This is a genomic window from Streptomyces sp. NRRL S-646 (assembly GCF_000720765.1).
Classification (GTDB): Bacteria; Actinomycetota; Actinomycetes; order Streptomycetales; family Streptomycetaceae; genus Streptomyces.
The window spans coordinates 226,185-282,325 of sequence record NZ_JODC01000005.1 but is presented as its reverse complement, the minus strand read 5'-3'; the positions used below and the strand labels follow the sequence as shown (position 1 = coordinate 282,325).

The window sequence follows — 56,141 nt, the reverse complement described above, 5'->3', positions numbered from 1 at the left end:
AGGCGCTGCGCAATGCCGACTGGCTGTGGCGGATGGAGCACCATCTCGGCATCGCCGTCGAGGAGTCGGTCAACCACGCCGCGAACTCGGTGACTTGGCTGATCGTCGGGATGAACTACTACTACGCGACGCTGCACTTCGTGGTCACGCTGGGTGTGCTGGTGTGGCTCTACCGTAGTCACCCGGGGCGCTATGCGGCGACACGGCTGGTGCTGTTCGCGACGACGGGCGTGGCACTGGTCGGTTACTACCTGTATCCGCTGGCGCCGCCGCGGCTGATGCACGGCAGCACCTTCATCGACACGGTCATGGTCCATCAGACCTGGGGTTCGATGGCCTCCGGCGACCTGAAGCACATGTCGAACCAGTACGCGGCGATGCCGTCCATGCACATCGGGTGGTCCGTGTGGTGCGGGCTGACGATCTTTGCGCTGGCCAGGGTGCCGTGGGTGCGTGTGCTGGGGCTGCTGTACCCGGCGGCGACCTTGATCGTCATTGTCGCCACCGCGAATCACTTCTGGCTCGATGCGGTGGGCGGGCTGCTGTGCCTGGCGTTCGGATTCGCGGTGGCGCGGGTCTGGTACGGGACCTTGCCGTATGCGCTGCCTCGCGCTCCGCGGGTTGTGCCGAGTCAGGCCGTCAATCGTGTGCGGCTGCGTCGTGGCTGGTCGCTCCCCCACTCTCGGCTTCGCTCGAGCGGGGGGACCCCCATCGCGGCGGAGCCGCAAAATGACACGGTCCCGCGCCCCTGAAGGGCGCTTCACTCGCCGCGGTGTATCACGTGGCCCCCGGTCACCGTCAGCCGTACCGGCGCCTGCGCCAGCTCGTCCGCCGGGGCCTCCACGGGATCCAGGGCGAAGGCCGTGAGGTCGGCCCGGTACCCGACGGCGATACGGCCGGTCACCTCCGCCTCCCCCGCCGCTCGTGCCGCGTGGGTCGTGCAGCCCTCCAGGGCCTCCAGGCCCGTCAAACCCGCTCCCCGCGCCGAAGCCGCGCCCCTCGGCGCGCGTGCCGTCGCCAGCACGGCCCGGGCGTCGTAGTGGGCGATCGGCCAGTCCGAGCCCAGGGCGACGGTGGCGCCGGCGTCGCGCAGGTCACGCAGGCGCCAGGCGTGGGCGGCGCGGGTGGTGCCCAGGCGGCGGGACCACTCGTCGGTGCCGTCGGCGCGGGTGTATGCGGTGTGCGGGGGCTGCATCGATGCCGCCACGCCCAGCTCGGCGAAGCGCGGCAGGAGGTCGTCCGGGGCCGTCTCGATGTGTTCGATGCGGTGGCGGTCCCTGCCGGTCGGGCCGAGGGCGGCCACCACGTCCAGGGCGTGCCGTACCGCCGCGTCGCCGATGGCGTGGGTGGCTGTGCGGACGCCGGCCGTGTGCAGGTGTCGTACGGCCGCCGCGTACGCCTCGGGGTCCGGCCAGAACGCCTCGGTGCCCTGGCCGTGGCAGTCGGCGTGCTCCAGCCAGGCCGTGCCGCCCTCCACCGTGCCGTCCATGAAGAACTTCACCCCGCCGACCTGCCAGTGCCGGCCGCCGCGCCCCTGGAGGGCGCTCAGCTCCGCCAGGCCCGCCTCGTCGACTCCCGGCATGCACCACGGCGCGAACCGCAGCCGCACCGGCAGCACCGTCTCGCCGGCCACGGAGCCGACCAGCTCCGCATCCCCGGCGTCCATGACGTGCGCCCCGGTCAGACCGGTCGCGGCCATCGCCGACAGCAGCTCCACCAGACGGGCGCGGCGGGCGGTATAGGACGGGCGGGGCAGGACCGGAGCCAGCAGGTCCATCGCCGCGTGCTCGACGAGGTGTCCCGTCGGCCGCCCCTCGGCGTCGCAGACCACCTCCGAGCGCTGGGTGAAGGACCGCGGCCCGGTCACGCCCGCCGCGGCGAGCGCCGCGCCGGTCGCGAGGGCGGAGTGGCCGTCGTAGAGGCGCAGGAAGGCGGGTGCTCCGGCGAGCACGTCCTCGATGAGGGTGCGGTCGACGGGTCGGCCCTCGAAGGCGTTGTGGTCGAGGGCGTGTCCGATCACCCAGCCGTCGATCCGCTCGGCGGCGGCGAGGGCCGCCCGCAGCCCGGCAAGGTCCGTCACCCCCGACAGATCGACGCCGGTCGCCATGTCCAGCCCCCACACGGGGTGGCTGTGCGCGTCCACGAGTCCGGGCACGAGGTGCGCCCCCTCCAGGGCTACGACCTCGGTGCCCGGCCCGCGCCAGTCGCGGACGTCGCTCTCGTCGCCGACCGCGGCGATCACCCCGTCGCGCACGGCGACGGCGGTGGCGTACGGCCGGGCGGGGTCGAGAGTGCGGACCTTGGCGCCGGTGAGGATCAGGCCGGGGGTGGGCATGGTGAGGTGAACTCCCTTGTCGGGTGATGCGGTTCGGCTCTTCGTCTATTCGGCGGGCTCGGCGGCGAAGTCCGCGTACACCTGCGGCCGTTCGCGGCGCAGCCACCAGGCAAGGCCCAGGCCTACGACGAAGACGGCGGGCGCGGTCACGATCAGGATGGTGTTGACGGTGGGCGAGGCGCCGGTGAACAGGTCGATGTGGGTGATGACCAGCCCTATCGCCGTGGCGAGGAGCACGGCGGCGGTGACCGGCGCGACGACCGTGCGCAGGGTGCCCTCCTGGTGCCGTACGCGCCGGAAGTAGCAGGGTACGGCGATCGCGGCGAGCAGCTGGAGGGTGAACAGGCCGATCATTCCGGGGGTGTTGACCCACAGAAGCAGCTGTTGGTACGGGTCGGCGCCGGCTGCCCAGAAGGCGAGTACGACGACCGCGCCGAGGACGGTCTGGGCGACTCCGGCGACGTACGGGGAGCGGTGGCGGGGGTGGATGCGGCCCAGCCGTTTCGGCAGGACGCCCTCCTCGGCGAGGGCGAGGGCGTAGCGGTTGATCGCGTTGTGGAAGGCGAGGAGGGAGGCGATGACGCTGGTGACGATGAAGATGTGCATCAGGTCGGCCGCCCAGCCGCCGGCGTAGGTGGTGATGGCGGAGAAGAAGAGCCCGCCGGGGTCCTTGGCGGCGGCCGCGATCACTTCCTGGTTGCCGAAGGCCTGAATGACGATCCAGACCATGAAGGCGTAGAAGAGGCCGAGGAAGCCGATGGCCACGTAGGTCGCGCGCGGGACCGTGCGTTCCGGGTTGCGGGCTTCGCGGCGGTAGATGACGGTCGACTCGAAGCCGGTGAACGCGGCGAAGGCGAAGGCCAGAACGACGGCAGTTCCGGAGACCAGGACGTGGCCCGGGGCGAAGGAGGCGCCGGACAGGCCGTGTGCGCCGCCCTTGACGAGCACACCGCCCGCGAGGAGCGCCAGGATGCCGGTCTCGGCGACGAGCAGGACGCCGAGGACCTTGGCGCCGAAGTCGATGGAGCGGTAGCCGCCGTAGCCGATGAGGAGGAGGCCGGCGAGGGAGATCGGCAGCCAGGGGACGTCGGCGCCGAAAACGGCGTGCAGGGTGTCCCTGGTGGCGGAGGCGAGGAGGCCGTAGACGCCGATCTCCATGCCGTTGTAGCCGATCAGGGCGAGCAGCGCGGCGCCGATGCCGACGGGTCGGCCGAGGCCGCGGGTGATGTACGCGTAGAACGCGCCGCCGCTCTTCACATGGCGGCTCATGGTGGTGAAGCCGACGGCGAAGACGGCGAGGGTGATGCCGGCGATGAGGTAGCCGGCGGGGGCGCCGATGCCGCCGAGCAGGATCGCGAGCGGCGCGACGCCGGCCATGACGGTGAGCGGGGCGGCGGCGGACACCACGAAGAAGGCGATGTCGGCGGTGCCGAGGGAGCCGGAGCGGAGGGTCGCGGTGCCGGGTGGCGTGCTCTCCGCGGAGGCATCGGGGGTGGTGACGGACATGGGCGAAGCCCTTCGAGCGCGGCGGACGGGGAGTGTTCCGGGCGTGCGGGGTGGCCGGCGTTCCCGGAACACGTGGCGGTGTCCGGGCCCGTAAATCTAAAGGCTTTCGGTTTCGGCAATGTAGCCTCCTCCTGGGCATCCGGGAAGACCTGTCCCGCACCTTCACTCGCATCTCCAGGGGGATCACACGCATGGGACGGCCGCGCACACCGCTCCTCGACCGTGAGCGCATCACCACGACGGCACTGCAACTCGTCGATGAGCAGGGCGACTTCAGCGTGCCGCAGATCGCGAAGCGGCTCGGGGTGCAGACCGGTTCCGTGTACCACCATGTGGACGGCCGGGACGGCATCGTGGAACTGCTGCGGGAGCGGGTCGCGGCCGCGATCGATCCCGGCACGCTGGATGCCACGCCGTGGGACGCGGCAGTGGAGGCGTGGGCGCGCTCCTACCGGGCGGCGTTCGCCGCTCATCCGAAGGCGATCCCGCTGCTGATGACGTCACCCGTACGAGCGCCCCGGGTGCTGGAGCAGTACGAACGGGCCGTGACACTTCTGCTCGACGCGGGCTTCGCGCCGGGTGACGTGATGCCGCTGATCATCGCCCTGGAGAACCTGGTGCTGGGGTCGGCCCTCGACCTCGCGGCACCCGAGACGATGTGGGTGCTGACGGAGACGACTCCGACGCCACGGCTGGCAGAGGCGCTGGCGGCGGCGGGCGAGGGGCGGACGAACCGGGCGTTCGAGGTGGGGCTGGCGGGGTTCCTCGCCCATGCAAGGAGCACACTGGCGGCGGGCGGCTAACCGGGCCTTGTCTTCAGGGGCGCGGGGCGGTGCGCATCAGCGGCTCCGCCGCGATGGGGGTCCCCCCGCTCGAGCGAAGCCGAGAGTGGGGAAGCGACCCGCCACAGACAACCCGCAGCCGACTACGCACCGTAGAACAGCGTCTCCACCACCGCCCGAGCCCGACGGGCCGTACGGCGATAACCGTCCAGCATGTCCCCCACATGGCCGTCCCCGTACCCCAAGTACCGCCCCACCGCGGCCAGTTCACGCCCGTCCGACGGAAAGGTGTCCCCCGCGCGGCCGCGCACCAGCATCACCGCGTTGCGCACGCGCGTGGCCAGTACCCACGCCTCGTCCAGGATCGACGCGTCCTCGGTCGAGATCAGCTCGGCCGCGGCCGCCGCCGCGAGCGCCTCCCGGGTACGGGTCGTGCGCAGGCCCAGCTCGGCCCAGCCGTGCTGCAGCTGCAGCAGCTGCACGGTCCATTCGACGTCGGACAGGCCGCCGGGCCCGAGCTTGGTGTGCAGCTTGGGGTCGGCGCCGCGGGGCATCCGCTCGGACTCCATGCGGGCCTTCAGGCGGCGGATCTCCCGTATGGCGTCGTCCCCGAGCCCCTCCGCCGGATACCTCAGCGGATCGATCAGCTCGATGAAGGACCGCCCCAGCTCCTCGTCCCCGGCGACCGGCTCGGCCCGCAGCAGCGCCTGCGACTCCCAGACCAGGGACCAGCGGCGGTAGTATGCCTCGTACGACTTCAGTGTCCGTACCAGCGGCCCGGACTTGCCCTCGGGCCGCAGGTCCGCGTCGATCAGCAGCGGCGGGTCCGCGCTCGGGATCTGCAGCAGCCGCCGCATCTCGGAGACGACCTTGTTCGCCGCCTCGGAGGCCTCCTGCTCGGCCACGCCCTCCCACGGCTCGTGCACGAAGATCACGTCCGCGTCGGAGCCGTAACCCAGTTCGTGCCCCCCGAAGCGCCCCATGCCGATCACGGCGAAGCGGGTCGGCAGTTTGTCGCCCCAGCCGTCGCGCACCACCGCACGCAGCGTCCCGGCGAGCGTCGCCGCCGTCAGGTCGGACACCGCGCCGCCGACCAGGTCCACCAGCGCGCCCTGGTCGGCCTCGGCGGGCTGGGTCTCGGTGCCGTAGGAGCCGACGATGTCGACCGCGGCCGTACGGAACAGCTCGCGGCGGCGGACGCCGCGGGCCGCGGTGACCGCCTGCTGGGCGTTCTCCGCGCGGCCGACGGCGGCGAGGATCTCCTGCTCCAGCTGGGCGCGCTCGCGCGGCTCCAGCCCCCCGCCGTCGCCGTCGCCGAGCAGGGCCACCGCCTCCGGGGCGCGCATCAGCAGGTCGGGGGCGAGGCGCCCGGCGGACAGTACGCGTGCGAGGTTCTCGGCCGCGGCGCCCTCGTCCCGCAGCAGCCGCAGATACCAGGGGGTCTTGCCGAGCGCGTCCGAGACCTTGCGGAAGTTGAGCAGGCCGGCGTCCGGGTCGGCGGAGTCCGCGAACCAGCCAAGGAGCACGGGCAGCAGGGTCCGCTGGATGGCGGCCTTTCTCGTCACCCCGGAGGCCAGCGCCTCCAGGTGGCGCAGGGCGGCGGCCGGGTCGCCGTAGCCGAGCGCGACCAGCCGCTCCCTGGCTGCCTCCGGGCTCAACCGGGCCTCGCCGGGGGCGAGTTGGGCGACCGCGTCGAGCAGGGGGCGGTAGAAGAGCTTCTCGTGCAGACGCCGTACGACGGCTGCGTGCCGCCGCCATTCGCGGTTGAGCTCGGCGACCGGGTCGACGCGCAGGCCCAGGGACCGCCCGATGCGGCGCTGGTCCGCCTCGTCCTCGGGGACGAGATGGGTGCGGCGCAGGCGGTAGAGCTGGATGCGGTGCTCCATGGAGCGCAGGAAGCGGTAGGCGTCGTCGAGCTGCACGGCGTCGGCCCGCCCCACGTACCCGCCCGCCGCCAGCGCCTGCAGCGCGTCCAGGGTGGTGCCGCTGCGCAGCGCCGCGTCCGCCCGCCCGTGCACCAACTGCAGCAGCTGTACGGCGAATTCGACGTCCCTGAGGCCTCCGGGGCCGAGCTTCAGTTCGCGGTCGACCTCGGCGGCGGGGATGTTCTCGACGACCCGGCGGCGCATCCTCTGGACGTCGACGACGAAGTTCTCCCGCTCGGCGGCCTTCCAGACGAGGGGTTCGAGGGCGGCGACGTACTCCTCGCCGAGCTCGATGTCGCCGGCCACCGGGCGGGCCTTGAGCAGCGCCTGGAACTCCCAGGTCTTGGCCCAGCGCTGGTAGTAGGCGAGGTGGCTGGAGAGGGTACGGACCAGCGGACCGTTTCTGCCCTCGGGGCGCAGATTGGCGTCGACCGGCCAGATGGACCCCTCCACCGTCGTCTCGGAACAGATCCGCATCATGTGCGAGGCGAGCTTGGTGGCGGAGCGCAGGGCCTTGCCCTCGTCTGCCCCGTCGACGGCCTCGCCCACGAAGATCACATCGACGTCGGAGACGTAGTTGAGCTCATGGCCGCCGCACTTGCCCATCGCGATGACCGCGAGCCGGCACAGCGCGGCGTCCTCGGGCGCGGCGGCGCGGGCGATGGCGAGGGCGGCGCGCAGGGTGGCGGTGGCGAGGTCGGCGAGTTCGGCGGCGGTCTCGGCGAGGTCGGTGGTGCCGCACACGTCGCGGGCGGCGATGGACAGCAGGCAGCGGCGGTAAGCGACCCGCAGGGAGACGGGGTCGGTGGCCTCCGCGAGGCCCCGCTCGAACTCCTCCACCCCCGGGTGCAGATCCCGCGGCTCGTAGGTGACCAGCGCCTCCCAGTCACGCGGGTGCCGGGCCAGATGGTCGGCGAGCGCGGCGGAGGCACCGAGCACGCCGAGCAGCCGGTCGCGCAGCGGCTTGGCCGCTATGAGCGTGTCGAGCAGCTCGCGGTGCGCGGTGGGCCCCGGCTGGGCCTCCAGGAGCCGTACCAGACCGAGCAGCGCCAGGTCCGGGTCGGCGGTCGCACCCAGCGCGTCGAGCAGCACCGGGTCGTCCCGCACGGGCATCAGCTCGACGCTGTCCAGCAGCCGCTCGGCGGCGGAGGGATCGGTGAACCCGTGCCGCAGCAGCCGCGTGAAGGTACTGCTTCTGCGCCCGGGCACCGTCATCCCCGTCCTCCTGTCGGATCAAGGTCGTACTGGCCCGAGCCTAACCGCAGACACTGACACAAGCGCCGGGGCGGGACGACCGATGAGTTCCCCCGGCGGAAGCGGTCTTCTCTTCGAAGGGACTTCGCAGGGACTCCGCAGGGATTCCTGCACGGATTCTCCGGTACGAGGAGTGGCAGCCCATGGCGGACAACGACCCGCAGACCCGTCTCGACCCCCTGTACAGCGACCCGCAGGCCACCGCGACCGCCTGGTCCGAGGCCGAGGCGCTGCTCGCTCAGGCCGAGCTGTTCTGGATCTCGACCGTGCGGCCGGGCGGGCGGCCGCATGTGACGCCGCTGCCCGCGGTCTGGGCGGACGGCGCGTTGCACTTCTGCACGGGCCCCGAGGAGCGCAAGGCGAAGAACCTCGCGGGCAATCCGCAGGTCGTGCTGACGACCGGCAGCAACAGCTGGGACAAGGGGTACGACCTGGTCGTGGAGGGCGAGGCGGTGCGCGTGGCCGACGAGGACCGGCTGCGCGAGCTGGCCGCCGCGTGGGAGGCCAAGTACGGCAGCTTCTGGCACTTCGAGGTACGGGACGGAGCGTTCCACCACGGCGGCGGGCCCGCGTTCGTATTCTCTGTGGCGCCCCGCACCGTTTTCGGCTTCGGTAAGGGGGAGCCGTTCAGCCAGACGCGGTGGCGATTCGAGTGACGTACGACCGACGCAACGACAAGGGAGTCGCTCCATGGAGATGAGCCTCGAAGTGATCCTGCTGCCGGTCTCGGACGTGGACCGGGCCAAGGAGTTCTACCGGGACAAGGTCGGCTTCCATGTGGATCTCGACGGCGAGGTGATGGAGGGGGTGCGGATCGTCCAGCTCACCCCGCCCGGGTCGGGGTGTTCGATCGCGCTGGTCGACGGCCTGCAGGTGCCGACCGGGACGCCGCAGCCGGGGACGTACCACGGGATGCAGCTCTGCGTGACGGACGCGAAGGCGGCGTACGAGGAGCTGACGGCGCGCGGGCTGGAGGTCACCGAGCCGCAGCAGTTCGCCCCGCAGGACGGCGCCACCTTCATGTACTTCAAGGACCCGGACGGCAACGGCTGGGCCATCCAGGAGTACCGGCGCCGGGAGACGGAACCCCTGCACAAGGTGCTGGCCGACCTGGCGGCCCAGCGGCAGTAGCCGACGAAGGCCGCGGCGCATCGGCGCCGCGGCCTTCCCGTGCGTTTCTGGAGCGGAGAGCCCTACAGAACTACAGAACCGGCAGGTTCTTCCGCAGCTCGAACGCCGTGACCTCGCTGCGGTACTCCTCCCACTCCTGGCGCTTGTTGCGCAGGAAGAAATCGAAGACGTGCTCGCCCAGGGTCTCGGCGACCAGGTCGCTGCGCTCCATCAGAGTGAGCGCCTCGCCCAGGTTCTGCGGGAGGGGCTCGATGCCCATCGCGCGGCGCTCGGCGTCCGAGAGGGCCCAGACGTCGTCCTCGGCGCCCGGCGGGAGCTCGTAGCCCTGCTCGATGCCCTTCAGGCCGGCGGCCAGCAGCAGCGCGTACGCCAGGTACGGGTTCGCGCCCGAGTCCAGGGAGCGGACCTCGACCCGCGCGGAGCCCGTCTTGCCGGGCTTGTACATCGGGACGCGGACCAGGGCCGAGCGGTTGTTGTGGCCCCAGCAGATGTAGGAGGGGGCCTCGCCGCCGGCGCCGGCCGTGCGCTCCGAGCCGCCCCAGATGCGCTTGTAGGAGTTCACCCACTGGTTGGTGACCGCGGAGATCTCCGCCGCGTGCTTGAGCAGGCCCGCGATGAAGGAGCGGCCGACCTTGGAGAGCTGGTACTCCGAGCCGGACTCGTAGAACGCGTTCCTGTCGCCCTCGAAGAGGGAGAGGTGCGTGTGCATGCCGCTGCCCGGGTGCTCCGAGAACGGCTTCGGCATGAAGGTCGCCTGGACGCCCTGCTCCAGTGCCACCTGCTTCATGACCAGGCGGAACGTCATGATGTTGTCCGCCGTGGAGAGCGCGTCGGCGTAGCGGAGGTCGATCTCCTGCTGGCCCGGGGCGCCCTCGTGGTGGGAGAACTCGACCGAGATGCCCATCGACTCCAGCATGGTGATCGCCTGGCGGCGGAAGTCCATGCCGATGTTCTGCGGGGTGTGGTCGAAGTAGCCGGAGTTGTCGGCGGGCGTCGGGCGCGTGCCGTCCAGCGGGCGGTCCTTCAGCAGGAAGAACTCGATCTCCGGGTGGGTGTAGAAGGTGAAGCCCAGGTCGGAGCCGCGGGTCAGGGCGCGCTTGAGGACGTAGCGCGGGTCGGCGAAGGACGGGGAGCCGTCCGGCATGAGGATGTCGCAGAACATGCGGGCGGTGCCGGGGGCCTCGGCGCGCCAGGGCAGGATCTGGAAGGTCGACGGGTCCGGCTTGGCGATCATGTCGGACTCGTAGACACGGGCGAAGCCCTCGATCGCCGAGCCGTCGAAGCCGATGCCCTCGTCGAAGGCCTGTTCAAGCTCGGCGGGGGCCACGGCGACGGACTTGAGGAAGCCCAGCACGTCCGTGAACCACAGCCGTACGAAACGGATGTCGCGCTCCTCCAGTGTCCGGAGCACGAACTCCTGCTGCTTGTCCATCTTCCGCTTCCCCATCCTTGCTGGTCAGGCCGCCTGTCTCCCTGTCCCGCAGGAGGCGGTCGGGCACCTGAGCATCACACCACAACAGCATTTCGTGCGCGTTGCCGACCATGATCGGCCGGCCGACCGCGGCCTGAACGCCTCGCCAACGGCGGGTGTACTGCTCACCGCCCATCTTGCCTGCTCGGACCGACATCCGTAATGGGAGGCCCGGCAGAAGGTAATGAGCGCCTCCGCAGGAACCGGCTTTCCCTTGCCCCGTCTGCAAAACGTCACCGGTCTCCCACTACGATCAGGCGACCCGACCGACATTTTTTCCCACCCCCCACCCGATTCCCCCAGAAGGACACTGCGATGGCCACCGCCAAGAAGAGCAGCAGCGCGGCACGCAAGGCTCGAATAGAGGAGATGCGGCGCGCCGAGCAGGCCCGCGAGCGGCGCAACCGGATCCTCACGATCGGCGCGAGCGTGCTGGTCGTCGCCGCTCTGGTGGTCGGCGGTGTCTTCATCGTGAAGTCGCAGGACGGCAAGAAGAGCGACACGGCGAGCGACACGACGTCCTCGGGCGACGGCAAGGGGCACTTCGTCACCGGCAAGGACGGGGTGCGGACCTGGACGGGCAAGCTGGCCCGCAACCATGTCACCGGGACGGTCGGCTACCCGATGCACCCTCCGGTCGGCGGCAACCACAACCAGGTGTGGCTCAACTGCAACGGCGACGTCTACACCAAGGCCGTGCACGACGAGAACGCCGTACACGCCCTGGAGCACGGCGCGGTCTGGGTGACGTACACCGACAAGGCGAAGAAGTCCGACGTGGACAAGCTCGCGGCGAAGGTGAAGCAGACGCCGTACTCGCTGATGAGCCCGTACTCCGACCAGTCCTCCCCGATCGAGCTGTCGGCGTGGGGGCACCAGCTGAGCGTGACGAGCGCCGACGACCCGAAGGTCGCCAAGTTCTTCGAGACGTATGTGCAGGGCAAGCAGACCCCGGAGCCGGGTGCCTCCTGCACCGGCGGGACGATGTGACGTGAGGAAGCACATCGGCTGGATCGCCGGGGCAACGGCGGCCGCGCTCGTCGCCGCGGGTGCGATCACCTATGCGGTCGCCGAGGACGGCGGGTCGGACACGGGCGCGAGCACGCCCACCGCCGACTCCGCGGACGCGGGATTCGCGCGGGACATGGCGGTGCATCACCAGCAGGCCGTCGAGATGTCGTACATCGTGCGCGACCGTACGAAGAACGCGGAAGTGCGACGGCTCGCCTACGACATCGCGCAGACGCAGGCCAACCAGCGCGGCATGCTGCTGGGCTGGCTGGATCTGTGGGGGCTGCCGAAGGTGTCGGCGGATCCGCCGATGACCTGGATGGGCATGGGCGACATGGCCTCCGGCAAGGACGGCGCGCTGATGCCCGGCATGGCGACCAACACGGAGATGACGAAACTCGGCACGCTCAGCGGCAAGCAGGCCGAGGTCTTCTATCTGCAGTTGATGACGGACCATCACAAGGGCGGCATCCACATGGCCGAGGGCTGTGTCGCCAAGTGCCGGGTCGGGGTGGAGAAGAGTCTCGCGCAGGGCATGGTCGACGCTCAGCAGTCGGAGATCAAGCTGATGGCGGACATGCTCAAGGAGCGCGGGGCGAAAGCGCGTTCATAACCCTCCGAGGGGAACGAAAGCCTCAAATCGCCCTGGATGACGGTTCCTTGGGTTTCTCTTGGCTTACGCATTCCCCTGGCATGAACGGTTCATCGAAAGAGTGACCCCCATCGCTTGATCCAATGCCCGCGCCTCCGCCGCGGAGCGGGTTGTCTACGCGGATCACAGCGACGACCGACCACACATGCGAAGAACCGCATCGCAGGGGGTTCCATGAGATCCAACCGCGCCAAACTGCGCACCGTGAGCATGGCGGCGACACTGCCCATGATCGCCGGTGCGCTGGCGCTCGGCATACCCGCGGCGCACGCCGCGGACAACCCCGGCCGGAACGCACTCGCGGGCACCAAGCCCGCGTGGGCGACGGCCAGGGCGGACAAGGGAGCCACGTCCGACAGCTCCCGGGTCTCCGCCCGGGTGTATTTCGCGGGCAAGGACGCCGCCGGCCTCGCCGCCTACGCGAAGGCCGTGTCCGACCCGAGCTCGGCCTCGTACGGCAAGTACCTGAGCGCCAAGCAGGCACAGGCCCGCTACGGCGCGACCAAGGCCCAGGTGGCCGCGGTCAAGTCGTGGCTGAGGTCCGCGGGCCTGAAGGTCACGGGCACCACGCAGCACTACGTCTCCGTCACCGGTGACGTGGCCGCCGCCGAGAAGGCGTTCGGCACCCAGCTGCACAACTACACCAAGGGCTCGAAGACCTACCGGGCGCCGGCGAAGGCCGCCTCCGTCCCGGAGAGCCTGAAGGGCGCCGTCCTGACCGTCACCGGCCTGGACAACGCTCCGCACAAGTCGACCCACGACGACCAGCTGCCGCCGCCGGAGACCGTGTTCCGCAACTCCGGGCCGTTCTCCTCGTACTTCGGCTCGAACATCGCGAGCACGCTGCCCGACGCCTACGGTTCGAAGATCCCGTACGCGATCAAGGGCTACACCGGCAAGCAGCTGCGCGCCGCCTACGGTGCGGGCAGCTACACCGGCAAGGGTGTCCGGATCGCCATCACGGACGCGTACGCCTCGCCGTCCATCGCGTTCGACGCGCAGACGTACGCCGGCAAGCACGGCGACGCCAAGTGGACGACCGGGCAGCTGCACCAGGTCCTGCCGAAGAAGTACACGAACACCAAGGACTGCTCCGCCGCCGGCTGGTACGGCGAGGAGACCCTGGACGTCGAGGCCGTGCACGCGGTCGCGCCGGCCGCGGACGTCACCTATGTGGGCGCCGCGTCGTGCATGGACAACGACCTGCTGGACTCGCTGAGCAAGGTGGTGGACAACCACCTCGCCGACATCGTCTCCAACTCGTGGGGCGACATCGAGGCCAACCAGACGCCGGACCTCGCGGCCGCCTACGACCAGGTGTTCCAGTTCGGCGCGGTCGAGGGCATCGGCTTCTACTTCTCCTCCGGTGACAACGGCGACGAGGTCGCCAACACCAAGACGAAGCAGGTCGACACCCCGGCCAACTCGGCCTGGGTGACGGCGGTCGGCGGTACCTCGCTGGCGGTCGGCAAGAGCAACAACTACCAGTGGGAAACCGGCTGGGGCACCGAGAAGGCCGTGCTGTCCGCGGACGGCAAGAGCTGGACCAACTTCCCCGGCGCGTTCACCTCGGGTGCGGGCGGCGGCACCAGCAAGACGGTCGCCGAGCCCTTCTACCAGAAGGGCGTCGTCCCGGACGCGCTCGCCACGGCCAACAGCGCCGACGGCAACCGTGTCGTCCCGGACATCGCGGCGATCGCCGACCCGAACACCGGCTTCCTGGTCGGCCAGACCCAGACCCTGCCGGACGGGAAGACCCAGGCGTACGACGAGTACCGCATCGGCGGCACCTCGCTCGCCGCTCCGGTCATCGCGGCCGTCCAGGCACTGGCCCAGGAGGCACACGGCGGCAAGGCGCTCGGCTTCGCCAACCCGGAGATCTACGCCCGGTACGGCAAGGGTGTCTACCACGACGTCGTCGACAAGCCGACGGGCAAGGACCTCGCCGTCGCGCGCGTCGACTTCGTCAACGGCTACGACGCCACCGGCGGCCTGGCCACCTCGGTCCGCAGCCTCGGCAAGGACAGCTCGCTGTCCGCGGTCAAGGGCTACGACGACGTCACCGGCGTGGGCTCGCCCGCGAACGGCTACGTGGAGTCGTACAAGGGCCACTGAGGCACCGCACCGCCGGTAACGGCACCTGAGGGGCGCGGGATGTGTTCATCCCGCGCCCCTTCGGCGTGCGTGGGGTGACGCACACCCCGCGCCCGGCGATCGCGTCGCTCTGACGAGCCCGCCGCCGAGCCGCTGAGGCAGGGGAGAAAGAACCCGAGCCGTATCGCAGGGTGGGGCACTTCTGTTTCCGGTTTTCCGGTCAGCCTGTCGGCAGCCGGAAAACCGGAAGGCGCCCACGAGTCAGCGAGTTCCCTTGCGGCGGCGGTCAAGGATCAGAAAGACCAGGAATCCGGCGGCGAAGAGCAGCGCGCCGGCGATCAGGAACGGCACCGGGGCGTACTCGTCGGTGCAGGTCTCCCCGCCGGCCGTGGCCCGGCACACGTTCCCCGGGCCACCCCGGTTCAGGTAGGCAACGTAGAAGAGCGGCAGCGACAGGCCGGTGACGGCTCCGACGACGGCGTTCCGATGCCCCTTGCGCAGCAGGAACACGGCGGCCAGGGCTCCCAGGACGATCAGGACCAGGCCCACCGAGAGCAGCGCGGCCAGCCCGAGCGCCACACAGCCACCGACCGCGAGCCATGCCAGGAACCAGCCCCACTCCTGCGCGCGCTCATCCCGGACTGCGACACCATTGCTTTGCACAGCGCCTCCTGCTTCGGCGTGAGACTCGCTCGATCGGACGGCGAATCCGCAGGAACCAGCGTACGCTCTGCCATGATCACGCCAAAGGTTGGCGGGGGTGCGCGGCGCTGAGGCCCGCCCCCATCGCGTCGCTCTGACGATTACACTGATCCTCGTGCCTCAGTCGAACTTCTGGTCCATCTATCAGCACGGCTTCGCCCGCGTCGCCGCATGTACGGGCCACACCGTCATCGCGGACCCGCCCGCCAACGCCGAGGCGGTCCTGCGTCACGCACGCAGATGCGCCGAGGAGGGTGTCGCCGTCGCCGTCTTCCCGGAGATGGTGCTGTGCGGCTACTCCATCGAGGACCTCCTGCTGCAGGACGCACTGCTCGACCAGGTCGAGCAGGCGCTCGGGGAAGTGGTGGCCGGCTCGGCGGAGCTGCTGCCGGTGCTGGTCGTCGGGGCCCCGCTGCGCCATCGCCACCGGGTCTACAACTGCGCGGTGATCGTGCACCGCGGCCGTGTCCTCGGTGTGGTGCCCAAGTCGTACCCGCCGTACTACCGGGAGTTCTACGAGCGCCGGCAGATCGCCGACGGCGCCGACGAGCGCGGCGGGTCGATCCGGGTCGGCGGCGAGTCCGTGCCGTTCGGCGTGGATCTGCTGTTCGCGGCCGACGACGTGCCCGGTCTGGTGCTGCACGCGGAGATCTGCGAGGACATGTGGGTGCCGGTGCCGCCGAGCGCGGAGGCGGCCCTCGCCGGTGCGACCGTCCTCGTCAACCTCTCCGGCAGCCCGATCACGGTCGGGCGGGCCGAGGACCGCAAGCTGCTGTGCCGCTCGGCGTCCTCGCGCTGCCTCGCCGCGTACGTCTACGCGGCCGCCGGGCTCGGCGAGTCGACCACCGACCTGTCCTGGGACGGCCAGGCCATGGTCTACGAGAACGGTGCGCTGCTGGCCGAGACCGAGCGGTTCCCGCTCGGCGACGAGTACGCCATCGCCGACATCGACCTCGACCTGCTGCGGCAGGAGCGGCAGCGGATGGGCACGTTCGACGACAACCGCCGTACGCACCGGGCGCGCACCGGTGACTTCCGGACCGTCGGGTTCGAGCTCGATCCGCCGCTCACCGATCTCGGGCTGCGCCGCCGGCTGGAGCGCTTCCCGTTCGTGCCGGCCGACGCGGAGCGGCTCGCCCTGGACTGCTACGAGGCGTACAACATCCAGGTCGAGGGCCTCCAGCAGCGCCTCGCCTCGATCGGCGGCCCGAAGGTGGTCATCGGGGTGTCCGGCGGCCTGGACTCCACGCATGCGCTGATCGTCGCCGCGCGGGCGATGGACCGTGCGGGGCGTCCGCGCAGCGACATCCTGGCGTGGACCCTGCCCGGCTTCGCGACCAGCGACCACACCAAGGCCAACGCGCACGCGCTGATGCGCTCTCTGGGGGTCACGGCGGCCGAACTGGACATCACGCCGACGGCGCGGCTGATGCTGCAGGAGATGGGGCATCCGTTCGCCTCCGGTGAGCCGGTGTACGACGTCACCTTCGAGAACGTGCAGGCGGGCCTGCGCACCGACTACCTGTTCCGGCTCGCCAACCAGCGCGGCGGCATCGTGCTCGGCACCGGTGATCTGTCGGAGCTGGCGCTCGGCTGGTCCACGTACGGCGTGGGCGACCAGATGAGCCACTACAACGTCAACTCGGGTGTGCCGAAGACGCTGATGCAGCATCTGATCCGGTGGGTCATCAGCAGCGGGCAGTTCGACGAGGAGACGGGGAAGATCCTGGCCGCGATCCTCGACACCGAGATCAGCCCGGAGCTGGTGCCGGGTGAGGAGATGCAGTCGACCGAGTCGAAGATCGGGCCGTACGCGCTGCACGACTTCACACTGTTCCATGTGCTGCGGTACGGGTTCCGGCCGTCGAAGATCGCCTTCCTGGCCTGGCACGCGTGGCACGACTCGGACGCGGGCGGCTGGCCGCCCGGCTTCCCCGACGCCAAGCGGGTGGCGTACGACCTGCCGGAGATCCGGCAGTGGCTGGAGGTCTTCTGCCGCCGCTTCTTCGCGTTCGCGCAGTTCAAGCGGTCGGCGATGCCCAATGGGCCGAAGGTTTCGGCCGGGGGTTCACTGTCCCCGCGGGGGGACTGGCGGGCGCCTTCGGACAGCTCGGCGACAGCTTGGCTGCAGGATCTTGCCCGCTTCGATTAGTTTCGATCGGTTCAGTGCGGGTGAGCGGGGGTGCGCGGCCCTGGGGGCTGCGCCCCCGGACCCCCATCGGCCCGAGGGCCTCGTCCTCAGACGCCGGACGGCCTGAAAATTGCTGACCGGCGCACGGGCGGTAAGCCTCAGTGGTGCAGCGCCTCCGCCTGCTGTGGCATGTGCGACGCGACCACTCGTTCCCGGCCGGCCTGCGGCTGCGGAGCGACCTGCCTCCGGTCCACCGCATACGCGACCCCCGCGACGCCCAGTCCCAGCACCGCCAGCATCGCGCCCGCCAGTGCCGGGGACGTCACGCCGAAGCCCGCGGCCAGGGCGACGCCCCCGATCCACGCTCCCCCGGCGTTCGCCAGGTTGAACGCGGCCTGGTTCGCGGACGACGCCAGGGACGGGGCCGCCGACGCCTTCTCCATGACCATCAGCTGGAGCGGCGAGCCGGTGATGAAGGCCGCCGCGCCCAGCAGGACCACCGCCAGGGCCGCGGTCCACTGTGTCGACATCAGCAGCGGGAACAGGGCCAGGACGCCCGCCAGGGAGACCAGGCCGCCGAAGAGCGTCCCCCGCAGGGAGTGGTCCGCCAGGCGGCCGCCCGCCAGGTTGCCCACCGTCGCGCCGACGCCGAACAGCGCCAGCAGCAGCGTCACGCTGGTCTCGGCGTACCCGGCGGCATCCGTGAGCATCGGCGTGATGTAGCTGTACGCGGCGAACAGCGCGCCGAAGCCGGCGACCGTGGTGCCGAGCGCCAGCCAGACCGGCACGGAGCGCAGGGCGGCCAGTTCGCCGCGCAGGCCCGTCGCCGGGGCGACGTGGGTGTGGTCGTGCGGGATCAGCGCCGCCAGGGAGGCGATCGCGGCGAGTCCGATGGCGCTGACACCGAGGAAGGCGGCCCGCCAGCCGAGGTGCTGCCCGATGAGTGTGGCCACCGGGACACCGGCGATATTGGCGATGGTGAGGCCGAGGAACATGAGGGAGACCGAGCGGGCCTTGCGCTCGGGGGCGACCAGGTTCGTCGCCACGACCGCACCGACGCCGAAGAAGGCCCCGTGCGGCAGACCGCTCAGGAAGCGGGCGGCCAGCAGGGAGTCGTAGCCGGGGGCGAAGGCCGACAGCGCGTTGCCCACCACGAACAGGGACATCAGGCCGATCAGCACCGTGCGGCGGGACATCCGCGCGGTGACCGCGGCCAGCAGCGGGGCGCCGATGACGACGCCCAGCGCGTACGCCGAGACGAGGTGCCCGGCGGTGGGGACGGAGATGTGCAGGTCGTCCGCGACGTCGGGCAGCAGGCCCATCATCACGAACTCGGTGGTACCTATTCCAAAAGCGCCGACGGCCAGAGCGAGCAGGGCCAGGGGCATGAAGGGGCCTGTTCCTTTCAGATCAAAGGGAGAGCGGAGTCCATAGTTTAAGTTCAACAACGGAACAAAGTCTCTCGGGCCCTGTATTCCAGGAGTTTAAGAGCTGGTGTCCAGGCTCACACGGGCCGCGATCGGCAGGTGGTCGCTCCCGGTCCTCGGCAACGTCCACGAGGTCACCGGCTCGATGCCCTGGACCATGATCTGGTCGATCCGCGCCATCGGGAACGAGGCCGGCCAGCTGAACCCGAACCCGCTGCCCGCCGCGCCCTGCGTGGAGCGCATCTGGGAGGTGACGCCGTTGAGGGCGCGGTCGTTCATCGTGCCGTTCAGGTCGCCGAGCAGCACCTTCCGCTGCAGCGGCTCGTGCGAGATGGCCTCGCCCAGTGCGTTGGCGCTCGTGTCGCGCTGCCGGGCCGTGAACCCGGCCTCCAGCTTCACCCGCACGGACGGGAGGTGGGCGACGTAGAAGGCGACCTGCCCCTCGGGGGTGGTCACCGTGGCGCGCATGGCCCGGGTCCAGCCCAGCTTGATGTCGACGGCCCTGACCCCGGTCATGGGGTACTTGCTCCAGAGTCCGACGGTGCCCTGAACCGAGTGGTACTTGTACGTCGACGCCAGCGCCTTCTCGTACACCGGCACCGCCGACGCGGTCAGCTCCTCCAGGGCCAGCACGTCCGCGCCGGACGCGGCCACGTCACGGGCCGTACCCGAGGGGTCGGGGTTGTCGGCGTTGACGTTGTGCGTGGCGACGGTCAGGTCGCCGCCGCCGACGGTCTTGTCGGTGAGCAGCCCGCCGAAGAGGTTCAGCCAAACGGCCGCCGGCAGCACCACCGCGATCAGCGCGGTCGCCGACCTGCGCACCAGGGCGAGCAGGAGCAGCACCGGGACCAGGAGGCCCAGCCAGGGCAGGAAGGTCTCGGTGAGGCTGCCCAGGTTGCCGATGCGGTTGGGGATCCGGGCGTGCAGCAGCATGACCAGGGCGAGGACCACCGCAAGCGCGGCGACGACGAGGCCACGGCGCCAGATTCTCGGGTCGCCGCGCCATCCTGAGACCAGGCGGTTGAGCAGGCGCCGAAGCCGGTCTCCCCGGTGCTCGGGACCCGAGCCGCCGTTGCCCGTCTCCGTCACATACGCCTGCTGCGCCATACCGCGTCGCCTCACTGCCTGCCGTGCAACCCGTCCGTCCCCCCGTGTCTGAAACCCTAGGGGATGATCGAGCCCGATCCTGCCGTCGCATGACGGCCGTACGGGCACGAGGACGACGAACCCGGCGCGGGGAGTTCCGAATGCGCCCCGGGAAAGCGCCCTCTGTGACGCAACGCGCACATTCGGTCTAGGTGGTTGAGGATTTGACGGGTCGTAGCCCTTCGAGGACGGTGTCCACGATCCGCTCCGACAGGCCCTCGGAGAGATCGGTCTCCACGTCCGCCTCCGGGCGCATGACGGTGCGCAGCAGCATGGGGCCGACGATCAGGTCGTTGACCAGCTCGAGGTCGACGTCCTCGCGGAGTTCGCCGTTCTGCTGGCCGCGGCGCAGGATCTCGATCTGCAGTCTGCGCCGCGGCCGGACGACGGAGGCGTGGTAGGCGGCCCAGACCTTCGGGCTGCTCTTCATCTGGGCGAACACGTTGTGCAGGAGCACCGAGGTGCGGGTCATGACGCCGCGCTGCCGCAGCTGCTCCAGGAGAGCCACCAGGTCGTCACGCATGGACGTGCCGGGGAGTTCGGGGTCCGGGGGCTCGGCGGCGCGTACGACGTCGACGAAGAGCTCCTCCTTGCCGTTCCAGCGGCGGTAGATGGTGGCCTTGCCGACGCCCGCCGTGCGGGCGATCCGCTCGATGGAGAGTTCGGCGAGCGGGACGCCCTCCTCCAGGAGCTTCATCACGCCTTCTATGACGGCGCGTTCGACCGCCTCACTGCGGGGGCGCCCCCGTGCAGGCACCCCGGGAGGGGCCGGACTGTCGGCGAGGCTCACTTCTGCGTCCCTTCCTTGTGCTGCAGCGATTCTCCCCGTTGCCCCCCGGTACGGCGGAAGACGCTATTCCGTCGCTGCCACCAACTCCTGCTCCTCCTCCCCCTCCTGACGGGCCGACGTCTTCCCGGGCAGGAACAGGGCCACGACGGCCGCGCCGACGACCGCCACGCCCGCTCCCCACAGCGCGGTGATGTGCATCGCGTGCAGGAACGCGTCGTTGGCCGGGGTGATCAGGGCCCTGCCCTGCGGGCCGAGCTTGGCGGCGACGCCGAGGGTGGCCTCGATGGACTCGCCCGCGGTGTCGCGCAGGCCGGCGGGCAGCGGGCCGAGCTTGCCCTCGATGCCGTTGCGGTAGGCCGTGGACAGGACGGAGCCGAGGACCGCGATGCCGAGGGCGCCGCCGACCTGGCGGAAGGTGTTGCTGAGCGCGGACGCGGAGCCGGCCTTCTCGCGGGGCAGGGCCTGCATGATGACGACGCTGGTCGGCGTCATGATGTGTGCCATGCCGGTGCCCATGAGGAAGAAGATGACCTCGAGGAGCCAGATCGGGGTGTCCGCGTCCAGCGTGGCGAACGCGGCCAGCATCGCAGCGATGATCACCATGCCGCCCGTGGTGGTGGCCTTGTTGCCGAAGCGGTCCACGACCAGCCGGGCGCGCGGCGCGAAGATCAGCTGGGCGGCGGCCAGCGGCAGCATCAGCAGACCGGTCTGCAGCGGCGAGTAGCCGCGCACGCTCTGGGTGTAGAAGACGGAGAAGAAGGTCACGCCCATGAGCGCGAAGAAGACCAGCGCGATGGCGGCCATGGCGGCCGAGAAGACCTTGTTCCGGAAGTAGGTGACGTCGAGCGACGGGTGGTCGCTGCGCTTCTCGAACACGACGAAGCCGGCGAGCACGACAAGGCCGGCGGCGATCGTCGACAGCACCTTGACGTCCGTGAAGTCGGCGAGTTCGCCGCCCTTGATGATGCCGTAGACGAGCAGGACGAGGCCGACCACGGACAGGACGACGCCGACGGGGTCCACGCGGCCCGGCCTCGGGTCGCGGGAGTCGGGGACCAGCCACAGCATCAGCGCGAGGGCGAGCAGCACGATCGGCACGTTGATGAGGAAGACGGAGCCCCACCAGAAGTGGTCGAGGAGCACACCGCCGGTGATCGGCCCGATGGCGATGGCCAGACCGACGCCGCCCGCCCAGATACCGATGGCCTTCGGCTGCTCCTCCCGCTCGAAGACGTTCATGAGGACCGCGAGGGTGGCCGGCATGACGAAGGCGGCACCGAGGCCCATCAGCGCGCGGAAGGCGATGAGCTGGGTGGGTGAGCCGGACTCCGCGGCCAGCGCGGACCCGATGCCGAACACGGCGAGCCCGCCGAGCAGGACCTTCTTGCGTCCGAGCCGGTCGCCGAGCAGGCCCGCGGTGAACAGCAGACCCGCGAAGACGAGCGTGTAGGCGTTGATCGCCCACTCCAGCTCGCTCTGCGTGGCGCCCAGCCCGGTCGGGGCCGGGGTGGAGATCGTCTTGATGGCGACGTTCAGGATCGAGTTGTCGAGCACCACGATCAGCAGGCTGAGCATCAGGACGCCGAGGATCGCCCAGCGGCGCCGGTGCACCGCCTCCGGTATCCGGGGTGCGGGAACGGGTGGAGTCGTCATGCCGTCCAGGCTAGGCGAATTCCGATACGAGACGGTGCCGTATCGTAAATCTTTTACCTGGACCTTACGCCCGGCCCTGCGTGCCGTACGTGACGGAGTTCCCTCTGGCCCTGGCTGGCACGAAGTGCCACCATGGGGGTGATCCGGGGACGCCGTCAGGGCGCCTCGAGATGACTGAAGGAGCCGTTGCAATGACGCAGCTTTCGGCTGCCCAGACTGTCCAGAACAGGCCCTCCGACGGCAGCAAGGCGCTGTATGGAGGCAAGGGCACACGCCGTATCACCGTTCGCGACATCGCCCTCGCCAAGGAACGCGGCGAGAAGTGGCCCATGCTCACCGCCTACGACGCGATGACCGCGTCCGTCTTCGACGAGGCCGGCATCCCGGTGATCCTCGTCGGCGACTCGGCGGGCAACTGCCACCTCGGGTACGAGACGACCGTGCCCGTCACCATGGACGAGATGACCATGCTGTCCGCGGCCGTCGTACGCGGTACGCAGCGCGCCCTGATCGTCGGCGACCTTCCCTTCGGCTCCTACCAGGAGGGTCCGGTGCAGGCGCTGCGCTCGGCGACCCGGCTGGTGAAGGACGCCGGGGTGGGTGCCGTGAAGCTGGAGGGCGGCGAGCGGTCGCACGAGCAGATCCGGCTGCTTGTCGAGTCCGGCATCCCGGTCATGGCCCACATCGGGCTGACCCCGCAGTCCGTGAACGCGATGGGCTACCGGGTGCAGGGGCGCGGCGAGGAGGCGGCCCAGCAGCTGCTGCGGGACGCGAAGGCCGTGCAGGACGCGGGTGCGTTCGCGGTCGTGCTGGAGCTGGTGCCGGCGGAGCTGGCGGCCGAGGTGACGCGGGTGCTGCACATTCCGACGGTGGGGATCGGGGCCGGTCCCGAGACGGATGCGCAGGTGCTGGTGTGGACGGACATGCTGGGGCTGACCTCCGGTCGGGTCCCGAAGTTCGTCAAGAAGTACGCGAACCTGCGTGAGGTCATGGGGAACGCGGTGAAGGAGTTTGCCGAGGACGTGGTCGGCGGGGCGTTCCCGTCGGAGGAGAACTCCGTCCACTAGAGCCATAGCGGCACAGAGGCAGCCCGTCGATTTCCCCCGTCGACGGGCTGCTGGCTTTTGCGCCTAAACCGGCGCCGCTCTCGCGGAGGGGGTGCTCGCCATCGTGGTTCCTCAATTGATGGTTGCGGTGCTTGTCGGCGAGGTGTAGGTGGCTGTCGGTGACCTGTCGGTGCTTTGTCGGTCGGCCCTGTCACCTTCGTTGTCATGACGCGAATCGACAAGAACCCCAGCGGCGGGAATGCCGCCGTCACCGTGCGGGGGCTGGTCAAGCACTACGGCGAGACCAAGGCGCTGGACGGTGTCGACCTGGATGTGCGCGAGGGCACCGTGATGGGTGTGCTCGGGCCGAACGGGGCCGGCAAGACCACCCTCGTGCGGATCCTGTCCACCCTGCTCGCCCCGACCTCGGGGCAGGCGACCGTCGCCGGATACGACGTGCTGCGGCAGCCCCGGCAGCTGCGCCGGGTGATAGGTCTCACCGGGCAGTACGCCTCCGTCGACGAGAAGCTCCCCGGCTGGGAGAACCTGTACATGATCGGGCGGCTGCTCGACCTGCCCCGCAAGGAGGCACGCGCGCGTGCCGACGAGCTGCTGGAGCGGTTCTCGCTCACCGAAGCCGCCAAGCGGCCCGCGAGCACCTACTCCGGCGGTATGCGGCGGCGGCTGGACCTGGCGGCCTCGATGATCGGGCGGCCCGAGGTGCTGTTCCTCGACGAGCCGACCACCGGACTCGACCCGCGCACCCGCAACGAGGTGTGGGACGAGGTCAAGACCATGGTCGGCGAGGGCGTGACCGTGCTGCTCACCACCCAGTACATGGAGGAGGCCGAGCAGCTCGCCACCGAGCTGACCGTCGTGGACCGCGGCAAGGTCATCGCCGGCGGTGCGATCGACGAGCTGAAGGCCAAGGTGGGCGGACGGACGCTGCGGGTGCGGCCCGCCGACCCGCAGCAGCTGCGGCCGCTCGCCGCCACCCTCGACGACCTCGGCATCACCGGGCTCGCCACCACCACCGTCGACACCGAGAGCGGTTCCGTGATCGTGCCGATCCTCAGCGACGAACAGCTGACCGCGGTGACCGGCGTGGTCATCTCGCAGGGCATCACGATCAGCGCCATCACCACCGAACTGCCCAGCCTGGACGAGGTGTTCCTGTCCCTCACCGGCCACCGCGCCAGTGCCCCGCAGGACGCCGTACCCACCGACACCCTCGAGGAGGTCGCCGTATGAGCGCGGCAACCGCCACCGCTCCGGCCGCCGATGCGCGCATCCCGCTGCGCGGCCACCTGCGCCACACCGGCGCCCTGATCCGCCGCAACCTGCTGTGGATCAAGCAGGACCCCGAGTCGATGTTCGACGCGCTGCTGATGCCGGTCATCTTCACCCTGCTGTTCGTGTACGTCTTCGGCGGCTCGATCGGGCAGGCGCTGGGCGGCGGCCAGCACGGGTACGTCCAGTACGTCATCCCCGGCATGATCGCGATGATGAGCATGTCGCTGTCGCAGGGCGTGGGCACCGGCTTCAGCCAGGACTTCAACTCCGGTGTCATGGACCGCTTCCGGTCCCTGCCGATCGGGCGCGGCTCGGTGCTGTTCGCGAAGATCGCGGTCGAGCTGGCGCGCATGCTGTTCGCCACGACCGTGCTGATGATCGTCGCCGTGCTGGTCGGCTTCGACATCCACCACTGGGGCGGTCTGTTCGCGACGGTGGGCCTGTCCGCGGTGTTCGCCTCGTCGATCATGTGGGTGTTCCTCACCCTGGGCGTGGTCCTGAAGAACGCGCAGTCCGTGCAGGCGATGGGCTTCCTGGTGCTCTTCCCGCTGCAGTTCGGCTCGTCGATCTTCGCGCCGACGAAGACGATGCCGGGCTGGCTGAAGGCCTTCACCGACTACAACCCGCTGTCCACGCTCGCCGACGCGGCGCGCGGACTGATGGTGGGCGGCCCGGTCGCACACGACCTGTGGGTGACGCTCGGCTGGTCCGTGGCGATCACGGCGGTCGCGGCGCCGTACGCGATCCACAAGTTCCGTACCAAGAGCTGACGCAGCCCGGGTGTGCTTCGGTCCGCGTCAGACCAGGGCGGCGGCCTCCTCCGCGGAGAGGCCGCCGCCCTCCGCGCGGGCGGCCTCGTACACCTCGTCGCCGAGGGACGCGCGCGCGAGCCGTTCGGCCAGGGCGTACACCTCGCGCTCCATGGACGTCGCGACATGGCCGGCCGGCAGCAGGGTCTGCGCGGTCCCGATGCAGCGGGCGGCGTCCCGGGCCCGGCTGCCGCCGTTTGCACCGGCGAGGCCGATCGCGGCGAGGGCCAGGTACAGCGGGCGCATGTGCGGGGCGATGGCCTCGGACAGCGGGTCACGGGCCCGTTGCAGCGCCTGCCGGGCCTTGTCCAGGGACTGCTCGTAGTTGCCGTCGGCCGCCTCCACGAAGGCCTCCGAGCCGAGGATGAACGCGTCGAAGACGATGAAGTGGGCGATCTTGAACTCCTCGCGCAGCAGCCGAAGATGCTCGCGCGCATCCTGCATCCGGCCGGTCATGGCGAGCCTGCCGGCGAGGAACATCCGGGCGGCGGGCATGGCCTCGTTGCCCGAGCCGTCCCTCCGCTCGATCACCTCGCGCAGCAGCTGCTCGCCCCGCTCCGTCTCGCCCGCCTCCAGGAGCGCGCTGCCGAGCCGGGCGCCCAGCACAGCCGTCTGGGCGCGGGCGCCGAGCCGTTCGGCGCGTTCCAACGCCGCCTCGTAGTCGGCGGCGGCCGCCGCGTACTCGCCGATCCGTTCATGGGCCTCGCCGCGGGCGGACAGCGCCTCGGCGGTGCCCCACAGGTCGCCGATCCGCCGGTAGATCTCCAGCGACTCGTCCGCGTCGCGCCGCGCGTCTCCCGCCCAGTCGCTGCGGTTGGCGAGGAGGTTGGCGCGCATCTGCAGGGTGGCGGCGAGTTCCCACTCCATGCCCGGCGTGGCCCGGCAGGTGTCGACGCTGGCGTCGAGGATCCCGGGCAGCCGGTCCACGCTGCCGGTCAGCATCACGGCGTAGAACCAGAGAATGCCGGGCGTACGGCAGTTCTGCGGGAGGCCGGGCCTGTAGACCTCGGTTATGGTGCGCAGCTTCTCCTTCGCCTGCGGGGACTCCCAGGCCTCCAACTCGGTGTCCATGCAGGCCAGATGGGCGAGATGGACCCCGCGGCGGGCCTCGACGAGGAGTTCGCCGGACAGCGGGGGCGGGACGTCGGTGCAGCGCTGCCAGAGCGGTTCGGCGCGCCGGGCGGGGGCGGTGAAGGGGTCGGGGCCGAGGGCCATGACCTCGGCGCACCAGTTGCGGGCCTCGATGCGGGCGTCACGCATCTGCCAGTACCAGGACAGCGACAGGATCAGGCACAGGCCCTCCTGTTCGTCGCGCTCGGCGACGGCGTGGCGCAGGGCGGTGCGCAGGTTCTCGTACTCGCGCTCCAACAGCTCGATGGCGGCGAGCTGGCCGGGACCGCGCAGCAACGGGTCGGTGGTGCGGGCGAGTTCGCGGTAGTACGTCAGGTGCGCGCGCTCGGTCTCCGGGCGCCGCCCGGCCTCGTCCAGACGCTCGCCGGCGTACTCGGCGACGGTCTCGAGCAGCCGGTAGCGCATGCCTCCGTCGCCCGAAGGGGCAGCCACCACAAGGGACTTGTCGACGAGCGAACCGAGGGCCTCCAGCGCTGCGGGTCCACAGACCGCCTCGGCGGCGGCAAGATCACAGCCGCCCGCGAAGACGGAAAGCCGCCGCAGGACCTCCCGCTCCTCCTCGTCGAGCAGATCCCAGGACCAGTCGACGACCGCGCGCAGGGTCTGCTGGCGGGGCAGGACGGTGCGGCTGCCGGAGGTCAGGAGGCGGAAGCGGTCGTCGAGCCGGTCAGCGATCTGACGGGGTGTCAGCATACGGAGCCGGGCGGCGGCGAGCTCGATCGCGAGCGGCAGCCCGTCGAGCCGCCGGCAGATCTCGGCGCACGCCTCGTGGTCCTCGTCCACCCGGAACCCGGGCCTGGCGGCCGCGCCCCGGTCGGCGAGCAACCGCAGCGCAACCGGCTCGGGCAACGGCTCCACGGGCCGCAGCAACTCGCCCGGTACGCCGAGGGGTTCACGGCTGGTGGCGAGCACCGTCAGCTCCGGGCAGCGCTCGAGCAGCTCCTCCACCAGCCGGGCGGCTGCCTCGACGACATGCTCGCAGTTGTCGAGGACGATCAGCATGCGCCGCCGGCCACAGTGCTCGGCGAGCCGCTCGACGGGGTCGTCGTGCCGCTCGGCCCCTGCCGCCCGCATCGCCTCGGCCCCGGCGCCGTACAACACGGTCTCACGGGCTCCGACGGCGGTCAGCACGGCCTCCGGTACGGCGTCGGGGTCGTCGACGGGCGCGAGCTCGGCCAGCCACACCCCGTCCCGGGCCGCGTACCGCACGGTCTCGGCGGCCTCCTGCGACAGCCGGGTCTTCCCCGCCCCGCCGGGCCCGAGCAACGTGACCAGCCGGGCCGCCGCGAGATCCCCGCGGATGGCCTCTATGTCACCCTCCCGTCCGACGAAGGAGGTGAGGCGGGCGCGGAGGTTGCCGGGGGGCTGGGGAGCATCGGATGCGGGGGCGGCAGCCGCCCTACCTTGGGCGCCGGTCCCCCGACCCGGCAGGCCGCCGACCACGGACCCGGCCCCCGCACCGTCCGGCCCTCCACCGGCGGCACCCGACCAACCGACCGCCCCCTCACCACTGTTCCGCCCGTAGCCGTCCGACGGGACGCCGGCGCCACTTCCACCCGGCCGCCCGGCCCGCCGTCCCGACCGCTCACCGACACCTCGCCCGGAACCACCCGCCGGATCGCCGGTTACACGGCCGCGCGTCCGCAAGTCCCAATCCTCCGGCCGCAGCAACTCCCCCGGTCCTTCACCGACATCCCGGCCAGAACTACCGGGGCCCCCGGCGCCAAACCCTCGTCCCCGCGAGTCCCCCTCCTCCGACCGCAGCAACTCCCCCGGCCCCTCACCGACACCCCGCCCGCGACCACCCGACGGGGCACCGGCGCCGCGGCCGCGCCCCCGCGCCTCCCGCTCCTGCGGCGACGGCCACTCCCCCGACCCCTCACCGACACCCCGGCCAGAGCCACCCAGCGGAACGTCGGCACCAAGCCCGCGTCCCGGCTCATCCGGTCGCAGCAACTCCCCGTACAGCGCCCTCAGTTCGCTCCCCGGGTCCGCTCCCAGACGGTCCGCCAGCAGCCGTCGTACCTCCTCGAACGCGGCCAGGGCCTCCGCCGTGCGGCCTGCGTCGCGCAGGGCGCGCAGGCGTAGGGCCTGGAGGGGTTCGTCGAGGGGGTGGGTGTCGCACAGGGCGGTCAGTTCGGGCAGGGACTGCTCGGCGTGGCCGAGGGCGAGGGCGGCGGTGTGGCGGGTACGCAGGGCGTCGAGGCGGCGGGTGTCCCAGCGGGCCGCCGCCGCGGTGCGATCGGGGAGGTCGGCCAGGGCGGGCCCGCGCCACAGGCCGAGGGCGTCGTCGAGGACGACGGCCGCCTTGGCGGGGTCACCGTCGGCCAGCGCCCGCGTGCCCTCGCCCGTCAGCCGCTCGAAGCGGTGCAGGTCGACGTCGTCGGGCCGGGCCGCGAGCCGGTAGCCGCCCTCCGCGGAGGCGACGGCGTCCGCGCCGAGCGCCCGCCGCAGCCGGCCGACCAGCGCCTGCAGCGCACCCGGCGCATCGGCGGGCGGGTCACCGCCCCACACCTCGTCGACCAGGACGCCTGCGGGCACGGTACGCCCGGCGCGCAGGGCCAGCACGGTCAACAGAGCACGCAGCCGCGCCCCGCCGACCGGGACAGGGGTGCCGTCGGGGCGGAGCGCCTGAGTGGTGCCGAGGATGCGATAGCGCACGGGGTCCATTGTCTCCGTTGACGTCGGGGGCGGTCATGGGGTTCGGGTGAGCGGGGCGGGGCGGGGCGGGGCGGTCACGGGGGCGACGCAACCGTGCTCGTCCCCGCCGGCCCGTCGCCGGCGATTCCCCACAGCCGTCCCGCGCAGAACCCATGCCGATCCCCCATGTCCCCACCCTTCCACGGAACCCCCGGCCCCCCGCGAGACGTTTTCCACGTACGCCCGGTACCGTCGGGCAGTCCCACCGCGTGCACGCACAGTCCAGGGAGCCCCATGACCACCGCCACCACCAGCCGTAGCGACCGGAGGATCAGCCCCGTCTTTCTCGGGATCCTGGCCGTCACGGCGGTCACGGGATGGGCCACCTGGACCGGGTTCGCCGAGCAACCGGGCGTGGCCGTGTTCCTGTTCGTGACGGCGGCCTGGATCGTCTCCCTGTGTCTGCACGAGTACGCACACGCGCGTACCGCCCTGCACAGCGGCGACATCTCGGTCGGCGCGAAGGGCTATCTCACGCTGAACCCGATGAAGTACACCCATGCGCTGCTGAGCATCGTGCTGCCGGTGCTGTTCGTGATCATGGGTGGTATCGGTCTGCCCGGCGGCGCCGTCTTCATCGAGCGCGGGCGGATCAAGGGCCGCTGGCGGCACAGTCTCATCTCGGCCGCAGGACCGCTGACGAACGTGCTGTTCGCGGCCGTGTGCACCGCCCCGTTCTGGCTGCACGCGCTGGACGGTGTGCCGCGCGACTTCCAGTTCGCGCTGGCCTTCCTCGCCCTGCTCCAGGTCACGGCCGCCATCCTGAACTTCCTGCCGGTGCCCGGCCTGGACGGCTACGGCGTCATCGAGCCCTGGCTGTCGTACAAGATCAAGCGGCAGGTGGAGCCCTTCGCGCCGTTCGGCCTGCTGTTCGTGTTCGCGCTGCTGTGGGTGCCGTCGATCAACACCGCGTTCTTCGACGTGATCGACTCGATCCTGCGCAGCCTCGGAATCAGCGACTTCGGTACGTACTGCGGTCAGGAGCTCTACCGCTTCTGGCAGGGCACGAACGAGTTCTGCTCGGTCAGCCAGTGACGGACGACCGGCGCCCGCCCCGGCCCCGCTTCCAGTAGTACCAGCACATGTTGCTGGACAGCCCCGCGAGCAGGATCCACACGATCCCCAGCCAGCTGCCCTGCGCGAAGGCGACCACGGCCGCGGCGACGGCGAGGATGAAGACGATCAAGGCATAGATGCCAAGGCGGGGCATTTCGTTCGACTCCTGTCGGCGGGCCGGGGGACACCGTTACGGCGTCCAGTGTCCCCCATCCGCTCATACGTCCGTGACGCGGAGCCCGGCGTGTGCCTTGTACCGGCGGTTGACGGAGATCAGGTTGGCGACCAGCGACTCGACCTGATGGGCGTTGCGCAGCCGGCCGGCGAAGATGCCGCGCATGCCGGGAATGCGCCCGGCCAGCGCCTGCACGATCTCGACGTCGGCCCGCTCCTCCCCCAGCACCATCACGTCGGTGTCGATCTCGGCGATCTCCGGGTCCTGGAGCAGGACCGCCGACAGGTGGTGGAAGGCGGCGGCGACCCGGGAGTCCGGCAGCAGGACGGCGGCCTGTTCGGCCGCGCTGCCCTCCTCCGGCTTGATCGCGTAGGCGCCCTTCTTGTCGAAGCCGAGCGGGTTGACGCAGTCGACGACGAGCTTGCCGGCCAGTTCCTCGCGCAGCGACTCCAGCGTCTTGCCGTGGCCGTCCCACGGTACGGCGACGATGACGACGTCGCTGCGGCGCGCGGCCTCGGCGTTGTCGGCGCCCTCGATGCCGTGCCCGAGTTCGTCCGCGGCGGCCTGGGCGCGCTCGGCGGCACGCGAGCCGATGATCACCTTCTGGCCGGCCCTGGCCAGCCGGTAGGCGAGGCCCTTGCCCTGCGGCCCGGTCCCACCGAGGACGCCGACGACGAGCCCGGAGACGTCGGGCAGGTCCCAGGGGTCCTTGGCGGGGGCCTTCGCGGGAGTCTGTGCAGCACTGTCGGTAGAGGTCATGGGCCGACTTTACGTCCGCCCCGGCCACCCCTGTCGGTCAGGTGAGCCGGGTCACGGGCAGCCGTCGCAGGACGATCCGCTCGTAGGCGCCGAAGTCGCCGGTCTCGTAGAGGATCCCGACCGTCGAGGCGTCGATGCGGACGAGGTCGGAGTAGGCGGCGGGCAGGCCGTCCATCGTGTACACCGGGCGCCAGGTCGTGCCGTTGTCGGTCGAGGCGCGGACGGTCATCAGGGCGCGGGCGTCGGGGTGGGCCGGGCCGGAGAAGAGCAGCACGTCCGGGTCGCGGAGCTGGAGCAGGCTCCCCTCGCACACCGGGCCCTCGAGGCCGGCCTGCGGCCGGAAGGGGAGAGGCAGGGTTCTGCCGCCGTCCTGGGAGTGGGCGTCGGCGCGGTTGCCGGGCGACGGGGAGTCGTTGCGGGTGTTGAAGTAGACGCTGCCGTCGGGGAGTTCGGCGGCGGTGGTCTCGTTGGCGTTGATGTAGCCGTCGGTGTTGTCGTCGACGTAGCCGATGGACCAGGTCTCACCACGGTCGTCGCTGAGCAGACAGTGGCCGCCGTAATACCGGCCCTCGGTGCCGAGGTCGGTGCCGGTGGGCGGGAGGCTGTGGTTGGCGGGGACGACGATGCGGCCGGTGCCGAGCTGGAGGGCGTGGCCGGGCCCGGTGGCGTACCAGCGCCAGCCGGCCTGCTTCACCGACTTGGTGATCTCGACGGGGCTGGACCAGGTGAGGCCGTCGTCGTCGCTGTGCTGCACCCACACCCGGCGGCCGTCGGCGTCCTTCACCTTGCCGAGCCTGATCGTCTCCTCGGAGGCGGACGGGGCGTTGCGGACGTGGACGAGGAGGATGCGGCCGGTGTCGAGGACCACGGGGGCGGGGTTGCCTGCCAGGCCGGTGCCGTTGTCCGCGGCGACCTGGAGCGGGCCCCAGGTGCGGCCGCCGTCCGTGGAGCGCTTGAGCACGATGTCGATGTGCCCGTGGTCGCTCGCCGACCTGACCCGGCCCTCGCAGAAGGCGAGAAGGGTGCCCTTGGCTGTGACGACCGCCGCCGGGATCCGGTAACTCGCGTATCCCTCGTGGCCGGCGCGGAAGGGAACGGTGGCTTCTGTCATCCGCGCACTGTCGCCAGGTCGGGCGAATTCAGGGTGAACGCCGGGTCGCGGGTGACCGACTGGTGCAGGATTCGCAGGCATGGACGCCGTACGTGTCGCGTTGCTGCGTGAAGTGCTCGCCGGGACCGAGTGGCTGGGGGCCGCGCGGCGGTTCGCGGGGGCGCTGCGCGGGTCGGTGGTGTCGCACGGCGGGGGGCTGCTGCTGGTGGGCACCGAGGAGTACGAGCCGTGGCATCTGGCGGCCCATCTGGTGGACGAGGCCGCGTGGTCGGGGACACCGGAGCTGACGCCGACACTCGTACGGCACGGGGCTCGTCCGACGGATCCGGCGCATCTGGCGGTGGGTCTCGGGCGGTTGGCGGCGGCGCGGCGGGGGGAGACGCTGCTGGTGGTGGCGCCTGCCGGGCCGGGGTGTCCGCTGCTGGAGCGGGTGCATGACGTGCGGCGGGCCGGGGCGACGGTGTTGGCGCTCGGGGCCGGGGAGGGTGAACTTGCCTCCATGGCCCACGAGTCGCTGGCTGTGCCGGAGGGGTCCGAGCTGGATCTGGACACTGTGCAGCATCTGGTGAGTGCGGCGGCCGGGGAGAACGCGTTGCCGGCGCCGCGGGGGAACCGGCGCCTGCGGGATCGCCTGTACCGAGCCTCGTCCTCAAACGCCGGACGGGCTGAAAGATCAAAATCAGCCCCTCCGGCGTTTGAGGAGCGGGGGTCCGGGGGCCGGCCCCCGGGTCGGGACGGGAAGGGGCGGCGGGGGCGAAAAACGGTTGCCCGCGGTGGTCGTGCCCGCCGACCATGACCCTTCGTGACCGACGACGACCGCGAACCCCCCTCCCGCCTGCGCGCACTCCTCCCCGACCTCACCCCCTGGCGGAACTCCGCCGACTTCCGACGGCTGTGGGTGTCAGGGACGATCTCGAACTTCGGGAGCTTTCTGACGTTCGTCGCACTGCCGGTCCAGTTGAAGGAACTCACCGGGTCGACCGCGGCGGTCGGCGCGATCGGCGCCGTGGAGCTGCTGCCACTGCTCGTGTTCGGCCTGTACGGAGGCGCCCTCGCCGACGCGATGGACAAGCGGAAGCTGATCGTGTGGACGGAGGCCGGGCAGGGCCTGCTCAGCGCGGCACTGCTGGCCAACGCCCTGCTCCCGCACCCCGCCGTCTGGCCGCTGTACGTCGTCGCCGCCCTGTCCTCAGCGCTCGTCTCGGTGCAGCGGCCGGCGATCGACTCCCTCTGGCCGCGGATCGTGGCCCACGAGCACATGCCCGCCGCGTCCGCCCTCAACTCCCTGCGCTGGACGGTCGGCGGAGTCGCGGGCCCGGCTGTGGCGGGCGTGGTGGTGGCGTACGCGGGGCTCGGCTGGGCGTACGGCGCGGACCTCGCGACCTTCGTCGTCTCCGTGCTCCTCATCGTCCGCATCGCCGCCTCCCCCGCCGCGCACGAGGCCGCGAAGCCTTCGCTGAAGGCCATCGCGGAGGGCGCCCGTTACGCCTGGAGCCGCAAGGAACTCCTCGGCACCTACGCCGTGGACCTCGCCGCGATGTTCCTGGCGATGCCGCTCGCCGTACTGCCCTTCCTCGCCGACGAGTTGGATGCGAACTGGGCGCTGGGCCTGATGTACGCGTCGGTCCCGTTCGGGTCGATGCTGGTGGGGCTGACCGGCGGCTGGACCTCGCGCGTGCACCGGCACGGGCGGATGGTGGTCCTGTCGGCCGCGCTGTGGGGCCTGGCGATCGCGGCCGTCGGCGTCGTCGGCAACGTATGGCTCGTCCTGCTGTTCCTGACCGTGGCCGGCGGCTGCGACATGGTCAGCGGGATCTTCCGCGGGGCCATGTGGAACCAGACGATCCCGGACGAGCTGCGCGGCCGGCTCGCCGGGATCGAGCTGCTGTCGTACTCGGTCGGTCCGACCGTCGGCCAGGTCCGCTCCGGCGGTTTCGCCGCCTGGTGGGGCGTGCGGGCGTCCGTCTGGTCGGGCGGGCTGCTGTGCGCGGGCGCGGTGGGACTGCTGGCACTGTGCCTGCCGAAGCTGATGACGTACGACGTGCGCACGAACGAGCACGCGGTACGGCTGCGCGACCAGCGCGCCTCGGCAGCCGTACCGGCGCAGGCCTGATCAGTCGTCGTCAGACGTCGTGGCAGGGGCGTCGTGCCACTTGGGGTCGTTCTCCCACTCGAGGTTGCGCTCGCGCGCCGTCTGCATCGCGTGCTCGGCCTCCTGACGGGAGGCGTACGGCCCGAAACGGTCCTTGGCGGGGCACTCCGGCCCCTCCTCGACCTTCTTGTGCTCCAGGCAGTAGTACCACTCGCCCGGCTTGCCGACCGTGCGCTTCTTGAACAAGGGCATGACCTGCTCCTCTCGCCACGAACATGTTCCCCCACGCCCGCTCGTTAGACTCACTGGCATGTCTGGCCAGTCGCTGCTCGTACCAGGGGAGCTGTCCCCCACCCGTTCCGTACCCGGAAACATCCGCCGTCCCGAGTACGTCGGCAAGCCCGCTCCGACGCCGTACACCGGGCCGGAGGTGCAGACGCCCGAGACGATCGAGGCGATGCGGGTCGCCGGCCGTATCGCCGCGCAGGCGATGGAGGAAGCGGCGAAGCTGATCGCGCCGGGCGTCACCACCGACGAACTGGACAAGGTCGCGCACGACTACATGTGCGACCACGGCGCCTACCCGTCGACGCTCGGCTACCGCGGCTTCCCCAAGTCCCTGTGCACCTCGGTCAACGAGGTGATCTGCCACGGCATTCCGGACTCGACGGTGCTGCGCGACGGCGACATCGTCAACCTCGACGTGACGGCGTACATCGGCGGGGTGCACGGCGACAACAACGCGACGTACCTGGTCGGGGACGTCGACGAGGAGAGCCGGCTGCTGGTCGAGCGGACCCGGGAGTCCCTCAACCGCGCGATCAAGGCGGTCAGGCCGGGCCGCCAGATCAACATCATCGGCCGGGTCATCGAGTCGTACGCGAAGAGGTTCGGCTACGGAGTGGTCCGCGACTTCACCGGCCACGGCATCAACTCGTCCTTCCACTCGGGCCTGATCATCCCGCACTACGACAGCCCGCACGCCACGACGGTCATCCAGCCCGGGATGACGTTCACGATCGAGCCGATGCTGACGCTCGGGACGCACGAGTACGACATGTGGGACGACGGCTGGACGGTCGTCACGAAGGACCGGAAGCGGACGGCTCAATTCGAGCACACGCTGGTGGTGACGGAGTCGGGGGCGGAGATCCTCACCCTGCCGTAGCGATCTTCGAAGACCCGCCCTGCTGCCGGGGCGGGTCTTTTCTCGTACACTTTTACCGACAGCGTGTCGGCAACCTTGGAGGACGGGAAGCTCATGGACTCCTTCTCGACCGTCATCCGCACCGCGTCCCACGAGCAGCACACGGAGGCGGAGACCTCGTCGTTCATGAGTGACCTGCTGGGCGGCCGGCTGGGCGTGGAGGCGTACGCGCGCTACACCGAGCAGCTGTGGTTCGTCTACGAGGCCCTGGAGACCGGAGCCGACCGGCTGACGTCCGACCCGGTGGCCGGGCCCTTCATCCGCCCCGAGCTGTTCCGGCTGGCGGCGCTGGAGCGGGACCTGGCACATCTGCGGGGCGCCGGGTGGCGCGCGGCCCTGTCCGCCTTGCCGGCAACGGAGGCGTACGCGGCTCGGGTACGCCAGTGCGCCGAGCAGTGGCCCGGCGGCTACATCGCCCACCACTACACCCGCTACCTGGGAGACCTCTCAGGCGGACAGATCATCCGGGACAAGGCGGAGAAGACGTGGGGGTTCGCACGGAAGGGCGACGGCGTGCGGTTCTACGTGTTCGAGGGGATCGGCAACCCGGCTGCGTTCAAGAGGGGTTACCGGGAACTGCTGGACGGAATCCGGGCGGACGACCTGGAGAGGCAGCGGATCGTCGCAGAGTGCAAGCGGGCGTTCGCGTCGAACACGGCGGTGTTCCGGGCACTGGGCAGGGAATTCCCGCTGAGCGCCTGAAGCGCCCGGCACTGACAGCTCAGCGCTCCGGCTGACGTTCCAGATACACCCGCCCCCCGATCTCGACCCACCCGTACGGCTGCGGCGCCGTAAGGATCTGCGACCCCGCACCCTGCGTGATGTTGAGCGCCCGGCCCAGCCGGTCCGTGAGCAACAGCGCCGCCGCCCCCGTGGCCTCGTCCTCGTCGATCCCGTCGTCGCGGCCGGGGAAAGCGCGGGCGCGGACACGGCCCGCGGGCTCGTCCTCCCAGGCCCAGGCGTAGATCCACTCCCCCTTCGGCGGGACGGGCAGATCGTCGACCTCGGCGGCCGTGGCGTACTGGCGCAATGTGCGCGGCGGGGCCCATTCCGCCCGGGCCTCGATCCAGCAGAACTCGCCGTCCTGACGGGCCCCCACCGCACCGGCCTGCGTGACCAGTTCGGGCACGTCGAGGAGCCAGGCCGTGCCGACGCAGGGGTGGCCGGCGAAGGGCAGGCGCAGGGTAGGGGTGTAGATGTCGATGACTCCGCGCTCGGGGTCGTCGACGAACACGGTCTCGCTGAACCCGAGCTTCGCGGCGAACGCCTGTCGCTCCGTCCGGTCGGGCATGACGGATCCCTCGCGGACGACGCCGAGTTCGTTGCCGTAGCCGCCGTTCGGGGCGCAGAAGACGCGGAGCACGTCGTAGTCAGTCACGGGGGAATTGAAACACTGAGGGTGTCAAGGGGTTGCGCTCGCGGTCGCGTTGCACGATCCGGGGCTCGGCTCCGCCTGCGCGCGCCGGGGAGCGACTCCGTGCACCGATCGTGCCGCGGCCGACGGCAGACCGGCCGAGGAGCTGCGCCGAGCAGGCACCGAAGCGAATTCCTTGAAGTTGCCTTGACCATCCCTTGGGGTGCGTATTGAGCCACCGTGATCGCGCCGTGCTCATACAGCGTCCATGAGAGCTGAATCACCGCATGGCCGGGTATCACGCAGGCAAGCCTTAGATAAGTTAGGCGAGCCTCACCATCCCTAGTGAGACTCGACACGCGATTTTTCGCCAGCCTCAGGAGCCTGCATGCGAGCCGCCAGACTCTCCGTCGTCACCGCCGTCGCCACCGCGGCGGCACTGACCGCCGTCACGGGGTGCACGGAGAAGAGCAAGGCCGACGGCGACGCCGCGGTCCAGGTGACCGCCGCCGACTCCAAGTGCGACACCTCCACCAAGTCGGTGCCGGCCGGACAGGTCACCCTGAAGATCGAGAACAAGGGCTCCAAGGCGACCGAGGTCGAGATTCTCTTCCCGGACGACCGGATCGTCTCCGAGAAGGAGAACATCGGGTCCGGTACGAAGTACACGCTGACCGCCGAGGTGAAGGCGGGCGAGTACGAGATCGCCTGCCGTCCCGGAATGAAGGGCCACGGCGTCCGGCAGAAGCTGACCGTCACCGGGTCCGGCGCCGCCGCGAAGCGGAACCCCAAGCTGGACAAGGCCGTTGCCGACTACCGCGAGTACGCGCAGGAGCAGGCCGACGCGACGCTCCCGAAGGTGGAGGTCTTCGCCAAGGCCATCAAGGCCGGCGACCTCAAGGCCGCCCAGGACGCCTTCGCCCCCTCCCGTGTCGGCTGGGAGCGCACCGAGCCGATCGCCGAGTCCTTCGGCGACATCGACCCGAAGACCGACACCCGCGCCGACGGCCTGGAGAAGGGCCAGAAGTGGACCGGCTGGCACGCGCTGGAGAAGGCGCTGTGGCAGGACAAGAAGATCGGCGCCGAGCAGAAGACCCTCGCCGACCAGCTGGTCACCGATCTGAAGGACTGGCAGGGGCGGGTCGGCAAGGCCGTGATCACCCCGACCTCCATGGCCAACGGCGCCAAGGAGCTGCTCGACGAGGTCGCCACCGGCAAGGTCACCGGCGAGGAGGACCGCTACTCGCACACCGACCTCAGCGACTTCAAGGCCAACGTCGAGGGCGCACAGCAGGCGTACGAGCTGCTCAAGCCGGTCGCCCAGGCCAACGACAAGGCACTGACCGCCGAGCTCGACAAGCAGTTCGCCGCGCTGAACACGCTGCTCGACAAGTACCGCACGGACAGTCCGCAGGAGAAGGCTCAGAACGGCTTCGTGTCGTACGACAAGGTCACCGGGGACCAGCGCAAGGAGCTCTCGGACGCGGTGAACGCGCTCGCGGAGCCGCTGTCCAAGCTCGCCGCCGCCGTCGTGAAGTAGGGGACGGACAACACCATGACGGACACCCAGGAAACCGCCACCACCGAGGCCGGCACCTCCCAGGCCCCCTCCCGGCGTTCGCTGATCGGCTGGGGCGGCGCCGGGCTCGCGCTCGGTGCCGCCGCGGCCGGCGGTGCGGTCGCGATGACCCGCGTCGGCAACGACGTGGACCCGGCCGGCGCCGACATGGGCGCCGCGGTCGCCTTCCACGGCGCCAACCAGGCCGGCATCGCCACGCCCGTGCAGGACAGGCTGCACTTCGCCGCGTTCGACGTGCAGACGGACGACCGCGCCGAGTTCGTGCAGATGCTGAAGGACTGGACGGCGGCCGCGCGCCGGATGACCGGCGGGAAGGCGGTCGGGGAGGGCGCGTACGGCGGTCTCGCCGAGGCGCCGCCGGACGACACCGGTGAGGCGCTGGGCCTCAAGCCCTCGCGGCTGACGCTGACGATCGGCTTCGGACCGTCGCTGTTCGACAAGTTCGGGCTGAAGGACCACCGGCCCGAGGCGCTGGTGGACCTGCCGCAGTTCCCGAACGAGAACCTCGACAAGACGCGCACCGGCGGCGACCTGTGCATCCAGGCCTGCGCGGACGACCCGCAGGTCGCCGTGCACGCGATCCGCAACCTGGCCCGCATCGGCTTCGGCAAGGTCAACGTCCGCTGGTCTCAGCTCGGCTTCGGCAAGACCTCGTCGACGACCCCGGACGCGCAGACCCCGCGCAACCTGATGGGCTTCAAGGACGGCACCCGCAACATCGCGGGCACCGAGACGGACCGGCTGAAGAAGTTCGTGTGGGTCGGCGAGCAGGACGGTCCCGACTGGATGACCGGCGGGTCGTATCTCGTCGCGCGGCGCATCCGGATGCACATCGAGACCTGGGACCGCACCTCGCTGCAGGAGCAGGAGGACGTCTTCGGCCGGGACAAGGGCGAGGGCGCTCCGGTCGGCAAGGCCAAGGAGCACGACAAGCCGTTCCTGAAGGCCATGAAGCCCGACGCGCACGTCCGGCTCGCGCACCCCGACTCCAACAACGGGATCACGATCCTGCGCCGCGGCTACTCCTTCACCGACGGCACCGACGGCCTCGGCCGGCTGGACGCGGGCCTGTTCTTCCTCGCCTACCAGCGGGACGTGCGCAAGGGGTTCATCCCGCTGCAGCGCAACCTGTCGGCGAAGGACGCCCTCAACGAGTACATCCAGCACGTGGGTTCGGCGGTGTTCGCCGTTCCGCCCGGTGTCCGTGACAAGGACGACTGGTGGGGCAGCACGCTGTTCTCCAAGGAGGCGTGAGCCGTGTTCTCCAACTATCTGATCGGTCTGCGCGAGGGTCTCGAAGCCAGCCTGGTCGTCTGCATCCTGATCGCCTACCTGGTCAAGACAGGCCGCCGGGACGCCATCCGGCCCATCTGGATCGGCATCGCCATCGCCGTGCTGATCGCGATGGGATTCGGCTGCATCCTCGAATTCGGCTCCCAGGAGCTGACGTTCGAGGCGCAGGAGGCCCTCGGCGGCTCGCTCTCCGTCGTCGCCGTCGGACTGGTGACCTGGATGGTCTTCTGGATGCGGCGCACCGCCCGGCATCTGAAGTCGGAGCTGCACGGCAAGCTGGACGCGGCCCTCGCCATGGGCACGGGCGCCCTGGTCGCCACCGCGTTCCTCGCCGTCGGCCGTGAGGGCCTGGAAACCGCCCTGTTCGTGTGGGCCTCGGTGCACGCGGCCAGCGACGGCACCCCGCGCCCCCTGGTCGGCGTGGCCCTGGGCCTGGCGACGGCGGTCTTTCTGGGCTGGCTGTTCTACCGCGGCGCCCTGAAGATCAACCTGGCGAAGTTCTTCACCTGGACCGGCGGCATGCTGGTCGTCGTGGCCGCGGGCGTGCTGGCGTACGGCTTCCACGACCTGCAGGAGGCCGACTGGATCCCCGGCCTGACGCATCTGGCCTTCGACATCAGCGACACCATTCCGCCGGACAGCTGGTACGGCACCCTCCTCAAGGGTGTCTTCAACTTCCAGCCGGACCCGACCGTCCTTCAGGTCACGGTGTGGCTGCTGTACCTGATCCCGACACTCGCGCTGTTCTTCGCCCCGGTAGGGTTCGCCTCCGGGAAGGGGAAGGTGAAGACACCTGATGAGCAGGGATCGCGGCCCTCGAAGGCTCCGCAGGCTTGAGCGAAGCGCGCTGATTGCGGCCTCGTTGACCGCTTTGTCGTTGACAGCGAGCGGTTGTGTGGTGGTGCACGGGGAGCGTGAGGTGCTCCCCTCCTCCACCCGCGCCGAGGCGGCCAAGGCGCTCGAGCAGTTCACGTCCGCGTACAACAAGGCGGACAAGGCGTACGACAGTTCGCTCGACGCCGACCATGTCACGGGCGCCCTCGGCGACATCGACGCGGCCCGCCTGAAGGCCGGTCACACACTCAGCCCGTCCGGCAATCCGGCGCACACGCCGCTGAAGCTGACCGACGTGACGTACACGATCCCCAAGAAGGCGGGCTGGCCCCGCTGGTTCGTCGCGGAGGCCCAGGGCAACAAGGGCGGCAACCTGCACTGGCTGCTGGTGTTCCACCGCGACGGTCTGGGCCGGCCGTGGAAGGTGACGTATCTGACGCTCATCCGCCCGGGCACGCTGCCCAAGGTGAAGAAGGACGCGGCCGGCTGGGCCGAGGCCGTACCGGTGAACTCCACCGAATTCGCCGTCCCGCCGGGCGACTTGAGCAAGGACTACGCGAGCTACCTGAAGAAGGGCGGGAAGACCTTCGCCCCGGGTCTGCACACCGACCAGTGGCGCGCGCTGCGCAAGAAGGTGGCCAAGAAGCCGGGCCTGGTCACGCAGTTCATCGACGAGCCGCTGATCAGCGGGAGCTACGCCCCGCTGGCGCTGCGCACGGCGGACGGCGGTGCGCTGGTGTTCTTCACCAACCGCCGCTACGCGAAGCAGACCGCCTTCGAGGGCACCTCGATCCCCACACAGACCGCGCGCGTGAAGGCACTGACCACCGGCGAGATCAAGCAGTCGCTGACGCTGGAGTTCATGTCCAACGGGGTGGCCCTGGACCCGAAGCGGGGCTCGGGCAGCGGTCAGGTGTCGGTCCTGTCCCGACTGGAGGGACTGACGTCCGCGCAGGGGTCCTAGACGTGCCTCGTGGCTAGTTGCGGTGGGGCCAGGCCGCGGCGTTCGCGTGGTCGGGCTCCTCGCCGGCGTAGCGGGCGCAGGTGTCCGTGAGGATCTCCAGAAGGCTGAGCGGGTCCGGCAGCGGGTGCTCCGGGCCGCGTACCCAGTGCACGCTCTGGTCGCCGGGCAGCCGGGCGGGTGGTACGAGGACGTAGGAACCTCGGCAGTGCCAGCGCAGTCCGGGGTGCTCGTCCGCCGTCTCGGGGTGGCAGTCCAGCTCGCACGGCCACCACTCGTCCTCGTCCTCGGGGGTGCCGCGGGTGAGGGTGAAGAAGAGCAGGCGGCCGTCGTCGCTCTCGGCGACCGGGCCGACTTCGATGCCTGCGCCGAGCAGCCGCTCCAGCGCTTCCCGGCCCGCCTCCAGGGGAAGGTCGAGGACGTCGTGCACCATGCCGGTCGCGGTGATGAAGTTGGCCTGCGGCTGGTGGCGGGCCCAGCGCTCGATCTGGGCGTGGTCGGTGGTGGACTGCGTCTGCCAGGCGAACGACACCGGGTGCCGGGCCGGGGTGGGACAGCCCACGCGGTCGCAGGAACAGCGGTAGCCGGGGGCGGGATGCGCGGCGGGGGCGAGCGGCAGACCCGCTCCGGCGGCGGCGAGCAGCAGAGCCTCACGGCCGGCGTCGTCGGCGCCGGTCTCCTTCGGGCGGCGGCCACGCAGCCACTGGGAGAGTTTGCCCTGCCGGCCGTTCCGGCCGCCCAACTCCGCGCTCATCTATCACCCTCGCCTCGCTGTCGTGCGCAACAGCATGCCCTATGGTCCCACCGTCCCGTGCTCCGGGGTGCCAGAAGGGACATCCCGGGTACGAGGGGCAAGACCGTGCAGTGCGTACTCGACGAGGGTGTCCGTGTAGTCGTACGAGATCGGGCCCGTGTGCTGCAGCCAGCGCTGGGCGAGGGGTGAGACGAACAGTTCCAGGGCGATGCGCGGGTCGATCTCGGGGCGGACCTGACCGGCTTCCTGCGCGGAGCGCAGCCGGTCGACGTACAGCTGGAGCGAGGGTTCGAGGAGCTTGGCCACGGACTCCCGGCCGAGCTGCTCGTTGACCAGCCCCTCGGCGGCCAACGCCCGGGAGGGCACCTCGAACCGGGGGTCCTTCAGCTGGTCGACGGTGATCCGCAGCACGGCCTTGAGGTCGGCGGCGAGGTCGCCGGTGTCCGGGATGACGTACGACTCCTGGCCCGCCTCCCGCGCCGCCTGCGCACTGAGGTCGAGGAACGCCTCCAGCAGGACGTCCGCCTTCGACCCCCACCACCGGTAGATCGTCTGCTTGCCGACGCCGGCCCGGGCCGCGATGCCCTCGATGGTCGTCCTCGGGTAGCCGACCTCGCCGACCAGGGCGAGGGCGGCGTCGTAGATCGCGCGACGGGACCTCTCGCTGCGGCGGGTGGAGTCGGGCGCGGGCTTCTTGACCATGGACCGACGGTACCGGCTCGCGGTTCTACGGCTGAGAGGTGTGCGGCGGCGGCCAGGGGTCGCCCCAGTCCGCGTCCCTGGCCGCCTTGTAGAGGTCGCCGTGGCGTTTGGTGACCGTGGTGCGGCTGAGGGACGGTTCGGTCTGGCACAGGTCCAGGAGTACCTGGCCCTTGCGGATCTGGGGCTTGCGTACGACACGGTTGGGCGCCGGGGCGACCGGGAAGCGGGCGGCGGCGACGTAGCTGAACTTCTCGTCCTCGTACGGCAGGGAGCCGCCCTTGACCTGGCGGTGCAGGGAGGAACGGCTGACCCGGGCCGAGAAGTGGCACCAGTCCTCACCGGGGACGATCGGGCAGCCGGCGCTGTGCGGGCAGGGCGCGGCGATGTGGAACCCGGCGGCGATCAGGCGGTCGCGGGCCTCGATGACACGGGTGTACCCGGCGGGGGTGCCGGCCTCGACGATCACGACGGCCTGTGCGGCGGCCGCGGCGGCGTCGACGAGGGCGGTGCGGTCGGGTGCGGTGAGCTCGTTGAGGACGTAGGAGACGGTGAGGAGGTCCGTGTCGTCGAGGGTGAGGGCGGCGCCGATGCGGGCGCGTCGCCAACTGGCCTGCTGCAGGGCCGGGTTGGCGGTGGCGAGTTCCTTGCCGAGGGCCAGGGCGGGTTCGGCCCAGTCGAGGACGGTGACGGGGCGGGTGCCGTCCCAGGTGGCGGTGACGGCCCAGGTGGCGGCGCCGGTGCCGCCGCCGAGGTCGGTGTGACTGCCGGGCGTCCAGCCGGGCACGGCGTCGGCGAACGCCTCCAGCGCGGAGTGCACCGCCTCGAAGGTGGCCGGCATGCGGTAGGCGGCGTAGGCGGCCACGTCTGCGCGGTCGCGGAGGATGGGGGCGTCGGTCGGGGTGGCCCCGCGGTAGTTCGCGATGAGGCGGTCTACGGCCTGGGCGGCCTGCTTGGGCGGGAGCCCGTCGAGGAGGCCGGCGAGACTGCGGCGCAGGGCTTCGGCCGGGGTTGCGGGGTCGTTCACCCGCCGATTCTATTTCGCCCCCGCCGCCCCTTCCCGTCCCGTACCGGGGGCCAGCCCCCGGACCCCCGCTCCTCAAACGCCGGAGGGGCTGATTCTCAACCCGTCCGGCGTTTGAGGACGAGGCCGTTCAGGCCGAAAGCGGGGGTCTGGGGGCGCAGCCCCCAGGGGACGGGAATGGGCAGGGGCGGCGGGGGCGGAAGATCAAGCCCCGGACGGGCTGCGGTACACCGCCCTCGCCAGGCGGGTCGCCGCCGCGGCCCTGGGGCGGCTGTCGGGGCCCCGCCGCCGCGGATGCACCGTATTCGCCAGCAACACCAGGAACGTGTCCGTCGCCGGATCGAGCACCAGCGACGTCCCCGTGAACCCCGTATGCCCAGCCGCCCCCCGCCCCGCCAGCTCCCCCATGAACCACGCCTGGTCCACGGCGAACCCCAGCCCCGGCGGGGCCAGCAGCAGCTCGACGAAGTCCGCACCCAGGATGCGGGCGGGACCGTAGGAACCCCCGGCGAGAAGGGTCCGGCAGAAGACCGCCAGGTCACGGCCCGTCGAGAACAGCCCCGCATGGCCCGCGATCCCACCGAGCGCCCACGCGTTCTCGTCGTGCACAACCCCCCGCAGCATCCCCCGCTCCACCTTCCCCCACGGCCGCCGCTGGTCCTCCGTCGCCGCCGCCCCGGGACAGGGCCCGAAGTCAGTCGACAGCATGCCCAGCGGGCGGGTGATCCCCTCGTGGATCAGGACGTCCAGGGTGCGGCCGGTGATCCGTTCCAGAACGAACTGCAGAAGCAGGAAGTTGAGGTCGGAGTACGTGTACGTGCCGGGCACCCCGATCGGCACCTCCGCCCGCAGCCTCTCCAGCCGCTCCGCGTCGTCGGCGCAGTCGTACAGCGGAAGTTCGGGCCGCAGCCCGGAGGTGTGGGTGAGCAGCTCCCGCACGGTGATCCCGTGCCGCACGGCCGCACGGAACTCGGGCAGGTACGCACCGACCCGCGCGTCGATGCCGAGCGTGCCACGCTCGATCTGCTGCACGACGGCGACCGCGGTGAACAGCTTGGTGAGGGAGGCCAGGTCGACGGGTGTGTCGACGGTCATCGGGACCCGGGCCGCGGGCGGAAGTTCGACGCCGCGGTCCGCGTCGGGGTCGTAGGCCGAGTATCTGACGGCCCAGCCCGCCGCCTCCTCGACGGCGATCACCGGGCCGCGCCCGGCGACGACGACGGCGCCCGCGGCCCAGGGCCGGTCCCCGGTGGTGAGGTCGTGGACCTCCTGGGCGAGGTGGCGGAGTTCGCCGGGGTCGAGTCCGGCCCGTTCGGGACTGTCCCTGCGCAGTCTCGGTGCGCTCAGCTCCCCGCTCCTTCCACGCTCGTACGCCCGCTGCGGGCTCGGCACATTCCCACGAAGCAGCCCAGTGCCACCAGCGCCGCGGCCAGTTGGACGACGGCCATCGGGACGGCGGTGTGCTCTCCGGCGATCCCGACGAGCGGGGAGGCGACTGCCCCGATGAGGAACGAGGACGTGCCGAGCAGCGCGGACGCCGATCCGGCCGAGTGCTTGGTGCGCATCAGGGCGAGGGCCTGGGCGTTGGGCAGGGTCACCCCCATCGCGGACATCAGGACGAAGAGGGCCGCGGCGACCGGCGCCAGGCCGACCTTGCCGAAGACTCCGGTGGACATGAGCAGGAGGGCGGTCGCGGCGGCGATGACGACGAGCAGCCCCACGCCCAGCGCCCGGTCCAGCCGAACCCTTCCGACCAGCAGCTTTCCGTTGATCTGGCCCACGGCCACCAGCCCCACCGAGTTCAGGCCGAACAGCAGGCTGAAGGTCTGCGGGGAAGCGCCGTAGATCTCCTGGATCACGTAGGGCGAGGCCGATATGTAGGCGAAGAGTGCGGCGAACGCGAACCCGCCCGCGAGCATGAACCCGGTGAAGGGCAGGTCGGCGAGGAGGCGGCGCATCGAGTGCAGGGCCTCGCCGACTCCCCCGCCGTGCCGCTCGGCACCGGGGAGGGTCTCGGGGAGCTTCGCCCATACGGCTGCGGTCAGCACCGTGCCCACGACCGTGAGCACCACGAACACCCCCCGCCAGTCCGTCACCCGCAGGATCTGCCCGCCGATCAGTGGCGCGACGATCGGGGCGACCCCGCCGATCAGCATGAGGGTCGAGAAGAAGCGGGCCATCGCCACGCCGTCGTACAGGTCACGGACCACGGCGCGCGCGATGACGATCCCCGCCGCGCCCGCCAGCCCCTGGGCAAGCCGGAACGCGACCAGCAACTCGACGGTCGGCGCGAACGCGCACAGGACGGTCGAGACGACGTAGGCGACGAGGCCGATCAGCAGGGGGCGCCGGCGGCCCCACCGGTCGCTCATCGGGCCGGCCACCAGCTGTCCGAGTGCCATGCCGAGCAGGCAGGCGGTGAGCGTGAGCTGGACCGTGGCCGCGGGTGCGTGCAGGGAGTTCGTGACCTCCGGGAGCGAGGGGAGGTACATGTCCATCGCCAGCGGGGGCGTCGCGGTGAGTCCGCCGAGGATCAGGGTGACGAGCAGGCCGGTACGGGGAACGGTACGGGCGGCGGCCGGTTCCGTTTCCGGTCCGGCCGCCTGCTCCATGTGCGGTGTCGACATGTTCGGTGTCGGCGCCCCCTGCTCGGGCATGTGCCCCTCCCTCTCCGAGTGCTACGCCCCTATGGTCTCAGCTCGCACACAGTGCCGAATGTCACTTGCGCCTCGGGCCACTCGAACCCGGATGGCGGACGGTCTCGTCCCGCATGCCGGACCCTCGCCTACGCTGCGGGCCCATGAATGCCATGGAGACTGAGAAGCAGGGGACCGGCGGGCAGTCGAGGATCGCGGTGGTGACCGGCGCCGGCTCCGGCATCGGGCGGGCGGTTGCCGTGGAGCTGCTGCGTGCGGGCTGGTCGGTGGCGCTGGCGGGGCGGCGCCCCGGAACGCTGGAGGAGACGGCGGCGCTGGTGCCGGGCGGTGTCTGTCTCGCCGTACGGACCGACGTCTCACAGCCGGACGACGTGGCCGCACTGTTCGCCGCCGCCGTAGAACGGTTCGGGCGGGTTGACCTGCTGTTCAACAACGCGGGGACGTTCGGTCCCGGCGGGGTGCCGGTCGAGGAGCTGGAGTACGAGGCCTGGCGGCATGTGGTCGACACCAATCTCAACGGGGCGTTCTTGTGCGCGCAGGCGGCGTACCGGCAGATGAAGGAGCAGGACCCGCAGGGCGGACGGATCATCAACAATGGGTCCATTTCCGCCCATACGCCTCGGCCGCACTCCGTCGCCTACACGGCGACCAAGCACGCGCTGACCGGACTCACCAAGTCGCTCTCGCTGGACGGGCGGCCGTACAACATCGCGGTCGGGCAGATCGACATCGGCAACGCGGCCACCGACATGACCGCACGGATGCAGACCGGAGCGCTGCAGGCCAACGGTGAGATCGCTCCCGAGCCCGTGATGGACGTCGCCGACGTGGCGCGCACGGTGCGGCACATGGCCGAGCTCCCCCTGGAGGCGAACGTGCAGTTCGCGACGGTGCTGGCGACCGCGATGCCGTATGTGGGCCGCGGTTGACCGCCCCGGCAGGTCCTCAACTCGTCAACTTGCACAACTGGAATTTGAGCGTCCGCACTATTGCGGCCGGTTGTGGACCTATGCTCAAATCTCCTACACAAGAGCTTCACACATGGGGGAGTGAAGTTCCGTAGGCCCGGCAGTTCATGCCGAGGGGGGATGGCAGCCGTTCCACCGCACCGGGTGGGGGTGGATCTCGCGTGGGACCGCGAGGTACGCACCGGTGGATGGAACGGCTGCCACATACGTCAGTTCGCGTGCCTGCCGCCGCTCTTCCCACGCCTGCGCAGCGCCCAGATCCCGCCCGCCAGCAGGGCGACCGTGCCGCCCGCGCCCTCCAGCAGCCGCCAGGCCGAGGGGTCTGCCGACTCCGTGCCCGGGGCGCCGGCCGCCGCCTGGGCCGTCTTGCGGGTGGGCGTCGCCCTCGCCCCGCCCTCGCTGATCGGCTCGACCAGCGTGCCCACCGGCTCGGCCGAACCGCCGTGCGTGAAGCCCCAGTCGAGCAGCGCGGCCGTCTCCTCGTAGACGGCGTTGTAGCCGCTCTTGGGGTGCATCACGGTGGCCAGCAGGGTCCGGCCGCCGCGGGTGGCGGCACCCGTGAAGGTGTTGCCGGCGTGGCTGGTGAAACCGTTCTTGACGCCGATCAGCCCGTCGTACGTCTTCAGGCCCCACGCGCCCGTGAGCAGGCGGTCGGTGTTCTGGATCTGGAAGGTCTTCTTGCCGCCGGCCGGGAAGTTCGCGATCCGGGTGTGGCAGTACTCGCGGAAGTCGGCGTTCTTCAGTCCGTGCCGGGCGAAGAGGGTGAGGTCGTAGGCGGAGGACAGCTGGCCCTTGTGGTCGAAGCCGTCGGGGCTGACCACATGGGTGTCCAGGGCCTGCAGGTCCTCGGCCTTGGCCTGCATCTCGGCGACCGTCTTCGCCACTCCCCCGTTCATATGGGCGAGCACATGCACGGCGTCGTTGCCGGAGCGCAGGAAGACGCCCTGCCACAGCTGCTCGACGGTGTACGTGATCCCTGGCTTGACCCCGACCAGGCTGGAGCCGGCCGGGATGTCGGCCAGGTCGGCGTCGGTCACCTTGTACCGCTCGCTCCGCTGGAACTTCTTCAGGACCGTGTCGGCGAACAGCATCTTCAGCGTGGAGGCGGGCGGCAGGCGCCGGTGCGCGGCGAACGAGGCGAGCACCTCTCCGCTCCCGCAGTCGGCGACGATCCAGGCAGCCGCGGTGAGTTTCCCGGGCAGGCCTGTGGCGCCGCTCACCTGAATTCCCTTTCGGGCGAGTCGCTCACCGCCGACGACGGTGCCGGTGGCGGAAGCGGGAGTGGCCGCGGCAAGCGGAATGGCAGCTGCGGCAAGGCCGAGAGCGGTACGCCGGGAGAGCGGAGAAGAACCATGCACCCCGGGACCGTACTGCATTTTTCTGGGGGACAGCCCCAGACCCCCGGGCCACCCAACAGCAGTTTCCTGGCAGTACGCCCTCTACGGCATAGGAATTGCCTGTCTTACGGAATTCTGACCCGGCATCCGACTTTCTCAGCTCTGACACATCCTTTACTCAGTCCTGCTCAAAGGTTTCTCCCTAGCTTGTGGCAGCGCCCACAGCGGGCGCCAAGAACCTTCGAGGAACGGGATGTTTGGCATCTATCTCAAGCGCGAACTGGGCCGCAGAAAGAAGGCGGCCCTGGTCATCGCACTGGGTCTGGCGCTCGGAATCGCGCTGGTCATCACCGTCAACTCGGTGTCGGCCGGTATGACACAGGCTCAGGACAAGGTCCTCAAGTCGCTCTACGGCCTCGGCACCGACATGACGGTGACCAAGGCGCAGTCGGCTCCCAAGGCGGGCGGCTCGCAGGGCCCGAACTTCAAGTTCGACGCCAGGCAGAGCAGCAGCACCAAGCAGAGCTCGGATCGGGTGATGACACAGGGTGGTCAGGCCCTGTCGTCCTCGCTGGTCACCAAGGTCGCGGCCCAGCAGGGCGTGTCGGCCGCGGTCGGCGCGATCAGCCTGAACGTGACGAAGGTCGATGGCTCCTTCACCCAGGGCAAGGCGAAGTCCTCGACGTCCTCCTCCGTGTCCTCGGGTTCCCAGCAGGGCGGCCCCGGCGGCGGCAACAACAGCAGCGGTGGCGGTCAGCCGCAGGTCCAGGGCGGCGGCGCGTCCTTCAACGTCAACTCCTACTCGGTGGCCGGCATCGACGTCACCGACCAGGACCTCGGCCCGCTGGCCACGTCGAAGATCACCTCCGGCAGGACGTTCACGGCCGCGCAGAGCAACGCCAAGGTCGCCGTGATCAGCAAGTCGTACGCCAAGTCGAAGAAGTACAAGGTCGGTTCGACCTTCAAGATCAACGGCACCAAGTACACGGTCATCGGCATCGCGACGCCCGACAGCAGCGAGTCCACCACGGATGTGTTCGTGCCGCTGAAGCAGGCACAGACGCTCGGCGACGCCAAGAACAAGGTCACCACGATCTACGTCAAGGCGACCGACTCCCAGCAGATCGCCACCGTGAAGAAGGAGATCCAGTCCAACATCTCCGGTACGACGGTCACCACCTCCGCCGACCTCGCGTCCACCGTCTCCGGCTCCCTGTCCACCGCCTCCAACCTTGCGACCAGCGTCGGCAAGTGGCTGTCCATCGCGGTGCTGGCCGCGGCCTTCCTGGTGGCGGCACTGCTGACCTCCTCGGCCGTCTCCCGCCGGGTGCGCGAGTTCGGCACCCTGAAGGCACTCGGCTGGCCGAGCCGCAACGTGACCCGGCAGGTCGTCGGCGAGTCCATGGTCAACGGTCTGCTGGGCGGTGCCCTCGGCATCGGCCTGGGCCTCGCGGCGGCCTACGCGGTGACCGCGGTCGCTCCCAAGCTGACCGCGCAGCTCGGCAGCAGCGGCGGCATGGGCGGAGGTCCTGGCGGTGGCGGTCCGGGCGGCGGCCCGGGACCGCAGTCGGCGTCCAACACGATGGAGATCGCGCTCTCCGCCCCCGTCTCCCTGACCACCATCGCGCTCGCGGTGGGCCTGGCGGTCACCGGGGGTCTGATCGCGGGCGCGATGGGCGGCTGGCGCGCCTCCCGGATGCGCCCGGCGGACGCGCTGCGCAGCGTGTCGTAACACCTTCTCGGTGTCGTAACACCCCCTGAGCTGGGGCGTCGCCTCCGTACATCCCCCCGGGAGGCGGCGCCCCACCCCTTGCTTCTTCTGCTGCTTCATCTGCTGCTTCATCTACGGAGATCCCATGTACAGACTCACCGGCGTCACCAAGCGCTACACGCGGGGCAAGGACACGGTGGAGGCGCTGCGCGGCATCGACCTCACCATCGAGGACGGCGACCAGCTCGTCATCCAGGGCCCCACGGGCGGCGGCAAGTCCACGCTGCTGCAGATGATCGGCGGCCTGGACCGCCCCACCGAGGGCAGCGTCGAGCTGGACGGCGTCGACCTCGCGCGGATCAGCGAGGCGAAGCTGACCCGGCTGCGCGCCGAAAAGATCGGCATCATCTTCCAGTCGTTCAACCTCATCCCGACGCTGACCGCCCAGGAGAACGTCGAGACGGCCCTGGTGCCGCTCGGCGTGAAGCCCGCCGAGCGGCGCGAGCGCGCGGCCGAGGCCCTGAACTCGGTGGGCCTGGGCGAGCGCCTCACCCACGCCCCCGCCGAGCTGTCCGGCGGCCAGCAGCAGCGCGTCGCGATCGCCCGCGCGCTGGTCAAGAAGCCGAAGGTGCTGCTCGCCGACGAACCCACCGGCAACCTCGACGAGGGCACCCGCGACGACATCATGGCCCTGCTGGAGGGCCTGTGGCGCGAGCACGGCCTGACCTTCGTCATGGTCACCCACGACTCGTCCATCGCCCGCCGCGCCCCACGCGTGGCGACCATCAAGGCGGGTCGGCTGACGCTGACGGAACAGGGCGTGCGCTCCTGACGAGGCTGCCGCTCACCGTCCGAGAATCCGGTCGACCTCGGCCAGCTGCCGGTCGGTGAGCGGCCCCTTCGCGATCGCGCCGGCGTTCTGCTCGGCCTGCGCGACCGAACGGAAGCCGGGGATCGGGACGGTGCGCGGACTGCGTGCCCACAGCCAGGCGAGGGCGCCCTGGGCCAGGGTGCGGCCGCCGCTGGTGAGGATCTCCCGGAGCGCGTCGATACGGGCGACCCAGTCCGAGTCGGCTCCGGAGCCCTCGCTGAAGCCCTCGAGCCAGGCCGGCGGCTTGCTGCGGATGTCGCCCGCCTCCAGGGCGCCTTGACGCCTCCCCGCCAGCAATCCCATGGCCAGCGGGCTGCGGTTGATGCTCGCGAGCCCCGACTCCTCGCACAGCGCGAACATTTCGGGCGCGTCCTGCAGCACGTTGGCCGCATGCTGCACGGCCGCGCAGTGCTCCCCCTCGGCGAACACGGCGGCGCGGGCCGGGTCGTCGGTGCTCCAGGCGTAGGCGCGGATCAGCCCCTCCCGTACGAACTCCTCGCACAGGTCCCGGAGTTCGGCGGCCCGCTCGGGGTCGGCATCGGAGATGTGCAGCTGGTAGAGGTCGACGTAGTCGGTCTCCAGTCGCTTCAGCGACGCGGTCAGCGCGCGGCGGGCGTGCGCCGGGGAGTCGTCGCGGCCGGTGAGGGTGCGGGTCTCCTCGTCGAAGACGTTGCCCCACTTGGTGGCTACGACGACATCGGCACGGCGCCTGCCGAGTGCGCGCCCGAGGATCCGCTCGCTGTGCCCGGCGCCGTAGGTGTCCGCGGTGTCGAAGAAGGTCACGCCGAGGTCCAGGGCGCGCCGGATCGCCCGTACGGACTCGTCGTCGTCGACCTTGCCCCAGCCGAGCGGCTGCCCCTCCGTGTTCTGCCACTCGCCTCCGATGGCCCAGCAGCCGAAACCGAGAGCGCTTACTTGGATGCCGCTGCGACCGAGGGTCCTGTTCGTCTCCATGGCCGAGAACGGTAGGAGTTGGAGCGCGCACGAAGGCAAGGGGTCGTGCGCGTGCTTTCGCCGGGCTGGTCTCGGTGCGACTTACGCCTGGCCGGTCTCGAAGCGACTCACGCCTGGCCGGTCTCGAAGCGACTCACGCCTGGCCGGTCTCGAAGCGACTCACGCCTGGCCGGTCTCGAAGCGGGAGATCCTGCCGTCGTCCTCGATGGTGAAGTTCCAGCGGGTGCGCATCTCGCCCCAGGCGTCGTTGCGGTAGTGGGCAAGGAGGGCGCGGCCGCCCTGGGACTCGTTGTCGACGTCCAGGTGACCGTTGGAGGAGAAGATCTCCCGGTCGATCCACTCGTCGAGGTCCCGGTCGGAGCCGTCGTCCGCCATGGTCGCGTCCTCCGTGAGGAGGGCCAGGAAGGCATCCCGGTCGTGGGCGTTGACGGCGGTGACGAACGCGCGGACGGCCGGGTCGCTGAGTTTGGCTGGCTGAATCGTCATGGCAGCAGAGTCACACCGCCCGCCGGGACCCGCCACCCGAACGGCTGCGCGGACGGGTCCGGGAGGTGTGAGGAGTGGGACGGTGGACACGCGGAGGGGAGTGTTCCTGTTGTCCGGCCCCATTGCTGGGGGTTCTCTGTCCCGGGAGAAATCATGAGCTCTTACGACCGGCGTGATCTGGGCCTGCTGCTGCTCCGGCTGGGTGCCGGCGGCGTGCTGGCGGCGCACGGCGCGCAGAAGCTGTTCGGCTGGTTCGGCGGACACGGCATCGAGGGGACCGGCCAGTTCATGGAGTCGGTCGGCTACGCGCCCGGCAAGGCGAGTGCGACGGCAGCGGGCCTCGCGGAGGCCGGCGGCGGCACCCTGCTGGCGCTGGGCCTGGCGACCCCGGCGGCGGGTGCGGCGGCGGCCGGCGCGATGGCCGGGGCGTCCGCGGTGCACGCCCCGAACGGCTTCTTCAACGCGGAGGGCGGCTACGAGTACGCGGCCACCCTCGCCCTGGCCGCCACCGGCCTCGCGGTCGCCGGTCCCGGCCGTCTCTCACTCGACCACGCGCTCGGCCATGTCTTCGACCGGGGCTGGATGGTCCCGACGGCACTCGGCGTGACGGCGGCGGCCACGGCGCTGGTCGTGGGGGCGCGGAACAAGCGGCTGCAGGACAAGAAGCCGGACGAGCAGGAGGCCCTGTTCGCGGAGGAGGAGGCGTTGTTCAGGGAGTGAGCGGGGCGCTGTTCAGGGGGTGAGCGGGGCGCTGTTCAGGGAGTGAGCGGGGCGCTGTTCGAGGCGTGCCTCGGGCAGGCAGACTGCGCCCATGACTGATCAGGCCCCTCTCCCCGAGACCCCGACCTTCCCCTCTCCCTCTCCCTCCCCCGACCTCTGGGCAGCCGTCGACGACCTGTGGACCTGGCTCGACGCGAACCGTGCGCACGGCGGCCAGGAGGGCCTGCTCCTGCGCATGCTCAAGCTGTCGGAGGAGGTCGGCGAGGTGGCACAGGCGGTGATCGGCGCGACCGGCCAGAACCCGCGCAAGGGGATCACCCACACCTGGGAGGACGTCCAGGGCGAGCTCTGCGATGTCGTCATCACCGCTCTGGTGGCCCTGCGCACGCTGACGCCGGACACCAGGGAGGTGTTCACCCGGCATCTGGCGAAGGTCACCGAACGCTCCCTCGGGCCGTCCGTGTAGCGCAAGGGCACAACTCGGCCGCCTGGCAAGGGGATTGGGTGGGTGGGGTGGCGTACCGCGGGTCCCGGTCCGGATACTGACGCCGTATACGACGCGCACGGCACACAGCATTCGGGGGGCTGACATGGTGGCAACGTCGTACTGGGCGGGCGAGTCCGGCGAGGAACTCCTCGACGAGACCGTCGGATCCCTGCTGCGCCGCGCCGCCCGACTGGCACCGGAGACGGTCGCCCTGGTCGAGGGCGTGCCGGATCCCGCCGAGCGCCGCCGGTGGACGTACGCCGAGCTGCTGGACGAGTCCGAGCGTGCGGCGCGGGCCCTGCTCGGCCGTTTCTCGCCGGGCGAGCGCGTGGCGGTGTGGGCGAACAACATCCCGGAGTGGGTGATCCTCGAACTCGCCGCCGCCCTCGCAGGCATCACGCTCGTCACGGTCAACCCGGCCCTGAGGGAGGCGGAGTTGCGCCACGTACTCGGCCACTCCCGAGCGGCCGGCGTCTTCCTCCTCCGCGAGTACCGCGGCAACCCGATGGCCCGCACGCTGGCCGACATCCGCGCCGACCTGCCCGACCTGCACACGAGCATGCTGTTCGAGGACTGGGCGGAGTTCTGCGCAGAGGGCTCCCCCGACCGGGAGCTGCCCGAGGTCCATGCGTCGGCACCGGCCCAGATCCAGTACACCTCGGGCACGACCGGCATCCCGAAGGGCGTGGTGCTGCACCATCGTGGCATCACCAACAACGCACGCCTGGCGTACGTCCGCACCTTCGGGCTGCAACCGGGCGAGGCCGCACTCAACCCGATGCCGCTGTTCCACACGGCGGGCTGCGTACTGGCCACCCTCGCCTCGATCATCAGCCTCGGCACCCATGTCCTGCCCCCGCACTTCGACCCGGGCCTGATGCTCGAACTCACCGAGTCCGAAGGCTGCGTGGCGCTGGGAGGCGTACCGACGATGCTCATCGCCATGCTCGAACACCCGGCACTCCCGAGCACCGACCTCTCCTCCCTCCGCTACATGCTGTCCGGCGGCGCCTCGGTCCCACCCGAACTGGTCCGCCGGATAGAGCAGACCTTCGGCGTCCCGATGGCCATCATCTACGCCCAGACCGAGGCTTCCCCAGGCATCACCATCACCCGCCTCGACGACACCCCGGAAGACCGCGCGGGTACTGTCGGCAGGCCCTTGCCGCTGACCGAAGTGAAGATCGTGGACGCTGCGGGCGCGGTCGTACCGACCGGCGTCACCGGCGAACTCTGCACCCGCGGCTACCACGTCATGACCGGCTACCTCGACGCCCCGGACGCGACCACCGCGGCCGTCGACACCGAAGGCTGGCTGCACACCGGTGACTTGGCCTCGATGGACGAGCGCGGCTACTGCCGTATCGACGGCCGCCTGAAGGACATGATCATCCGGGGTGGCGAGAACATCTACCCACGCGAGATCGAGCAGGTGCTCGCCGAGCACCCCGCCGTAGCAGAGGCTGCGGTCGTGGGCGTACCCGACCCGGTCTGGGGCGAGCGGGTCGCGGCCTTCATCCGCCTCAACCCGGATCACAAGGCGGGCGAGACGGTGGCCGAGAAGGAACTCTTCGACCACGTCCGCGCCCACCTGGCCCCGCACAAGACGCCCCGCACCTGGGTGTTCGTCGACGGCTTCCCACTGACCGGCTCCGGCAAGATCCGCAAGACAGCGCTCCGGGAGGACTACGTCGCGGGCCGTCTACCGAAGTGATGTTCCGTGCTGCTGTCTAGTAGTACTTCGTCAGGTTCTGGTTCTGGTTCTGGTTCTGGTTCTGGTTCTGGCGAGGGAGCGGCGGTAACGGCCCATTTCGGACTCTCTTGTTCAGAGGCGGGGGCGGGTCGCCGAGGTTCGCACCACGAGCGTGGGCGGGATGACGATGTGAGGGGTCTCGTCGGCCGCCGGGAGCCCTGCCTCGGGGTCGCCGACGAGCTCGATCAGCGCGCCCACGGCACGTCGGCCGAGTTCGTCGAAATCCTGGTGGACGCTGGTCAGCGAGGGGCCGAAGTACTCGGTCTCCGGCATGTTGTCGAAACCGACGACGCTGATGTCCTCGGGCACT

At 70.7% G+C, this 56,141-nt stretch carries 49 protein-coding genes and 1 pseudogene (2 of these 50 cut by a window edge); 26 read left to right on the top strand and 24 right to left on the bottom strand.

Translation table 11 applies throughout. The annotated features are described in order from the left end of the window. On the top strand, positions 1-752 hold the 3' portion of the coding sequence (locus tag IH68_RS0111185) for a phosphatase PAP2 family protein (protein WP_051833408.1). Its footprint begins 202 nt before the window's first position; the window shows 752 of its 954 coding nt (coding positions 203-954); the start codon falls outside the window, past its left edge; it ends in the stop codon at positions 750-752. A gap of 8 nt (positions 753-760) precedes the next feature. On the opposite strand, the gene IH68_RS0111180 is transcribed toward IH68_RS0111185, so the two are convergent. Further along, positions 761-2,335, bottom strand: coding sequence for an amidohydrolase (locus tag IH68_RS0111180; protein ID WP_030932368.1), 1,575 nt, complete (start codon positions 2,333-2,335; stop codon positions 761-763). A 45-nt stretch (positions 2,336-2,380) separates the two neighbouring features. Next, positions 2,381-3,841: an APC family permease gene (locus IH68_RS0111175; RefSeq protein ID WP_030932364.1), complete on the bottom strand. Its 1,461-nt coding sequence runs from the start codon at positions 3,839-3,841 to the stop codon at positions 2,381-2,383. Between the two features lie 191 nt (positions 3,842-4,032). Between IH68_RS0111175 and IH68_RS0111170 the strand changes: the two genes are divergently transcribed. Further along, positions 4,033-4,644, top strand: coding sequence for a TetR/AcrR family transcriptional regulator (locus tag IH68_RS0111170; RefSeq protein ID WP_030932360.1), 612 nt, complete (start codon positions 4,033-4,035; stop codon positions 4,642-4,644). 122 nt (positions 4,645-4,766) lie between these two features. On the opposite strand, the gene IH68_RS0111165 is transcribed toward IH68_RS0111170, so the two are convergent. Next, a complete protein-coding gene (locus IH68_RS0111165; protein ID WP_030932357.1) occupies positions 4,767-7,763 on the bottom strand; it encodes a bifunctional [glutamine synthetase] adenylyltransferase/[glutamine synthetase]-adenylyl-L-tyrosine phosphorylase in 2,997 nt (998 codons plus the stop codon). A 182-nt stretch (positions 7,764-7,945) separates the two neighbouring features. Between IH68_RS0111165 and IH68_RS0111160 the strand changes: the two genes are divergently transcribed. Next, positions 7,946-8,458 (top strand): pyridoxamine 5'-phosphate oxidase family protein, encoded by a 513-nt coding sequence (locus IH68_RS0111160; protein WP_030932354.1) that lies wholly within the window; start codon positions 7,946-7,948, stop codon positions 8,456-8,458. A 34-nt stretch (positions 8,459-8,492) separates the two neighbouring features. Further along, positions 8,493-8,933 carry a VOC family protein gene (locus IH68_RS0111155; protein ID WP_030932352.1) on the top strand — a complete coding sequence of 147 codons (441 nt, stop codon included), beginning with the start codon at positions 8,493-8,495 and terminating at the stop codon, positions 8,931-8,933. A gap of 70 nt (positions 8,934-9,003) precedes the next feature. Here IH68_RS0111155 and IH68_RS0111150 read toward each other — a convergent pair whose 3' ends face one another. Further along, the gene (locus tag IH68_RS0111150) at positions 9,004-10,365 is read right to left on the bottom strand and encodes a glutamine synthetase family protein (protein ID WP_030932349.1); all 1,362 of its coding nucleotides are present in this window, start codon (positions 10,363-10,365) and stop codon (positions 9,004-9,006) included. 354 nt (positions 10,366-10,719) lie between these two features. Here IH68_RS0111150 and IH68_RS0111145 point away from each other — a divergent pair, with 354 nt between their 5' ends. From IH68_RS0111145 to IH68_RS0111135, 3 genes are all read left to right on the top strand, one after another. Next, positions 10,720-11,394 (top strand): DUF3105 domain-containing protein, encoded by a 675-nt coding sequence (locus IH68_RS0111145; RefSeq protein ID WP_030932346.1) that lies wholly within the window; start codon positions 10,720-10,722, stop codon positions 11,392-11,394. Between the two features lies 1 nt (position 11,395). After that, positions 11,396-12,028: a DUF305 domain-containing protein gene (locus IH68_RS0111140; RefSeq protein WP_030932343.1), complete on the top strand. Its 633-nt coding sequence runs from the start codon at positions 11,396-11,398 to the stop codon at positions 12,026-12,028. A 213-nt stretch (positions 12,029-12,241) separates the two neighbouring features. Beyond that, positions 12,242-14,182 (top strand): S53 family peptidase, encoded by a 1,941-nt coding sequence (locus tag IH68_RS0111135; protein ID WP_030932340.1) that lies wholly within the window; start codon positions 12,242-12,244, stop codon positions 14,180-14,182. Between the two features lie 240 nt (positions 14,183-14,422). Here IH68_RS0111135 and IH68_RS0111130 read toward each other — a convergent pair whose 3' ends face one another. Beyond that, a complete protein-coding gene (locus tag IH68_RS0111130) occupies positions 14,423-14,824 on the bottom strand; it encodes a hypothetical protein (protein WP_037884729.1) in 402 nt (133 codons plus the stop codon). Between the two features lie 154 nt (positions 14,825-14,978). Here IH68_RS0111130 and IH68_RS0111125 point away from each other — a divergent pair, with 154 nt between their 5' ends. Next, positions 14,979-17,015, top strand: a complete 2,037-nt coding sequence (locus IH68_RS0111125; RefSeq protein WP_030932333.1) for an NAD(+) synthase — start codon at positions 14,979-14,981, stop codon at positions 17,013-17,015. A 137-nt stretch (positions 17,016-17,152) separates the two neighbouring features. Here the strand turns inward: IH68_RS0111125 and IH68_RS0111120 are convergent, their stop codons facing one another. The 4 genes from IH68_RS0111120 to IH68_RS0111105 all read right to left on the bottom strand — a co-directional run bounded on the left by IH68_RS0111120 (position 17,153) and on the right by IH68_RS0111105 (position 22,010). Beyond that, entirely contained in the window at positions 17,153-18,382 is a 1,230-nt protein-coding gene (locus IH68_RS0111120) for an MFS transporter (protein WP_030932330.1), read from the bottom strand. A gap of 96 nt (positions 18,383-18,478) precedes the next feature. Next, the gene (locus IH68_RS0111115; RefSeq protein WP_030932327.1) at positions 18,479-19,528 is read right to left on the bottom strand and encodes an endonuclease/exonuclease/phosphatase family protein; all 1,050 of its coding nucleotides are present in this window, start codon (positions 19,526-19,528) and stop codon (positions 18,479-18,481) included. Positions 19,529-19,715: 187 nt separating this feature from the next. Beyond that, complete coding sequence (locus IH68_RS0111110) at positions 19,716-20,357, bottom strand: TetR/AcrR family transcriptional regulator (protein ID WP_030932326.1); 642 nt, start codon at positions 20,355-20,357, stop codon at positions 19,716-19,718. A 63-nt stretch (positions 20,358-20,420) separates the two neighbouring features. After that, entirely contained in the window at positions 20,421-22,010 is a 1,590-nt protein-coding gene (locus IH68_RS0111105) for an MFS transporter (RefSeq protein WP_030932324.1), read from the bottom strand. A gap of 191 nt (positions 22,011-22,201) precedes the next feature. On the opposite strand from IH68_RS0111105, the gene panB reads away from it, so the two are divergent. The 3 genes from panB to IH68_RS0111090 all read left to right on the top strand — a co-directional run bounded on the left by panB (position 22,202) and on the right by IH68_RS0111090 (position 25,119). Next, on the top strand, positions 22,202-23,077 hold the full coding sequence (gene panB / locus IH68_RS0111100) for a 3-methyl-2-oxobutanoate hydroxymethyltransferase (protein WP_030932321.1): 876 nt from the start codon (positions 22,202-22,204) through the stop codon (positions 23,075-23,077). Positions 23,078-23,281: 204 nt separating this feature from the next. Beyond that, positions 23,282-24,307, top strand: coding sequence for an ATP-binding cassette domain-containing protein (locus IH68_RS0111095; RefSeq protein ID WP_030932318.1), 1,026 nt, complete (start codon positions 23,282-23,284; stop codon positions 24,305-24,307). Further along, positions 24,304-25,119 (top strand): ABC transporter permease, encoded by an 816-nt coding sequence (locus tag IH68_RS0111090; RefSeq protein WP_030932316.1) that lies wholly within the window; start codon positions 24,304-24,306, stop codon positions 25,117-25,119. Before IH68_RS0111095 ends, IH68_RS0111090 begins: the two co-directional genes overlap by 4 nt. 27 nt (positions 25,120-25,146) lie before the next feature. Here IH68_RS0111090 and IH68_RS0111085 read toward each other — a convergent pair whose 3' ends face one another. Beyond that, positions 25,147-28,959, bottom strand: coding sequence for an AfsR/SARP family transcriptional regulator (locus tag IH68_RS0111085; protein ID WP_030932313.1), 3,813 nt, complete (start codon positions 28,957-28,959; stop codon positions 25,147-25,149). Positions 28,960-29,223: 264 nt separating this feature from the next. Here IH68_RS0111085 and IH68_RS0111080 point away from each other — a divergent pair, with 264 nt between their 5' ends. Then, a complete protein-coding gene (locus IH68_RS0111080; protein WP_030932311.1) occupies positions 29,224-30,024 on the top strand; it encodes a site-2 protease family protein in 801 nt (266 codons plus the stop codon). Here IH68_RS0111080 and IH68_RS0111075 read toward each other — a convergent pair. The 3 genes from IH68_RS0111075 to IH68_RS0111065 all read right to left on the bottom strand — a co-directional run bounded on the left by IH68_RS0111075 (position 30,014) and on the right by IH68_RS0111065 (position 32,090). Next, on the bottom strand, positions 30,014-30,199 hold the full coding sequence (locus IH68_RS0111075; RefSeq protein ID WP_030932308.1) for a hypothetical protein: 186 nt from the start codon (positions 30,197-30,199) through the stop codon (positions 30,014-30,016). The two genes, IH68_RS0111080 and IH68_RS0111075, sit on opposite strands and share 11 nt — an antisense overlap. Positions 30,200-30,262: 63 nt before the next feature. Beyond that, the gene (gene npdG / locus IH68_RS0111070) at positions 30,263-30,979 is read right to left on the bottom strand and encodes an NADPH-dependent F420 reductase (RefSeq protein ID WP_030932305.1); all 717 of its coding nucleotides are present in this window, start codon (positions 30,977-30,979) and stop codon (positions 30,263-30,265) included. Positions 30,980-31,016: 37 nt separating this feature from the next. Next, on the bottom strand, positions 31,017-32,090 hold the full coding sequence (locus IH68_RS0111065) for a sialidase family protein (RefSeq protein ID WP_030932300.1): 1,074 nt from the start codon (positions 32,088-32,090) through the stop codon (positions 31,017-31,019). Positions 32,091-32,169: 79 nt separating this feature from the next. Here IH68_RS0111065 and IH68_RS0111060 point away from each other — a divergent pair. Then, positions 32,170-32,730 (top strand): annotated as a pseudogene (locus IH68_RS0111060) (hypothetical protein); the annotation flags it as partial. A gap of 162 nt (positions 32,731-32,892) precedes the next feature. Further along, positions 32,893-34,203: an MFS transporter gene (locus IH68_RS0111055; protein WP_030932294.1), complete on the top strand. Its 1,311-nt coding sequence runs from the start codon at positions 32,893-32,895 to the stop codon at positions 34,201-34,203. Here IH68_RS0111055 and IH68_RS0111050 read toward each other — a convergent pair whose 3' ends face one another. Then, on the bottom strand, positions 34,204-34,434 hold the full coding sequence (locus tag IH68_RS0111050) for a hypothetical protein (protein ID WP_030932292.1): 231 nt from the start codon (positions 34,432-34,434) through the stop codon (positions 34,204-34,206). Positions 34,435-34,492: 58 nt separating this feature from the next. Here IH68_RS0111050 and map point away from each other — a divergent pair, with 58 nt between their 5' ends. Both map and IH68_RS0111040 read left to right on the top strand, forming a co-directional pair. Further along, on the top strand, positions 34,493-35,350 hold the full coding sequence (gene map, locus IH68_RS0111045) for a type I methionyl aminopeptidase (RefSeq protein WP_030932289.1): 858 nt from the start codon (positions 34,493-34,495) through the stop codon (positions 35,348-35,350). Between the two features lie 93 nt (positions 35,351-35,443). Continuing rightward, positions 35,444-36,091: a heme oxygenase (biliverdin-producing) gene (locus IH68_RS0111040; RefSeq protein ID WP_030932286.1), complete on the top strand. Its 648-nt coding sequence runs from the start codon at positions 35,444-35,446 to the stop codon at positions 36,089-36,091. Positions 36,092-36,110: 19 nt separating this feature from the next. On the opposite strand, the gene IH68_RS0111035 is transcribed toward IH68_RS0111040, so the two are convergent. Continuing rightward, positions 36,111-36,767, bottom strand: a complete 657-nt coding sequence (locus tag IH68_RS0111035; protein ID WP_030932283.1) for a PhzF family phenazine biosynthesis protein — start codon at positions 36,765-36,767, stop codon at positions 36,111-36,113. A gap of 364 nt (positions 36,768-37,131) precedes the next feature. Here IH68_RS0111035 and efeO point away from each other — a divergent pair, with 364 nt between their 5' ends. From efeO to IH68_RS0111015, 4 genes are read left to right on the top strand one after another with little or no spacing between them, the layout of a single operon-like run. After that, a complete protein-coding gene (gene efeO, locus IH68_RS0111030) occupies positions 37,132-38,283 on the top strand; it encodes an iron uptake system protein EfeO (RefSeq protein ID WP_030932280.1) in 1,152 nt (383 codons plus the stop codon). A 15-nt stretch (positions 38,284-38,298) separates the two neighbouring features. Beyond that, complete coding sequence (efeB, locus tag IH68_RS0111025) at positions 38,299-39,576, top strand: iron uptake transporter deferrochelatase/peroxidase subunit (protein WP_030932277.1); 1,278 nt, start codon at positions 38,299-38,301, stop codon at positions 39,574-39,576. A 3-nt stretch (positions 39,577-39,579) separates the two neighbouring features. Beyond that, entirely contained in the window at positions 39,580-40,452 is an 873-nt protein-coding gene (efeU, locus tag IH68_RS0111020) for an iron uptake transporter permease EfeU (RefSeq protein WP_030932274.1), read from the top strand. Beyond that, positions 40,412-41,413: a hypothetical protein gene (locus tag IH68_RS0111015; protein WP_078912410.1), complete on the top strand. Its 1,002-nt coding sequence runs from the start codon at positions 40,412-40,414 to the stop codon at positions 41,411-41,413. The genes efeU and IH68_RS0111015 overlap by 41 nt, the downstream gene beginning before the upstream one ends. 13 nt (positions 41,414-41,426) lie before the next feature. On the opposite strand, the gene IH68_RS0111010 is transcribed toward IH68_RS0111015, so the two are convergent. The 5 genes from IH68_RS0111010 to IH68_RS0110990 form a co-directional block, all read right to left on the bottom strand. Next, on the bottom strand, positions 41,427-42,164 hold the full coding sequence (locus tag IH68_RS0111010) for a bifunctional DNA primase/polymerase (protein WP_030932268.1): 738 nt from the start codon (positions 42,162-42,164) through the stop codon (positions 41,427-41,429). A gap of 39 nt (positions 42,165-42,203) precedes the next feature. Next, positions 42,204-42,866: a TetR/AcrR family transcriptional regulator gene (locus tag IH68_RS0111005; protein WP_030932265.1), complete on the bottom strand. Its 663-nt coding sequence runs from the start codon at positions 42,864-42,866 to the stop codon at positions 42,204-42,206. Between the two features lie 25 nt (positions 42,867-42,891). Next, the gene (locus IH68_RS0111000) at positions 42,892-43,890 is read right to left on the bottom strand and encodes a small ribosomal subunit Rsm22 family protein (protein WP_030932262.1); all 999 of its coding nucleotides are present in this window, start codon (positions 43,888-43,890) and stop codon (positions 42,892-42,894) included. Positions 43,891-44,091: 201 nt separating this feature from the next. After that, a complete protein-coding gene (locus IH68_RS0110995; RefSeq protein WP_037884727.1) occupies positions 44,092-45,279 on the bottom strand; it encodes a serine hydrolase domain-containing protein in 1,188 nt (395 codons plus the stop codon). Then, positions 45,231-46,544, bottom strand: a complete 1,314-nt coding sequence (locus IH68_RS0110990; protein ID WP_030932259.1) for a multidrug effflux MFS transporter — start codon at positions 46,542-46,544, stop codon at positions 45,231-45,233. Before IH68_RS0110990 ends, IH68_RS0110995 begins: the two co-directional genes overlap by 49 nt. Positions 46,545-46,696: 152 nt before the next feature. On the opposite strand from IH68_RS0110990, the gene IH68_RS0110985 reads away from it, so the two are divergent. Continuing rightward, entirely contained in the window at positions 46,697-47,473 is a 777-nt protein-coding gene (locus IH68_RS0110985; RefSeq protein WP_037884726.1) for an SDR family NAD(P)-dependent oxidoreductase, read from the top strand. A gap of 248 nt (positions 47,474-47,721) precedes the next feature. Here the strand turns inward: IH68_RS0110985 and IH68_RS0110980 are convergent, their stop codons facing one another. Beyond that, positions 47,722-48,888, bottom strand: a complete 1,167-nt coding sequence (locus IH68_RS0110980) for a D-alanyl-D-alanine carboxypeptidase family protein (protein ID WP_030932254.1) — start codon at positions 48,886-48,888, stop codon at positions 47,722-47,724. A gap of 214 nt (positions 48,889-49,102) precedes the next feature. On the opposite strand from IH68_RS0110980, the gene IH68_RS0110975 reads away from it, so the two are divergent. Then, positions 49,103-50,581, top strand: coding sequence for an ABC transporter permease (locus IH68_RS0110975; protein ID WP_030932253.1), 1,479 nt, complete (start codon positions 49,103-49,105; stop codon positions 50,579-50,581). Between the two features lie 124 nt (positions 50,582-50,705). Beyond that, a complete protein-coding gene (locus tag IH68_RS0110970) occupies positions 50,706-51,392 on the top strand; it encodes an ABC transporter ATP-binding protein (protein ID WP_030932251.1) in 687 nt (228 codons plus the stop codon). Positions 51,393-51,404: 12 nt separating this feature from the next. On the opposite strand, the gene IH68_RS0110965 is transcribed toward IH68_RS0110970, so the two are convergent. Continuing rightward, on the bottom strand, positions 51,405-52,385 hold the full coding sequence (locus tag IH68_RS0110965; protein WP_030932248.1) for an aldo/keto reductase: 981 nt from the start codon (positions 52,383-52,385) through the stop codon (positions 51,405-51,407). A gap of 159 nt (positions 52,386-52,544) precedes the next feature. Next, entirely contained in the window at positions 52,545-52,871 is a 327-nt protein-coding gene (locus IH68_RS0110960) for a hypothetical protein (protein WP_030932244.1), read from the bottom strand. 153 nt (positions 52,872-53,024) lie between these two features. Between IH68_RS0110960 and IH68_RS0110955 the strand changes: the two genes are divergently transcribed. The 3 genes from IH68_RS0110955 (at position 53,025) to IH68_RS0110945 (ending at position 55,792) form a co-directional block, all read left to right on the top strand. Beyond that, on the top strand, positions 53,025-53,591 hold the full coding sequence (locus tag IH68_RS0110955; protein WP_030932241.1) for a DoxX family membrane protein: 567 nt from the start codon (positions 53,025-53,027) through the stop codon (positions 53,589-53,591). Positions 53,592-53,682: 91 nt separating this feature from the next. After that, positions 53,683-54,057, top strand: a complete 375-nt coding sequence (locus IH68_RS0110950; protein ID WP_030932237.1) for a MazG-like family protein — start codon at positions 53,683-53,685, stop codon at positions 54,055-54,057. A 124-nt stretch (positions 54,058-54,181) separates the two neighbouring features. Then, complete coding sequence (locus tag IH68_RS0110945) at positions 54,182-55,792, top strand: AMP-binding protein (RefSeq protein WP_030932234.1); 1,611 nt, start codon at positions 54,182-54,184, stop codon at positions 55,790-55,792. 111 nt (positions 55,793-55,903) lie between these two features. On the opposite strand, the gene IH68_RS0110935 is transcribed toward IH68_RS0110945, so the two are convergent. Next, positions 55,904-56,141: the 3' portion of a substrate-binding domain-containing protein gene (locus IH68_RS0110935; protein WP_037884772.1), read on the bottom strand. 770 nt of this gene lie beyond the right edge of the window; the window shows 238 of its 1,008 coding nt (coding positions 771-1,008); the start codon falls outside the window, past its right edge — the gene reads right to left on this strand; the stop codon is at positions 55,904-55,906.

Bases quoted from the DNA above. Each gene is read 5' to 3' on its own strand.
- IH68_RS0110985 (WP_037884726.1), top strand. From the start codon at position 46,697: ATGGAGACTGAGAAGCAGGGGACCGGCGGGCAGTCGAGGATCGCGGTG.
- IH68_RS0111145 (WP_030932346.1), top strand. From the start codon at position 10,720: ATGGCCACCGCCAAGAAGAGCAGCAGCGCGGCACGCAAGGCTCGAATA.
- efeO (WP_030932280.1), top strand. From the start codon at position 37,132: ATGCGAGCCGCCAGACTCTCCGTCGTCACCGCCGTCGCCACCGCGGCG.
- efeB (WP_030932277.1), top strand. From the start codon at position 38,299: ATGACGGACACCCAGGAAACCGCCACCACCGAGGCCGGCACCTCCCAG.
- IH68_RS0111160 (WP_030932354.1), top strand. From the start codon at position 7,946: ATGGCGGACAACGACCCGCAGACCCGTCTCGACCCCCTGTACAGCGAC.
- IH68_RS0110990 (WP_030932259.1), bottom strand. From the start codon at position 46,544: ATGCCCGAGCAGGGGGCGCCGACACCGAACATGTCGACACCGCACATG.
- IH68_RS0111010 (WP_030932268.1), bottom strand. From the start codon at position 42,164: ATGAGCGCGGAGTTGGGCGGCCGGAACGGCCGGCAGGGCAAACTCTCC.
- IH68_RS0111085 (WP_030932313.1), bottom strand. From the start codon at position 28,959: ATGGACCCCGTGCGCTATCGCATCCTCGGCACCACTCAGGCGCTCCGC.
- map (WP_030932289.1), top strand. From the start codon at position 34,493: ATGTCTGGCCAGTCGCTGCTCGTACCAGGGGAGCTGTCCCCCACCCGT.
- panB (WP_030932321.1), top strand. From the start codon at position 22,202: ATGACGCAGCTTTCGGCTGCCCAGACTGTCCAGAACAGGCCCTCCGAC.
- IH68_RS0111080 (WP_030932311.1), top strand. From the start codon at position 29,224: ATGACCACCGCCACCACCAGCCGTAGCGACCGGAGGATCAGCCCCGTC.
- IH68_RS0111005 (WP_030932265.1), bottom strand. From the start codon at position 42,866: ATGGTCAAGAAGCCCGCGCCCGACTCCACCCGCCGCAGCGAGAGGTCC.
- IH68_RS0111105 (WP_030932324.1), bottom strand. From the start codon at position 22,010: ATGACGACTCCACCCGTTCCCGCACCCCGGATACCGGAGGCGGTGCAC.
- IH68_RS0110980 (WP_030932254.1), bottom strand. From the start codon at position 48,888: ATGCAGTACGGTCCCGGGGTGCATGGTTCTTCTCCGCTCTCCCGGCGT.
- IH68_RS0111095 (WP_030932318.1), top strand. From the start codon at position 23,282: ATGACGCGAATCGACAAGAACCCCAGCGGCGGGAATGCCGCCGTCACC.
- IH68_RS0111175 (WP_030932364.1), bottom strand. From the start codon at position 3,841: ATGTCCGTCACCACCCCCGATGCCTCCGCGGAGAGCACGCCACCCGGC.
- IH68_RS0110970 (WP_030932251.1), top strand. From the start codon at position 50,706: ATGTACAGACTCACCGGCGTCACCAAGCGCTACACGCGGGGCAAGGAC.
- npdG (WP_030932305.1), bottom strand. From the start codon at position 30,979: ATGACCTCTACCGACAGTGCTGCACAGACTCCCGCGAAGGCCCCCGCC.
- IH68_RS0110960 (WP_030932244.1), bottom strand. From the start codon at position 52,871: ATGACGATTCAGCCAGCCAAACTCAGCGACCCGGCCGTCCGCGCGTTC.
- IH68_RS0111155 (WP_030932352.1), top strand. From the start codon at position 8,493: ATGGAGATGAGCCTCGAAGTGATCCTGCTGCCGGTCTCGGACGTGGAC.
- IH68_RS0111075 (WP_030932308.1), bottom strand. From the start codon at position 30,199: ATGCCCCGCCTTGGCATCTATGCCTTGATCGTCTTCATCCTCGCCGTC.
- IH68_RS0110965 (WP_030932248.1), bottom strand. From the start codon at position 52,385: ATGGAGACGAACAGGACCCTCGGTCGCAGCGGCATCCAAGTAAGCGCT.
- IH68_RS0111115 (WP_030932327.1), bottom strand. From the start codon at position 19,528: ATGGCGCAGCAGGCGTATGTGACGGAGACGGGCAACGGCGGCTCGGGT.
- IH68_RS0110950 (WP_030932237.1), top strand. From the start codon at position 53,683: ATGACTGATCAGGCCCCTCTCCCCGAGACCCCGACCTTCCCCTCTCCC.
- IH68_RS0110975 (WP_030932253.1), top strand. From the start codon at position 49,103: ATGTTTGGCATCTATCTCAAGCGCGAACTGGGCCGCAGAAAGAAGGCG.
- IH68_RS0111165 (WP_030932357.1), bottom strand. From the start codon at position 7,763: ATGACGGTGCCCGGGCGCAGAAGCAGTACCTTCACGCGGCTGCTGCGG.
- IH68_RS0111090 (WP_030932316.1), top strand. From the start codon at position 24,304: ATGAGCGCGGCAACCGCCACCGCTCCGGCCGCCGATGCGCGCATCCCG.
- IH68_RS0111065 (WP_030932300.1), bottom strand. From the start codon at position 32,090: ATGACAGAAGCCACCGTTCCCTTCCGCGCCGGCCACGAGGGATACGCG.
- IH68_RS0111120 (WP_030932330.1), bottom strand. From the start codon at position 18,382: ATGCCCCTGGCCCTGCTCGCTCTGGCCGTCGGCGCTTTTGGAATAGGT.
- IH68_RS0110955 (WP_030932241.1), top strand. From the start codon at position 53,025: ATGAGCTCTTACGACCGGCGTGATCTGGGCCTGCTGCTGCTCCGGCTG.
- IH68_RS0110945 (WP_030932234.1), top strand. From the start codon at position 54,182: ATGGTGGCAACGTCGTACTGGGCGGGCGAGTCCGGCGAGGAACTCCTC.
- IH68_RS0111150 (WP_030932349.1), bottom strand. From the start codon at position 10,365: ATGGACAAGCAGCAGGAGTTCGTGCTCCGGACACTGGAGGAGCGCGAC.
- IH68_RS0111040 (WP_030932286.1), top strand. From the start codon at position 35,444: ATGGACTCCTTCTCGACCGTCATCCGCACCGCGTCCCACGAGCAGCAC.
- IH68_RS0111050 (WP_030932292.1), bottom strand. From the start codon at position 34,434: ATGCCCTTGTTCAAGAAGCGCACGGTCGGCAAGCCGGGCGAGTGGTAC.
- IH68_RS0111170 (WP_030932360.1), top strand. From the start codon at position 4,033: ATGGGACGGCCGCGCACACCGCTCCTCGACCGTGAGCGCATCACCACG.
- IH68_RS0111135 (WP_030932340.1), top strand. From the start codon at position 12,242: ATGAGATCCAACCGCGCCAAACTGCGCACCGTGAGCATGGCGGCGACA.
- IH68_RS0111180 (WP_030932368.1), bottom strand. From the start codon at position 2,335: ATGCCCACCCCCGGCCTGATCCTCACCGGCGCCAAGGTCCGCACTCTC.
- IH68_RS0111015 (WP_078912410.1), top strand. From the start codon at position 40,412: ATGAGCAGGGATCGCGGCCCTCGAAGGCTCCGCAGGCTTGAGCGAAGC.